This window comes from Pseudomonas syringae (assembly GCF_021605415.1).
Taxonomy (GTDB): Bacteria; Pseudomonadota; Gammaproteobacteria; order Pseudomonadales; family Pseudomonadaceae; genus Aquipseudomonas; species Aquipseudomonas syringae_S.
Genome location: NZ_WKEQ01000011.1, coordinates 56,932 through 114,602, shown reverse-complemented (window position 1 = coordinate 114,602; position 57,671 = coordinate 56,932). Strand labels below are relative to the sequence as shown.

Annotated in this window: 48 protein-coding genes (2 of these 48 only partly in view); 27 read left to right on the top strand and 21 right to left on the bottom strand. The window is 58.8% G+C overall.

All coding sequences use genetic code 11. The features are described from left to right. Positions 1-63, bottom strand: the start of a protein-coding gene (plzR, locus tag GIW69_RS10560; RefSeq protein WP_236482339.1) for a PlzR type 4 pili assembly inhibitor. It extends 228 nt beyond the left edge of the window; only the first 63 of its 291 coding nucleotides appear in the window; the start codon lies at positions 61-63; its stop codon lies off the left edge, out of view. 406 nt (positions 64-469) lie between these two features. Here plzR and argF point away from each other — a divergent pair, with 406 nt between their 5' ends. Next, the gene (argF, locus tag GIW69_RS10555) at positions 470-1,390 is read left to right on the top strand and encodes an ornithine carbamoyltransferase (protein ID WP_236482338.1); all 921 of its coding nucleotides are present in this window, start codon (positions 470-472) and stop codon (positions 1,388-1,390) included. After that, on the top strand, positions 1,387-2,496 hold the full coding sequence (locus GIW69_RS10550) for an ABC transporter ATP-binding protein (protein ID WP_236482337.1): 1,110 nt from the start codon (positions 1,387-1,389) through the stop codon (positions 2,494-2,496). Before argF ends, GIW69_RS10550 begins: the two co-directional genes overlap by 4 nt. Positions 2,497-2,546: 50 nt before the next feature. On the opposite strand, the gene GIW69_RS10545 is transcribed toward GIW69_RS10550, so the two are convergent. Then, complete coding sequence (locus GIW69_RS10545; RefSeq protein ID WP_236482336.1) at positions 2,547-3,329, bottom strand: PhzF family phenazine biosynthesis protein; 783 nt, start codon at positions 3,327-3,329, stop codon at positions 2,547-2,549. A gap of 95 nt (positions 3,330-3,424) precedes the next feature. Continuing rightward, positions 3,425-3,895: a Cys-tRNA(Pro) deacylase gene (gene ybaK / locus GIW69_RS10540; RefSeq protein WP_236482335.1), complete on the bottom strand. Its 471-nt coding sequence runs from the start codon at positions 3,893-3,895 to the stop codon at positions 3,425-3,427. A gap of 348 nt (positions 3,896-4,243) precedes the next feature. On the opposite strand from ybaK, the gene GIW69_RS10535 reads away from it, so the two are divergent. From GIW69_RS10535 to GIW69_RS10485, 11 genes are all read left to right on the top strand, one after another. Then, a complete protein-coding gene (locus GIW69_RS10535) occupies positions 4,244-5,095 on the top strand; it encodes an MIP/aquaporin family protein (protein ID WP_236482334.1) in 852 nt (283 codons plus the stop codon). 76 nt (positions 5,096-5,171) lie between these two features. Then, positions 5,172-6,674, top strand: a complete 1,503-nt coding sequence (glpK, locus tag GIW69_RS10530) for a glycerol kinase GlpK (RefSeq protein ID WP_236482333.1) — start codon at positions 5,172-5,174, stop codon at positions 6,672-6,674. 95 nt (positions 6,675-6,769) lie between these two features. Then, positions 6,770-7,525 (top strand): DeoR/GlpR family transcriptional regulator, encoded by a 756-nt coding sequence (locus GIW69_RS10525; protein WP_236482332.1) that lies wholly within the window; start codon positions 6,770-6,772, stop codon positions 7,523-7,525. 242 nt (positions 7,526-7,767) lie between these two features. After that, on the top strand, positions 7,768-9,306 hold the full coding sequence (gene glpD, locus GIW69_RS10520) for a glycerol-3-phosphate dehydrogenase (RefSeq protein ID WP_236482331.1): 1,539 nt from the start codon (positions 7,768-7,770) through the stop codon (positions 9,304-9,306). Positions 9,307-9,701: 395 nt separating this feature from the next. Continuing rightward, the gene (locus GIW69_RS10515) at positions 9,702-10,616 is read left to right on the top strand and encodes a glutamate/aspartate ABC transporter substrate-binding protein (protein ID WP_236482330.1); all 915 of its coding nucleotides are present in this window, start codon (positions 9,702-9,704) and stop codon (positions 10,614-10,616) included. A 194-nt stretch (positions 10,617-10,810) separates the two neighbouring features. Continuing rightward, the gene (locus GIW69_RS10510; protein WP_236482329.1) at positions 10,811-11,557 is read left to right on the top strand and encodes an amino acid ABC transporter permease; all 747 of its coding nucleotides are present in this window, start codon (positions 10,811-10,813) and stop codon (positions 11,555-11,557) included. Then, positions 11,557-12,228 (top strand): amino acid ABC transporter permease, encoded by a 672-nt coding sequence (locus GIW69_RS10505; protein WP_236482328.1) that lies wholly within the window; start codon positions 11,557-11,559, stop codon positions 12,226-12,228. Before GIW69_RS10510 ends, GIW69_RS10505 begins: the two co-directional genes overlap by 1 nt. Further along, positions 12,225-12,959, top strand: a complete 735-nt coding sequence (locus GIW69_RS10500) for an amino acid ABC transporter ATP-binding protein (protein WP_010170183.1) — start codon at positions 12,225-12,227, stop codon at positions 12,957-12,959. The genes GIW69_RS10505 and GIW69_RS10500 overlap by 4 nt, the downstream gene beginning before the upstream one ends. 177 nt (positions 12,960-13,136) lie before the next feature. Beyond that, positions 13,137-15,038 carry a two-component sensor histidine kinase AauS gene (gene aauS, locus GIW69_RS10495; RefSeq protein WP_236482326.1) on the top strand — a complete coding sequence of 634 codons (1,902 nt, stop codon included), beginning with the start codon at positions 13,137-13,139 and terminating at the stop codon, positions 15,036-15,038. Then, positions 15,035-16,363: a two-component response regulator AauR gene (aauR, locus tag GIW69_RS10490; RefSeq protein WP_268945591.1), complete on the top strand. Its 1,329-nt coding sequence runs from the start codon at positions 15,035-15,037 to the stop codon at positions 16,361-16,363. The genes aauS and aauR overlap by 4 nt, the downstream gene beginning before the upstream one ends. A gap of 20 nt (positions 16,364-16,383) precedes the next feature. Further along, positions 16,384-16,713: a GlpM family protein gene (locus GIW69_RS10485; protein ID WP_236482406.1), complete on the top strand. Its 330-nt coding sequence runs from the start codon at positions 16,384-16,386 to the stop codon at positions 16,711-16,713. Positions 16,714-16,729: 16 nt separating this feature from the next. Here the strand turns inward: GIW69_RS10485 and GIW69_RS10480 are convergent, their stop codons facing one another. From GIW69_RS10480 to GIW69_RS10470, 3 genes are all read right to left on the bottom strand, one after another. After that, positions 16,730-17,638 (bottom strand): hypothetical protein, encoded by a 909-nt coding sequence (locus tag GIW69_RS10480; protein ID WP_236482325.1) that lies wholly within the window; start codon positions 17,636-17,638, stop codon positions 16,730-16,732. After that, positions 17,635-18,330, bottom strand: a complete 696-nt coding sequence (locus tag GIW69_RS10475; RefSeq protein WP_236482323.1) for a hypothetical protein — start codon at positions 18,328-18,330, stop codon at positions 17,635-17,637. Before GIW69_RS10475 ends, GIW69_RS10480 begins: the two co-directional genes overlap by 4 nt. A gap of 109 nt (positions 18,331-18,439) precedes the next feature. Beyond that, the gene (locus GIW69_RS10470) at positions 18,440-19,474 is read right to left on the bottom strand and encodes an alpha/beta fold hydrolase (RefSeq protein WP_236482322.1); all 1,035 of its coding nucleotides are present in this window, start codon (positions 19,472-19,474) and stop codon (positions 18,440-18,442) included. Between the two features lie 204 nt (positions 19,475-19,678). Between GIW69_RS10470 and metR the strand changes: the two genes are divergently transcribed. Then, on the top strand, positions 19,679-20,596 hold the full coding sequence (gene metR / locus GIW69_RS10465; protein WP_236482320.1) for a transcriptional regulator MetR: 918 nt from the start codon (positions 19,679-19,681) through the stop codon (positions 20,594-20,596). A 60-nt stretch (positions 20,597-20,656) separates the two neighbouring features. Here the strand turns inward: metR and GIW69_RS10460 are convergent, their stop codons facing one another. Genes GIW69_RS10460 through GIW69_RS10450 form a run of 3 tightly spaced genes read right to left on the bottom strand, consistent with a single transcriptional unit; the run spans position 20,657 to position 22,237 of the window. After that, positions 20,657-21,154 carry a GNAT family N-acetyltransferase gene (locus GIW69_RS10460; RefSeq protein ID WP_236482404.1) on the bottom strand — a complete coding sequence of 166 codons (498 nt, stop codon included), beginning with the start codon at positions 21,152-21,154 and terminating at the stop codon, positions 20,657-20,659. A 2-nt stretch (positions 21,155-21,156) separates the two neighbouring features. Continuing rightward, the gene (locus GIW69_RS10455; protein WP_236482319.1) at positions 21,157-21,795 is read right to left on the bottom strand and encodes a LysE family translocator; all 639 of its coding nucleotides are present in this window, start codon (positions 21,793-21,795) and stop codon (positions 21,157-21,159) included. 22 nt (positions 21,796-21,817) lie between these two features. Next, positions 21,818-22,237 (bottom strand): NUDIX hydrolase, encoded by a 420-nt coding sequence (locus tag GIW69_RS10450; RefSeq protein ID WP_236482317.1) that lies wholly within the window; start codon positions 22,235-22,237, stop codon positions 21,818-21,820. A 291-nt stretch (positions 22,238-22,528) separates the two neighbouring features. Between GIW69_RS10450 and GIW69_RS10445 the strand changes: the two genes are divergently transcribed. Next, entirely contained in the window at positions 22,529-24,148 is a 1,620-nt protein-coding gene (locus tag GIW69_RS10445; protein WP_236482315.1) for an FMN-binding glutamate synthase family protein, read from the top strand. A 35-nt stretch (positions 24,149-24,183) separates the two neighbouring features. Here GIW69_RS10445 and GIW69_RS10440 read toward each other — a convergent pair whose 3' ends face one another. The 3 genes from GIW69_RS10440 to GIW69_RS10430 all read right to left on the bottom strand — a co-directional run bounded on the left by GIW69_RS10440 (position 24,184) and on the right by GIW69_RS10430 (position 28,991). Continuing rightward, positions 24,184-25,716 carry a glucosyltransferase domain-containing protein gene (locus GIW69_RS10440; protein WP_236482313.1) on the bottom strand — a complete coding sequence of 511 codons (1,533 nt, stop codon included), beginning with the start codon at positions 25,714-25,716 and terminating at the stop codon, positions 24,184-24,186. A gap of 114 nt (positions 25,717-25,830) precedes the next feature. Next, positions 25,831-27,324 carry a glucosyltransferase domain-containing protein gene (locus GIW69_RS10435; RefSeq protein WP_236482312.1) on the bottom strand — a complete coding sequence of 498 codons (1,494 nt, stop codon included), beginning with the start codon at positions 27,322-27,324 and terminating at the stop codon, positions 25,831-25,833. 245 nt (positions 27,325-27,569) lie between these two features. After that, positions 27,570-28,991 (bottom strand): amino acid permease, encoded by a 1,422-nt coding sequence (locus GIW69_RS10430; RefSeq protein ID WP_236482310.1) that lies wholly within the window; start codon positions 28,989-28,991, stop codon positions 27,570-27,572. Positions 28,992-29,664: 673 nt separating this feature from the next. Between GIW69_RS10430 and GIW69_RS10425 the strand changes: the two genes are divergently transcribed. Continuing rightward, entirely contained in the window at positions 29,665-32,808 is a 3,144-nt protein-coding gene (locus GIW69_RS10425; protein WP_236482308.1) for a transglycosylase domain-containing protein, read from the top strand. A gap of 6 nt (positions 32,809-32,814) precedes the next feature. On the opposite strand, the gene GIW69_RS10420 is transcribed toward GIW69_RS10425, so the two are convergent. The 5 genes from GIW69_RS10420 to GIW69_RS10400 all read right to left on the bottom strand — a co-directional run bounded on the left by GIW69_RS10420 (position 32,815) and on the right by GIW69_RS10400 (position 38,479). Continuing rightward, a complete protein-coding gene (locus tag GIW69_RS10420) occupies positions 32,815-33,315 on the bottom strand; it encodes a CS1 type fimbrial major subunit (RefSeq protein WP_236482306.1) in 501 nt (166 codons plus the stop codon). 34 nt (positions 33,316-33,349) lie between these two features. Beyond that, on the bottom strand, positions 33,350-34,093 hold the full coding sequence (locus GIW69_RS10415) for a molecular chaperone (protein WP_236482304.1): 744 nt from the start codon (positions 34,091-34,093) through the stop codon (positions 33,350-33,352). Between the two features lie 44 nt (positions 34,094-34,137). Further along, positions 34,138-35,355, bottom strand: coding sequence for a hypothetical protein (locus GIW69_RS10410; protein ID WP_236482302.1), 1,218 nt, complete (start codon positions 35,353-35,355; stop codon positions 34,138-34,140). 2 nt (positions 35,356-35,357) lie between these two features. Beyond that, positions 35,358-37,877, bottom strand: a complete 2,520-nt coding sequence (locus GIW69_RS10405) for a CS1-pili formation C-terminal domain-containing protein (protein ID WP_236482402.1) — start codon at positions 37,875-37,877, stop codon at positions 35,358-35,360. A 110-nt stretch (positions 37,878-37,987) separates the two neighbouring features. Further along, positions 37,988-38,479, bottom strand: coding sequence for a CS1 type fimbrial major subunit (locus GIW69_RS10400; protein ID WP_236482301.1), 492 nt, complete (start codon positions 38,477-38,479; stop codon positions 37,988-37,990). Between the two features lie 513 nt (positions 38,480-38,992). On the opposite strand from GIW69_RS10400, the gene GIW69_RS10395 reads away from it, so the two are divergent. Further along, complete coding sequence (locus GIW69_RS10395) at positions 38,993-39,568, top strand: PadR family transcriptional regulator (protein ID WP_236482299.1); 576 nt, start codon at positions 38,993-38,995, stop codon at positions 39,566-39,568. After that, positions 39,565-40,350 carry a siderophore-interacting protein gene (locus GIW69_RS10390; protein ID WP_236482297.1) on the top strand — a complete coding sequence of 262 codons (786 nt, stop codon included), beginning with the start codon at positions 39,565-39,567 and terminating at the stop codon, positions 40,348-40,350. The genes GIW69_RS10395 and GIW69_RS10390 overlap by 4 nt, the downstream gene beginning before the upstream one ends. A 90-nt stretch (positions 40,351-40,440) precedes the next feature. Here GIW69_RS10390 and GIW69_RS10385 read toward each other — a convergent pair whose 3' ends face one another. Beyond that, the gene (locus GIW69_RS10385; protein WP_236482295.1) at positions 40,441-41,076 is read right to left on the bottom strand and encodes a Pr6Pr family membrane protein; all 636 of its coding nucleotides are present in this window, start codon (positions 41,074-41,076) and stop codon (positions 40,441-40,443) included. 1 nt (position 41,077) lies between these two features. Next, the gene (locus tag GIW69_RS10380; protein ID WP_236482293.1) at positions 41,078-41,308 is read right to left on the bottom strand and encodes a VF530 family protein; all 231 of its coding nucleotides are present in this window, start codon (positions 41,306-41,308) and stop codon (positions 41,078-41,080) included. A gap of 332 nt (positions 41,309-41,640) precedes the next feature. Between GIW69_RS10380 and GIW69_RS10375 the strand changes: the two genes are divergently transcribed. From GIW69_RS10375 to cmoB, 7 genes are all read left to right on the top strand, one after another. Further along, positions 41,641-43,002 (top strand): carbohydrate porin, encoded by a 1,362-nt coding sequence (locus GIW69_RS10375; RefSeq protein WP_236482291.1) that lies wholly within the window; start codon positions 41,641-41,643, stop codon positions 43,000-43,002. Between the two features lie 214 nt (positions 43,003-43,216). Further along, a complete protein-coding gene (locus GIW69_RS10370; RefSeq protein ID WP_236482289.1) occupies positions 43,217-45,628 on the top strand; it encodes a glucose/quinate/shikimate family membrane-bound PQQ-dependent dehydrogenase in 2,412 nt (803 codons plus the stop codon). Between the two features lie 993 nt (positions 45,629-46,621). Further along, a complete protein-coding gene (gene lon / locus GIW69_RS10365) occupies positions 46,622-49,039 on the top strand; it encodes an endopeptidase La (protein ID WP_236482288.1) in 2,418 nt (805 codons plus the stop codon). A 213-nt stretch (positions 49,040-49,252) separates the two neighbouring features. Continuing rightward, positions 49,253-49,645, top strand: a complete 393-nt coding sequence (locus GIW69_RS10360) for a protease inhibitor I42 family protein (RefSeq protein ID WP_236482286.1) — start codon at positions 49,253-49,255, stop codon at positions 49,643-49,645. A gap of 2 nt (positions 49,646-49,647) precedes the next feature. Further along, complete coding sequence (locus GIW69_RS10355) at positions 49,648-50,283, top strand: lysoplasmalogenase (RefSeq protein ID WP_236482284.1); 636 nt, start codon at positions 49,648-49,650, stop codon at positions 50,281-50,283. Between the two features lie 140 nt (positions 50,284-50,423). Next, entirely contained in the window at positions 50,424-51,167 is a 744-nt protein-coding gene (cmoA, locus tag GIW69_RS10350) for a carboxy-S-adenosyl-L-methionine synthase CmoA (protein ID WP_236482282.1), read from the top strand. Next, a complete protein-coding gene (cmoB, locus tag GIW69_RS10345; protein ID WP_236482280.1) occupies positions 51,164-52,120 on the top strand; it encodes a tRNA 5-methoxyuridine(34)/uridine 5-oxyacetic acid(34) synthase CmoB in 957 nt (318 codons plus the stop codon). The genes cmoA and cmoB overlap by 4 nt, the downstream gene beginning before the upstream one ends. Before the next feature lie 132 nt (positions 52,121-52,252). Here the strand turns inward: cmoB and tadA are convergent, their stop codons facing one another. Together tadA and GIW69_RS10335 are read right to left on the bottom strand one after the other, a co-directional pair. Then, on the bottom strand, positions 52,253-52,750 hold the full coding sequence (gene tadA, locus GIW69_RS10340) for a tRNA adenosine(34) deaminase TadA (protein ID WP_236482278.1): 498 nt from the start codon (positions 52,748-52,750) through the stop codon (positions 52,253-52,255). Beyond that, entirely contained in the window at positions 52,750-54,126 is a 1,377-nt protein-coding gene (locus tag GIW69_RS10335) for a multicopper oxidase family protein (protein WP_236482277.1), read from the bottom strand. Before GIW69_RS10335 ends, tadA begins: the two co-directional genes overlap by 1 nt. 286 nt (positions 54,127-54,412) lie before the next feature. Between GIW69_RS10335 and GIW69_RS10330 the strand changes: the two genes are divergently transcribed. Next, a complete protein-coding gene (locus GIW69_RS10330) occupies positions 54,413-56,485 on the top strand; it encodes a TerD family protein (protein WP_236482275.1) in 2,073 nt (690 codons plus the stop codon). Between the two features lie 155 nt (positions 56,486-56,640). Further along, positions 56,641-57,671, top strand: partial view of a membrane-targeted effector domain-containing toxin gene (locus tag GIW69_RS10325; protein ID WP_236482273.1) — the 5' portion only. It continues 2,047 nt past the right edge of the window; the window shows 1,031 of its 3,078 coding nt (coding positions 1-1,031); it begins with the start codon at positions 56,641-56,643; its stop codon lies beyond the right edge, outside the window.

Genomic DNA, 57,671 nt, shown 5'->3' with positions numbered 1-57,671 from the left:
GTGGGTCAATGAGCGTGCCGTGTGGCCCAGCAATTCCATTAACAACTGTTCTTTCGATTCCATGCGTTGGCTTCCTGCGTCGCTCGTGGCGTAGTTATAACTCAGCACTTTGCTTTAGCAAATATTTCAGGTCGTCCATCCGACGAGCCGAACGCCGGTCTGCGCAGCCGCGAAGCGACTCTTGTCACGCCTGCTGCGTCCTGCACGATTGCCAAGCCACAAGGCGCCAGTGTACAAATGGGTCGCTGCTGTCATAAAACAGGCTTGAAAAGCGCGATCTCGATGCACCCTTCGCCCCGCTCGAATCCCCTGAAACCGTAGCCCGATTGGCAAGACGCGACATTTAATTATAAGATCGCGCCTTCCCCCTATTTCGTCGCCCCGTGCGGCTTACGCCGCAGGTCTCGCCCGTTGTTCCGTTAAACAAGGCTTTGAGCATCTGCGGTTTGTAGCAAAAAGGTAGTCAATGATGAGCGCAAGGCACTTTCTCTCCCTGATGGATTGCACGCCCGAAGAGCTGGTCAGCGTGATCCGTCGAGGCGTTGAGCTCAAGGACCTGCGTAACCGCGGCGTACTGTTCGAGCCCCTGAAAAACCGCGTACTGGGGATGATCTTCGAGAAATCCTCGACCCGTACCCGGATCTCCTTCGAGGCCGGCATGATCCAGCTCGGCGGCCAGGCGATTTTCCTCTCGCCGCGCGACACCCAACTGGGCCGTGGCGAGCCGATCGGCGACGCTGCAATTGTGATGTCGAGCATGCTCGATGCGGTGATGATCCGTACCTTTTCCCACAGCACTCTGACCGAATTCGCCGCCAACTCGCGCGTGCCGCTGATCAATGGTTTGTCCGATGACCTGCACCCGTGCCAATTGCTGGCCGACATGCAGACCTTCCTCGAACATCGCGGCTCGATCCAGGGCAAGACCGTGGCCTGGATCGGCGACGGCAACAACATGTGCAACAGCTATATAGAAGCGGCGATCCAGTTCGACTTCCAGTTGCGCATTGCCTGCCCGGAAGGTTACGAACCAAACCCTGAATTCGTGGCCAAGGCCGGCGACCGCGTGACCATCGTCCGCGATCCGCAGGACGCCGTGCGCGGCGCACATCTGGTGAGCACCGACGTCTGGACTTCGATGGGCCAGGAAGAGGAAACCGCCAAGCGCCTCAAGCTGTTCGCCCCGTTCCAGGTCAACCGCGCCCTGCTCGACCTCGCCGCCGACGACGTGCTGTTCATGCACTGCCTGCCGGCCCACCGTGGCGAGGAAATCAGCCTCGACCTGCTCGATGATCCGCGCTCCGTCGCCTGGGATCAGGCCGAAAACCGTCTACACGCACAGAAGGCGCTGCTCGAGTTTCTCGTGCCACCTTCGTACCATCACGCATGAGCCAGCCATTACTGCTTAACCTGCGCAACCTCGCTTGCGGCTATCAGGATCAACGCGTGGTGCAGAACCTCAATCTGCACCTCAACGCCGGTGACATCGGTTGCCTGCTCGGTTCGTCCGGCTGCGGCAAGACCACCACCCTGCGTGCCATTGCCGGTTTTGAACCGGTGCACGAAGGCGAGATCCAGCTCGGCGGCGAGACCATTTCCAGCGCCGGTTTCACCTTGGCCCCGGAAAAGCGCCGGATCGGCATGGTGTTCCAGGACTACGCGTTGTTCCCGCACCTGAGCGTGGCGGACAACATCGCTTTCGGCATCCGCAAGCATCCGCAGAAGGAGCGCGTCACCGAAGAGCTGCTGGAACTGGTCAATCTGAAAGGCCTCGGCACACGGTTTGCGCACGAGTTGTCCGGTGGCCAGCAGCAACGTGTCGCCCTCGCACGCGCCCTGGCGCCAGAACCGCAATTGCTGCTGCTCGATGAGCCCTTCTCCAATCTTGATGGCGAACTGCGCCGCAAGCTCAGCCACGAAGTGCGCGATATCCTCAAGGCCCGTGGCACCAGCGCGATTCTGGTGACTCACGATCAGGAAGAAGCCTTCGCCGTCAGCGATCACGTGGGCGTGTTCAAGGAAGGTCGACTGGAGCAATGGGATACGCCTTACAACCTGTATCACGAACCGGCGACACCCTTTGTCGCCAGTTTCATCGGTCAGGGTTATTTCATTCGCGGTCAGCTCGGTAGCCCGGAATCGGTGCAAACCGAACTCGGCGAACTGCGCGGCAATCGTGCCTACACGTGGCCGATCGGTGGCGCCGTGGATGTGCTGCTGCGCCCGGACGATATCGTTTATGCACCGAACAGCACGCTCAAGGCACGCATCACCGGCAAAACGTTCCTCGGTGCGTCGACACTGTATCGCCTGCAATTGCCGACCGGTGCTCAGCTTGAATCGATTTTCCCGAGCCATGCCGATCATGCAGTGGGTGCACAGGTCGGGATTCGCGTGGCGGCCGAGCATCTGGTGTTGTTCCAGGCTTCCGGCAGCACGGCGGCGCAAATTCCTGCAGTGGAAAACGGTGTGCGGCGGTATAGCGCAGCGCGTTGACCTTGTAGGAGCGAGCCTGCTCGCAGGCTCGCTCCTACAGTGGTTTTATATCAACCCAACATCAGCGTTCCACTGGCGACCAACGTCGCATTCCCGCCGATCTTCACCCGATCACCCTCAAGACGACAGAATAATTCCCCGCCCCGTGCCGAACGCTGATAAGCGCTCAGGCTCGACTTGCCCAGCCGCGCCGCCCAATACGGAATCAAGTTGCAATGCGCCGAGCCGGTCACCGCATCTTCGTTGATGCCGATGACTGGAGCGAAATAGCGCGAGACAAAGTCATGCTGATTACCGCGCGCAGTGATGATGACGCCCGGCCAGGGCAAAGTGGCTACCGCAGCCATATCCGGTTTGCAGTCGAGAACCGCCTGCTCCGATTCCAGCACCACAAACAACGTGTTCGCGCCGAGCACATCAACAGCCTGCACACCCAATGCTCGCTCGACCTCCACAGTCACGCCGACTTCCGTGGGTTCCATTGCCGGGAAATCCAGCCATAGACGTCCACCCTCCCGAGTAACACTCAGCGGCCCGGACTTGCAGATGAAGTCGAGGCGCTCGGTGTCTTCGTTGAAGATCTCGAACAATACATAGGCACTGGCCAGTGTGGCGTGGCCGCACAACGGCACTTCGGTGGAGGGGGTGAACCAGCGGATATGCCAGGCGGATCCTTCACGCACCAGAAACGCGGTCTCCGCCAGGTTGTGTTCGGCGGCGATCTTCTGCATCAATTCATCGGCCAGCCACGCGTCGAGCCGATAGACAATCGCGGGGTTGCCACTGAACGGCCGATCACTGAACGCGTCGACCTGATGAAACGCTAGCTGCATGACGTTCTCCCTGAATTCGTTGGCAAAGCATGCAGCGGTATTCCGATCAGCGCCAGTGACAAAACCGGCCAATTTTCTTCATACAGCGCAGCGGATCAGGCCCGCCCAATGTCGGCAAATTGGGCTTTGGTGTGCTCGGCCAGTACCGCTGGCGCCAATTCGACCTCCAGCCCGCGTCGGCCGGCGCTGACATAAATAGACGCAAAAGGCTGAGCGGAATTGTCGATGAACGTGCGCAAGCGCTTTTTCTGGCCCAGCGGGCTGATGCCGCCCAGCAGATAACCGGTGGATCGTTGCGCCGCTGCCGGATCGGCCATTTCCACTTTTTTCACCCCGGCAGCATGGGCCAACCCCTTGAGGTCGAGCGTTCCGACGACCGGCACCACCGCCACCAATAACTCCCCTTTCTCACTCGCCGCCAGCAGCGTCTTGAACACCTGCGCCGGATCCAGCCCAAGCTTTTCCGCTGCCTCCAAGCCATAAGACGCAGCCTTGGGGTCATGTTCGTAACTGTGCACGCGATGTTCGGCACGAACTTTTTTCAACAAGTCCAACGCAGGGGTCATGGCAGCTCCAGACTCGGCAGTGACGGAAAATGGCTGAACCGGATTCTAGGCGATCAGAGTGTAAAAGGCTCTATCCCGCCCCGTATTTCCGAGGCGGCCACGAAGTTCGACCGTAGGGAACCGGAGCATCATTCACCTGATTAATAGTTTTATTGTGACTGACTGTTCACTTTCGACCTTTGACAGCCGTGTTTCTTGTCTATATTTTTTCGAAACTGAATAATGCGAAAATGTCACCTTGCAGTACCAGCAGCAGACCGGGAACAGGATGGGGATCCTGCCTCGGTGAAAATCGCGCCTTGCCCTGTCGGCAAACGCGCTAGACAACAACAAAAAACGAGGTTTTCAATGACGACTGCTTTACAGCAACCTTCGCTCTCGGGCCAATGCATCGCCGAGTTCCTGGGTACTGCGCTCCTGATCTTTTTTGGTACTGGCTGCGTTGCCGCGCTCAAAGTCGCGGGTGCCAGTTTCGGCTTGTGGGAAATCAGCATCATCTGGGGTGTCGGCGTGAGCCTGGCGATCTACCTCACCGCCGGGGTTTCCGGTGCGCACCTCAATCCTGCCGTGAGTATCGCGCTAACGATTTTTGCTGATTTCGAAAAGCGCAAACTGCCCTTTTATATCTTGTCCCAGGTGGCGGGTGCCTTTTGCGGCGCGTTGCTGGTGTACACGCTGTACAGCAATCTCTTCTTCGATTTCGAACAGACTCACCAGATGATTCGCGGCAGTGAAGCGAGCCTGGAATTGGCCTCGGTGTTCTCCACTTTCCCTAATCCAGCGCTGTCTACCGCCCAGGCTTTCCTGGTCGAGATGATCATTACCGCGATCCTGATGGGCGTGATCATGGCCCTGACCGACGATAACAATGGCTTGCCGCGCGGCCCGATGGCGCCATTGCTGATTGGCCTGCTGATTGCCGTGATTGGCAGCGCAATGGGCCCGCTGACCGGTTTTGCGATGAACCCGGCCCGTGATTTCGGCCCCAAACTGATGACTTTCTTTACCGGCTGGGGTGAAATTTCCTTCACCGGTGCACGCGAGATTCCGTACTTCCTGATTCCGATTTTTGCACCGATTGTCGGTGCCTGCCTCGGCGCTGCCGGGTATCGCGGGCTGATCGCCCGTCACCTGACCGGCGCCACACCTGCTACAAAGGATGCAGAACCGGCCATTGACGGCAAACCAAGAACTTCTTGAAACAGTCGGCGCGGGCTCCTGCCCTTCGAGCCCGCGCCACGGCCCACTCTCCCTTATTTCGTCCAAGGCAATCGACATGACCGACATCGAGAATAAGAACTACATCATTGCCCTTGATCAGGGTACGACCAGCTCCCGCGCAATCATCTTCGACCGCGACGCTAACGTGGTCTGCACCGCGCAGCGCGAATTCGCCCAGCATTACCCGCAGGCCGGTTGGGTCGAGCATGACCCGATGGAAATCTTCGCAACCCAGAGCGCGGTCATGGTCGAAGCCCTGGCTCAGGCCGGTCTGCACCATGACCAGGTCGCTGCCATCGGCATTACCAACCAGCGTGAAACCACCGTGGTCTGGGACAAGACCACCGGTCGCCCGGTCTACAACGCCATCGTCTGGCAATGCCGCCGCAGCACCGAGATCTGTCAGCAACTCAAGCGCGACGGTCACGAGCAATACATCAGCGACACCACCGGCCTGGTCACCGACCCCTACTTCTCCGGCACCAAACTGAAGTGGATCCTCGACAACGTCGAAGGCAGCCGCGAACGTGCGCGCAATGGCGAACTGCTGTTCGGCACCGTCGATAGCTGGCTGATCTGGAAATTCACCGGCGGCAAAGTCCACGTCACCGACTACACCAACGCCTCGCGCACCATGCTCTTCAACATCCATTCGCTGGAATGGGATTCGAAGATGCTGGAGATCCTCGACATCCCGCGCGAAATGCTCCCGCCAGTGAAAGCCTCCTCGGAAATTTACGGTCGCACCAAAAGCGGCATCGCCATCGGCGGTATCGCCGGCGACCAACAGGCTGCGCTGTTCGGCCAGATGTGCGTCGAACCAGGTCAGGCCAAAAACACTTACGGCACCGGTTGCTTCCTGCTGATGAACACCGGCGACAAAGCGGTGAAATCGCAACATGGCATGCTCACCACCATCGCTTGCGGCCCGCGTGGCGAAGTGGCTTACGCCCTTGAGGGCGCAGTGTTCAACGGAGGGTCGACCGTGCAGTGGTTGCGTGATGAACTGAAAATCATCAACGACGCCCACGACACCGAATACTTCGCTGGCAAGGTCAAGGACAGCAACGGTGTGTATCTGGTGCCGGCCTTTACCGGTCTGGGCGCACCGTATTGGGATCCGTACGCCCGTGGCGCATTGTTCGGCCTGACCCGGGGCGTGCGCGTCGACCACATCATCCGTGCCGCACTGGAATCGATCGCTTACCAGACCCGTGACGTCCTCGACGCCATGCAGCAGGACTCCGGCGAACGCCTCAAATCCTTGCGCGTGGACGGCGGCGCGGTGGCGAACAACTTCCTCATGCAGTTCCAGGCCGACATCCTCGGCACACAGGTCGAGCGCCCGAAAATGCGCGAAACCACCGCCCTCGGCGCCGCCTATCTGGCCGGTCTGGCATGCGGTTTCTGGGGCAGTCTGGACGAGTTGCGCGACAAGGCAGTGATCGAGCGCGAATTCGAACCGACCCTGGAAGAAGCCGCGAAAGAGAAACTCTATAAAGGCTGGAAAAAAGCCGTCAGCCGCACCCGAGACTGGGATCGTGAAGACGCTGAATAAGCCAGCTTCGGCATCCGGATAGGGTTGTAACTGGTCGGGAGCTGATTCCTGCGGCATCATGGGCAAATTTTGCACGGCAGCCCAAAGGACGCCCCATGAATCTGCCTCCCCGTCAGCAGCAAATCCTCGAGCTGGTTCGCGAACGCGGCTATGTGAGCATCGAGGAAATGGCCACGCTGTTCGTCGTCACACCGCAAACCATTCGCCGCGACATCAATCAGCTCGCGGAAGCCAATCTGTTGCGTCGCTATCACGGCGGCGCGGCTTACGATTCCAGCGTTGAAAACACCGCCTATGCAATGCGCGCCGATCAGATGCGCGATGAAAAGCAACGCATCGCGGAAGCCATCGCCGCACAGATTCCCGATCACGCCTCGCTGTTCATCAACATCGGCACCACCACCGAATCCATTGCCCGCGCCCTGCTCAACCACAGCCATCTGAAGATCATCACCAACAACCTGAACGTCGCCTCGATGCTCAGTGCCAAAGATGACTTCGACGTGCTGCTCACCGGCGGCAACGTGCGCCGCGACGGCGGTGTTGTAGGTCAGGCGAGCGTGGATTTCATCAATCAGTTCAAGGTCGACTTTGCGCTGGTTGGCATCAGCGGCATCGACGAGGATGGCAGCCTGCTCGACTTTGACTACCAGGAAGTGCGGGTTTCCCAAGCGATCATTGCCAATGCACGCCAGGTGATTCTGGCGGCTGACTCCAGCAAATTCGGGCGCAATGCGATGATTCGCCTGGGGCCGATCAGCCTGGTCGATTGTCTGGTGACTGATCAGCAGCCTGTGCCGGCCCTTGTGCAGTTGTTGAGCCAGCATAAGATTCGGCTGGAAGTCGTTTAGTTTTTCAAGATCAAAAGATCGCAGCCTTCGGCAGCTCTTACAGTTGGATGTGAACCTGTAGGCGCTGCCGAAGGCTGCGATCTTTTGCTTTCATGTTCGAAAATATTCCTTTAACCCCCCTTCAATGAGTTTTTTCAATCGAAGTCGACTGGCCGTGCGCGTCTTTATGGGCTACCATTTTCGCAAATGAACATTAATGTTCGAATTCAAATACGAAAATCAAAAAAGCCAGAGGCCAGCCGATGCCCACTTCTACCTTGCCTACGCCCCCTCTCGCCGAGGTCTACGATATCGCCGTCATTGGCGGTGGGATCAATGGTGTGGGGATCGCAGCGGATGCCGCCGGTCGCGGTCTTTCGGTGTTCCTTTGCGAAAAGGATGACTTGGCCAGCCATACCTCGTCAGCCAGCAGCAAGCTGATTCACGGTGGCCTGCGCTATCTCGAACATTACGAGTTCCGTCTGGTGCGCGAAGCCTTGGCTGAACGCGAAGTGCTGCTGGCCAAGGCGCCGCACATCGTCAAACAGATGCGTTTCGTGTTGCCGCATCGCCCGCACCTGCGTCCGGCCTGGATGATTCGCGCCGGTCTGTTCCTGTACGACAACCTTGGCAAGCGGGAAAAACTGGCCGGCTCGAAGAGTCTTAAATTCGGGGCCGACAGCGCACTGAAAAGCGAAATAACCAAAGGCTTCGAATATTCCGACTGCTGGGTCGATGACGCCCGCCTCGTTGTACTCAACGCCATGGCCGCGCGCGAAAAAGGCGCGCACATTCACACCCAGACCCGTTGCGTCAGCGCCCGTCGCAGCAAAGGTATGTGGCATTTGCATCTGGAGCGCGCCGACGGCAGCCTGCTGTCAATTCGCGCCAAGGCGTTGGTGAACGCCGCCGGCCCGTGGGTCGCCAAGTTCATTCGTGATGACCTGAAGATGGAATCGCCATATGGCATCCGCCTGATCCAAGGCAGCCATGTAATCGTGCCGAAACTGTATGAAGGCGACCACGCGCACATCTTGCAGAACGAAGATCAGCGCATCGTTTTCACCATTCCGTACCTGAATAACTTCACCCTGATCGGTACCACCGACCGCGAGTACACCGGCGACCCGGCGAAAGTGACGATCACTGACGGCGAAACCGATTACCTGCTGAAAGTGGTCAACGCCCACTTCAAAAAGCAGATCAGCCGCGACGACATTCTTCACAGCTATTCCGGCGTGCGTCCGCTGTGCAACGACGAATCCGATAATCCATCGGCCGTGACCCGCGACTACACCCTGGCGTTGTCCGGTGGTGGCGAAGAGGCGCCGCTGCTGTCGGTGTTCGGCGGCAAGCTGACCACCTACCGCAAACTGGCCGAGTCCGCGATGGCGCAGCTGATGCCGTTCTTCACGCAGATGCGCCCGAGCTGGACGGCCAGCGCCACGCTTCCCGGCGGTGAAGACATGACGACTCCGCAGGCCTTGTGCGCACTGATTCGCGACAAGTTCGACTGGGTGCCGACCGAGATCGCACGACGCTGGTCCACTACGTATGGCAGCCGCACCTGGCGGATGCTTGAAGGCGTTGAAACCCTGGCCGACATGGGTGAACACATCGGCGGCGGGCTCTATACCCGTGAGGTGGATTACCTGTGTGCCGAAGAATGGGCGACCGCGGCGCATGACATTCTCTGGCGGCGCAGCAAGCTCGGCTTGTTCACCACGGCGGACGAGCAGCAGAAATTGATGGTCTATCTGAACAAGGTCGAGCAGAACCGCAGCAAGATTGAAGCGGCGTGATATTGCGCTGCATATAGCGCGATATTGCGCAAAACGCAGCCTTCAGTAGGAGCTGCCGCAGGCTGCGATCCTTTGATTTTGTTTTTAAAAGCCAGATCAAAAGATCGCAGCCTGCGGCAGCTCCTAGAGGGGTGATCGTCCATTCGGTTTTCCGAACGTGGCGCGCAAGTCTATTCGGTAAACCGGATCAATCAACTTTCCATTCGCCGCCATAAAACTTTAATCTCGTTATAAATCAGCAGGTTACCTATAACCGACTGGTCTGGCACGACTCATGCTCTACACTCTTCGACGAATGTCTGTTGTGCCAACACCTCAGGAGCCGTCAGGCATTCGAAGCACAAAAGGGCCGACTCAACTGGCTCCATAAAAAAAACAATGTCGAGGAAAATTTGATGCGTATCGTTCCCCATATCCTGGGCGCAGCCATTGCTGCCGCTCTGATCAGCACGCCAGTTTTCGCCGCCGAACTCACCGGCACCCTGAAGAAGATCAAAGACTCGGGCACCATCACCCTGGGCCACCGCGACGCTTCCATCCCGTTTTCCTACATTGCAGACGCTTCCGGCAAACCGGTCGGTTATTCCCACGATATCCAGCTGGCCATCGTCGAAGCGATCAAGAAAGACCTGGACATCCCGAACCTTCAGGTCAAATACAACCTGGTCACCTCGCAAACCCGCATCCCGCTGGTGCAGAACGGCACCGTGGACGTCGAGTGCGGTTCCACCACCAACAACGTAGAGCGTCAGCAGCAAGTTGACTTCTCTGTCGGCATCTTCGAAATCGGTACCCGTCTTCTCTCCAAGAAAGACTCCAAGTACAAGGATTTCGACGATCTCAGAGGCAAGAACGTCGTGACCACCGCCGGCACTACGTCCGAGCGCATCATCAAAGCGATGAACGCCGACAAGCAGATGGGCATGAACGTCATCTCCGCCAAAGACCACGGCGAGTCCTTCCAGATGCTGGAATCGGGCCGCGCTGTTGCGTTCATGATGGACGACGCCCTGCTCGCCGGCGAAGCCGCAAAGGCCAAGAAAGCCACCGACTGGGAAGTCACCGGCACGCCACAGTCGTACGAAATCTACGGCTGCATGGTGCGCAAGGGCGATGCCCCGTTCAAGAAAGCCGTGGATGACGCCATCGTCGCCACTTACAAGTCGGGCGAGATCAACAAGATCTACGAGAAGTGGTTCATGCAGCCAATTCCGCCAAAAAACCTGAACCTGAATTTCCCGATGAGCGACGAGCTCAAGGCACTGATCGCCAATCCGACCGACAAAGCGGCTGACGACAAGAAGTCCTGATTTCTGACTAACCTTATCCTCTGAAGGGGCGCCTGCCTTTTCAGGGGATGGTCACTCCCTGCTGGCAGTATCTGGAAACACTCGAACCGGTGGCTGTCGAGCCGATCGCGTGTGCCTGATCTTCTTGATCAGGCGGGAACGGAGTTTCCCCAGGCGGGCACTTGTACATCGATTGAATCCGAGGGGAGACCCTAATGAATTACAACTGGGACTGGGGCGTGTTCTTCAAGTCCACCGGCGTGGGCAGCGAGACGTATCTCGACTGGTTCATCTCCGGTCTGGGCTGGACTATCGCCATCGCCATCGTGGCCTGGATCATCGCGCTGCTGCTGGGCTCGATCCTGGGTGTCATGCGCACCGTGCCGAACCGCCTCTTGTCGGGTTTCGCCACCTGCTACGTCGAGCTGTTTCGCAACGTGCCGCTGCTGGTTCAGCTGTTTATCTGGTACTTCCTGGTGCCCGATCTGCTGCCGCCAGATCTGCAAGAGTGGTACAAACAGGATCTGAACCCGACCACCTCGGCCTATCTGAGCGTTGTCGTGTGTCTGGGCCTGTTCACCGCCGCCCGCGTCTGTGAGCAAGTGCGCACAGGCATCCAGGCGCTGCCGCCCGGCCAGGAGTCCGCCGCCCGCGCGATGGGTTTCAAGTTGCCGCAAATCTACTGGAACGTTCTGCTGCCCCAGGCCTACCGGATCATCATTCCGCCGCTCACCTCGGAATTCCTGAACGTGTTCAAGAACTCCTCCGTGGCCTCGCTGATCGGCCTGATGGAACTGCTCGCGCAGACCAAACAGACCGCCGAGTTCTCGGCCAACCTGTTTGAAGCGTTCACCCTTGCCACCCTGATCTATTTCACCCTGAACATGAGCTTGATGCTGCTGATGCGCATGGTCGAGAAGAAAGTCGCCGTTCCCGGCCTGATCTCCGTGGGGGGTAAATAATGGAATTCGATTTCAGTGGCATCGTCCCGGCCATTCCCGGTTTGTGGAATGGCATGGTGATGACCCTCAAACTGATGGCGATGGGTGTCGTGGGCGGGATGATTCTCGGCACGATCCTGGCGCTGTGTCGTCTGTCGCACAGCAAACTGCTTTCGAACATCGCTGGTGCGTACGTCAACTATTTCCGTTCGATCCCGTTGCTCCTGGTAATCACCTGGTTCTACCTGGCGGTGCCGTTCGTGCTGCGCTGGATCACCGGCGAAGACACGCCGATCGGCGCGTTCACCTCATGCGTCGTGGCGTTCATGATGTTCGAAGCGGCCTACTTCTGCGAAATCGTCCGGGCCGGCGTGCAGTCGATCCCGAAGGGTCAGATGGGCGCGGCACAAGCGCTGGGCATGAACTACGGCCAGATGATGCGCCTGATCATCCTGCCGCAGGCGTTCCGCAAAATGACCCCGTTGCTGCTGCAGCAAAGCATCATTCTGTTCCAGGACACTTCGTTGGTTTACACCGTAGGTCTGGTCGACTTCCTCAACGCGTCCCGCGCCAGTGGCGACATCATTGGCCGTTCGAATGAGTTCCTGATCATTGCAGGTCTCGTGTACTTCATCATCAGCTTCGCCGCCTCACGGCTGGTCAAGCGTCTGCAAAAAAGGTTCGCCGTATGATCTCTATCAAGAACATCAACAAGTGGTATGGCGACTTCCAGGTGCTGACCGATTGCAGCACCGAGGTCAAGAAAGGCGAAGTGATCGTGGTCTGCGGGCCATCGGGTTCGGGTAAATCGACCCTGATCAAATGCGTCAACGCGCTGGAACCGTTTCAGAAAGGTGACGTCGTGGTCGACGGCACGTCGATCGCCGACCCGAAGACCAACCTGCCGAAACTGCGTTCGCGCGTCGGCATGGTGTTCCAGCATTTCGAACTGTTCCCGCACCTGACCATCACCGAAAACCTGACCATTGCGCAGATCAAGGTGCTGGGTCGCAGCAAGGAAGAGGCGACCAAGAAAGGTCTGCAACTGCTTGAGCGCGTTGGCTTGTCGGCCCATGCCCACAAGCATCCGGGCCAACTCTCCGGCGGTCAGCAACAGCGTGTGGCAATCGCCCGTGCGCTGGCGATGGATCCGATCGTCATGCTGTTCGACGAACCGACCTCGGCCCTCGACCCGGAAATGGTCAACGAAGTGCTCGACGTCATGGTGCAACTGGCCCACGAAGGCATGACCATGATGTGCGTGACTCACGAAATGGGCTTCGCCCGCAAAGTGGCTGACCGCGTGATCTTCATGGACGCAGGCAAAATCATCGAAGACTGCCCGAAAGAAGAGTTCTTCGGCGACATCAGCGCCCGCTCCGAACGTGCGCAGCACTTCCTCGAAAAAATCCTGCAGCACTAAGTCACACGCTTGCCGGTTGCAGTGACGTTTCACCCTGCAGGAGTGAGCCCGCTCGCGATTAAGTCCGTACAGTCAACGTTAAAGTTGAATGTCAGTCCGCTATCGCGAGCAGGCTCGCTCCTACAGATGATCGGCGCGGCCTCAGACAAGTATTGTGGTTGACCCAAGGCATCTGTGATGAAATGCGACCCCACCCTCTATCGCGCCACGCCGCCATCACTTGCCGTGAAACCCCGCCTGATTCGCCATCTGTTTTTGCCGCCGCTGGTCATCCTGTTGATGATCGCGCTGGGTTACGCCGGTTTCTGGACCAGTGAACATTTCGGCATCCGCAGCCTTGGCGAAAACGGTCAGCGCCAGCTCGAACTCCACGCTCGAGCGGTCGAAAGCGAGATCAGCAAATACACCTATCTGCCGAGCCTGCTGGAACTGGAAACCAGTGTCCCGCAATTGCTCGCCGATCCGTCCCCGGAATACCGCAAGACCGTCAACGAATACCTGGAAGGCCTGAATCGGCGCAGCCGCAGTCGAGCCATCTATGTGATGGACACCACCGGCCGCGTCATGGCCACCAGCAACTGGCGCGATGTCGACAGTTACCTTGGCGAAGACCTGTCTTTCCGTGCCTATTTCCAGGATGCCGTGCGCGGTCAGCCCGGGCGTTTCTATGGCATCGGCAGCACCAACGGCGAGCCCGGTTATTACCTCGCCCACGGCCTTGAAGAGCACGGCAAAATCATCGGCGTCGCCGTGGTCAAGGTGCGTCTTGAGGCCATGGAAGAACGCTGGCAGCGCGCGCGGCTGGAAGCATTTGTCAGCGACGAGAACGGCATCATCATCTTGTCGAGCGATCCGGCGCGGCGTCTCAAATCGGTGATCCCGCTGAGCGACGACACCAAGGAAAAACTCGCCCGCAGCCTTCAGTACTACTGGTTCCCGCTCAACGAACTGCAGCCGCTGGCCCGGGAAACCCTGTCCGAAGGCGCGGAAAAACTCACCTTCCCGGCCAACAGCGAAGTCGAGTCCGATGACGATGACATCAGTTACCTGGCGCAAACCCGGCCGCTGAGCGACACCCCATGGAATTTCACCCTGCTCACGCCATTGCAGGACTTGCGCCGCGAGGCAATCAATCAGGGCATTCTGGTGGCCGTGGCCTTCGCGCTGGTGGCGTTTCTGCTGATCGCCTGGAACGAGCGACGCAAGGTGATCGCCACGCGACTCGCCGCCCGCGAAGCCTTGCAGGAAGCCAACAATCAACTGGAGCGACGGATCACCGACCGCACCGCCGACCTGCGCGCCAGCAACGACCGTCTCAAGAGTCAGATCCGCGAACGCCGCCAGGCCGAAGAAACCTTGCGCCGCGCTCAGGATGAACTGGTGCAGGCCGGCAAACTCGCCGCCATCGGCCAGATGTCCACCAGCATCGCCCATGAACTGAATCAGCCGCTGGCGGCGATGCGCACGCTGTCCGGCAACACCATCCGCTTCCTTGAGCGCGGTCAGCTCGATGTCGCCAGCACTAACCTTAAGACCATCAACGACCTGATCGACCGCATGGGCCGGATTACTGCGAACCTGCGGTCCTTCGCCAGGCGTGGCGATGACAAAGGCCAGGCCAGCCTCGGCAAAGCGGTGGATGCTGCCTTGCAAGTGCTGGGCGCACGCGTGGAAAACGCCTCGCTGCAACTGAATCGTGAATTCGATGATGTGCAGGTGCAGATCGACCAGACTCGACTCGAACAGATTCTGGTCAACCTGATCGGGAACGCCCTCGATGCCATGCACGCTCAGCCGCTGCCGACGCTGTGGCTGGAAGGCGAACCCTTCGATGGCAAATACCGCCTGCGGGTGCGCGACAACGGCCACGGTATCGACGCCGAAGCGCGCAAGCATCTGTTCGAACCGTTTTTCACCACCAAGCCCGGTGAACAGGGGCTCGGCCTCGGCCTGACCCTTTCCGCCAGTCTGGCCGCCGCCACCGGCGGACATCTGGGTGTTGAACACCCGGCCAGCGGCGGCACCACTTTCGTCCTCAGTTTACCGTTGGTAAGCCCTTCTCCTGCCGAGCCAATATGAACAACGATCTTAGTGTGCTGATCGTCGAAGACGATCCCCATGTCCTGCTGGGCTGTCAGCAGGCGCTGACCCTTGAGGACATCCCCTGCGTGGGCGTTGGCAGCGCCGAAGAAGCGCTGGAGCGGGTCGGCGACAATTTTGCCGGCATCGTCATCAGCGACATTCGCTTGCCCGGCATCGATGGCCTGGAACTGCTCAAACGCCTCAAGGCCCGAGACCGCAGCCTGCCTGTGGTGCTGATCACCGGCCATGGCGACATCTCGATGGCGGTCGGCGCGATGCAGAATGGCGCCTACGATTTCATGGAAAAACCGTTCTCACCCGAACGCCTGGTCGATGTCGCCCGCCGCGCGCTGGAGCAACGCAGCCTGGCCCGGGAAGTCACCTCGTTGCGCCGGCAACTGGCTGAACGCGATTCGCTGGAGGGGCGCATTATCGGCCGCTCGCCGGCCATGCAGAACCTGCGCGAACTGATCGCTAACGTCGCCGACACTTCCGCCAACGTCTTGATCGAGGGCGAAACCGGCACCGGCAAAGAACTCGTTGCCCGATGCCTGCATGATTTCAGCCGACGACACAGCAAGCAGTTCGTGGCACTCAATTGCGGCGGGCTGCCGGAAAACCTGTTCGAAAGCGAAATTTTCGGTCATGAAGCCAACGCGTTTACGGGCGCCGGCAAACGACGCATCGGCAAGATCGAACACGCCGACGGCGGCACGCTGTTCCTCGATGAAGTGGAAAGCATGCCGTTACCCTTGCAGATCAAACTGCTGCGCGTGTTACAGGAACGCACCCTCGAACGCCTCGGTTCGAACCAGAGCGTCGCGGTGGATTGCCGGGTGATTGCGGCGACCAAGTCCGACCTCGACGCGTCGAGCAAGGCCGGGGAATTTCGCAGCGATCTGTATTACCGCCTCAACGTCGTAACGCTGGAACTGCCGCCGCTGCGCGAGCGGCGCGAGGACATCCTGCAACTGTTCGAGCACTTTTTGCAGCAGTCTTCCCTGCGCTTTGACCGCATCGCTCCCGAACTGGACAACCAGACTTTGTCGAACCTGATGAGCCACGACTGGCCGGGCAACGTGCGTGAATTGCGCAACGTCGCCGAACGCTTCGCCCTGGGTTTGCCGGCGTTCAAGAAGTCGGGGGCGGCGGGTTCAGGACAGGGTCTGGGGTTCGCCGAAGCCGTGGAAGCATTCGAGCGCAACCTGCTCGTCGACGCCTTGCAACGCAGCGGCGGCAACCTGACCCAGGCCAGTCTGGAGCTGGGCATGGCCAAGACCACGCTGTTCGACAAAGTGAAAAAATACGGCCTGAGCCATTAAGCGAGATTGAAGTGGATTTGATTCTGAAGGCGGCAATCGGCGCGGCGGTGGTGTTGATCCTTGCGGCGTTGTCGAAGACCAAAAACTATTACATCGCCGGCCTCGTGCCGCTGTTCCCGACCTTTGCGCTGATCGCCCACTACATCGTCGGCAAGGGCCGTTCGGTGGACGATCTGAAGACCACCATCGTGTTCGGCATGTGGTCGATCATTCCGTATTTCGTTTATCTGGCGACGTTGTACGTGATGGTCGACCGGTTACGACTGGAGGCGTCGCTGGCCGTGGCGGCGGTGGCGTGGCTGATTGCCGCGACCGTACTGGTGACGGTCTGGGTGCGGCTGCACGCCTGAGCAAAAAGCCAATGGCTTAGCGACCGTAAGCATTGGCCAGTTGCGCCGCCGACAATGCGTCCTCAAAGGGCACCGGCACCGACTTCACCGCACCATACAGATTGCGGTAGCGCGAATAACTGCCGTTTTGCGCCAGTTGATAACCGCGCTCCACCACCCGCTGACCATCCAGCACATAGCGCAAGGTTTCCTGAGCCGCGGGCGGCGGTGCCGGCAGCATCAGATCCGTTGCCAACACCCGCATGGACTCGTCGATACACTCGTCGAGCACAGCGCTGACTTTCGCCAGATCGAGACTGCCGTCATCAATGCACTGCTGGCCGCAGCGACGGATCGGCTGGCTCGCCACTTCGATACGCATGCGATACAGCGCCGAACCGGCGATGTCCTGCACCTGCACCTGATTGACCAACACAAAACTGCCGCGATCCGGCGTCAGCATCAGACGAGGCTCTATCAACAAACGCGCAGTGATCTGGCCTTGCCCCTGTTTCAGCCCGGCGACCTGTGAAGCCTGTTGATAGCGTTGCTGCAAACGTTCCTGCAAAGGAACGCCGGCCAGCAGATCGGCCATCGGCCGCGCGTCGTTGAGGGCGGCTTTTTCTGCGTCACGCTGCAAAGTGCCGCTGCCCATTTGCGTGTTGACCAAAGCGGCGACCAATAAGCCCGCTGCTCCGGCCCCGGCGCCCGAACTCGACACCAGGTTGTAACTCGACGAGGCTGCCTTCAGCGCAGCCTTACTGTCGATGACGGTGCTGGCGCCGACAAATGCCGGCGGCAGTTGCACGTCGACCTTGAGCCCGTGGGCCTGGACATAGGGCAACGCCCCTTGATCCTTGAAGCCGGCCTCGGGCGCCGGTTTTTGTGCACAACCGGGTAGCGCCAACAGGGCCAGCGCACAGATGACGGCCACTGAACATTTCATTGCGCGAACGGGGTGATCATTTGCTGACGGCTGTTATCCACCGCCTGATAAAACGCGTTGTTCAAGTTGGTGTACGTCGGCTCGTCCCACTCGCCCTGCGCGGCCTGAACAGCGGCGAACGGCTGGAACCACAGCAGTTTGTTGTCCGCCAGATCGACCACCATGCCCTGGCCACTGACCTGCGCCATTGGCGCACTGGTCGGGACAACGCTGTAATAACTGCGGGTTGCACCGGTGGTGTACACCGTCACCAGCAACAGACGATCAACACCGTAAGCAGCCTTCATCGGGCTCATGTCTTTGGTCATGTAGCCTTCGCGGAATTTGATGTCCTTGTAGGACTTCAAATTGACCCGCTCGTCGATGCGCTTGGCCTTGTAACCTTTAGCCTGAAGCTTGGCGACGATGGCATCGGGCAGCGTTTCAAAGTCTTTGACCTGCCAGGTTTTGACGTTGTCGCTGAGCTTGCTGTTCATGCCCGAATTGATCGCGTAATCGAGAATCCCCTGGTTACCGGTCAGTGCCAGTACCGGCGCTGGCACCTCGGTGATCGCCACGCCGATAGTCGGCTCCTTGGCGTTCCAGAACTGTTGATCCAGCGGCACGGGAGGCTGAACGTTGGCACAGCCAGTGAGGGTGAGGCAGGCCAGCACAGTCAGCATGGCCCAAGTGCGTAGAGCGCGGAAATTCATGTTGCATGTCCCTATGTTTGAAAAAGTCGCTCCCTCTATCGGCAGCAGAATCCCAAACAATAGTGGCACATTGCTATTTTATTGACGACTGAATTTTGTCAGACGCTTCCTACAACAGTTCACGCGACTTCATCGGTTCAATCTGCGCCCAGTGCGACGTGTCCTCACGATGATTTCGCAGGTACGGCAACACCGCCGCCAGCAACGGTTCCTTGAAGGCTTCCTGAAAACGATGGGCCAGGCCTGGAATCAGTTTCAACTGGCTGCCTCGAATATGCGCCGCCAGATGTACGCCGTGCATCACCGGCAGCAACGGGTCAGCGGTGCCGTGCACCACCAGCGTCGGCACCCGCAGCTGATTGAGCAGTGCCACACGGCTTGGTTCGGCGAGGATCGCCATGATTTGGCGTTTCACACCTTCGGGGTTGAACGCCCGGTCGTAGGACAGCGCGGCCTGATGCAGCAAGGCCTGCCGGTCATCCGTGACCGCCGGGCTGCCCAGCGCCGCGAGCAGATCCGCCTGCTGCTCCAGAGCCATTTGCCGGTTCGGCGCACCGCGACGGGCCAATAATTGCACCAGCGCGGCATTCGGTGCCGGCAAACCCTCGGCGCCGGAGCTGCTCATGATCAGTGTCAGGCTTTCGACCCGTTGCGGCGCCATCGCCGCCATGTGCTGGGCGATCATTCCACCCATGCTCGCGCCCAGCACATGGAATTGCTCCACGTGCAATGCGTCCATCAATCCGAGCGCATCGTCGGCCATGTCGGTCAGGCTGTACGGTGCCGACACCGGCAAGCCGAGTTTGTAGCGCAGCACTTCAAAGGTCAGGTTGGCGTCGATCGGAGCCTGCCGCCAGGTCGACAGACCGACATCGCGGTTGTCGTAACGGATCACCCGAAAGCCTTGCTGGCACAGGGCGACCACCACTTCATCCGGCCAGTGAATCAGTTGCCCGCCCAATCCCATGACCAGCAACAGGGCAGGATCCGACGCCCGGCCAATGCTCTGATATGCCAGGCTCACCTGCGACAGATCGACCCGTTCGGTCGGTACGTCGACATCACAACGGGCAGCCGCCAGCGACGGCAGACTGACCAGCAGAACAGCCATAAAAACGATTTTCGAGAAAAATGACGCACCCATGAAAAACACCGAAACGCAGAACCCCAGTAGAGCGCGAGTCTGATGAAGTTTGTTCAAGCGCGCTGCCACAGTTGCGTGACAGTTTGATGAAGAGTGCCGAGCGGTCACCGATGCTCGGCGTTGACCCGTTGTCGACAGCGATGCCAACATGAGACAAACTCACGGCCACCGTCACAACCTTTAGTTATTTTCATGGAGCCTGCAGTGCTTGAAATCCGCCATTTGAAAACCCTGCATGCCCTGCGTGAAGCCGACAGCCTGGTCGATGCCGCCGACCGGTTGCACCTGACTCAGTCGGCCCTCTCCCATCAGTTCAAGGAACTGGAAGAACGGCTGGGCATGCCGCTGTTCGTGCGCAAGACCAAACCGGTGCGTTTCACCAGCGCCGGGTTGCGTCTGCTGCAACTGGCTGATGCGACCTTGCCGCTGCTGCGTGCCGCCGAACGAGACATCAGTCGTCTTGCCGGAGGCACCGCCGGGCGTTTGCACATGGCGATCGAATGCCACAGTTGTTTCCAATGGCTGATGCCGACCATCGACCAGTTCCGCGACGCCTGGCCCGAAGTCGAACTCGATCTCGCTTCAGGCTTCTCGTTTGCTCCGCTGCCGGCCCTGGCCCGCGGCGATCTGGATCTGGTGGTAACGTCCGATCCACTGGAAATCGCCGGCATCACTTACGTACCGCTGTTCACTTACGAAGCCATGCTGGCGGTCGCCAACCAGCATGCGCTGGCGAGCAAACCCTACATCGTCCCCGAAGATCTGCTGAGCGAAACCCTGATCACGTATCCGGTGGAGCGAGATCGGCTGGACATCTTCACCCGCTTCCTCGAACCGGCCGACATTGAACCGGCACAGGTGCGCACCTCGGAACTGACGGTGATGATGATGCAATTGGTGGCGAGCGGCCGTGGCGTCTGCGGCATGCCGCATTGGGCGCTGCATGAATACAGTGCGCGGGGTTACGTGAAGGGCAAGCGTCTGGGCGAAAAAGGCCTGTTCGCCACGCTATACGCCGGGATCCGCGCCGACATGCTGGACGCGCCGTACATGCGCGATTTTCTGCTGACGGCCAAGGACACGTCGTTTTCAACGCTGGATGGGGTCAGCGCGGTGCGCTGATAATCAGATCAAAAGATCGCGGCTTTTCGGCGGCGCCTACAGGGTTCGCCGCGATCTTTTTCAAATCTCCCGCCACATATGAATCTTGTCGAAATAATCCTCGCCCACCCGCACCGCCAGCGGTTCCAGCCCAAACTGAACGAAGCCGCAACGCTGGTACAGCTTGAACGCCGCATCATTGCCGGCGGTAACCGTCAGTTGAACAACCTTCAGCGCCGGATGATCGCGGGCCTCGTCCAGGGCTTTGTGCACCAGTTGATGGCCCATCCCTTGCTGACGAAAATCGGCTGACACGTACATACCGAACAGCGTCGCCTTGTGCCGTGCCTTCTCCCGTGGCTCGAAGGCCAGACCGACGATACCGCCCAACCGGCCAGCGTCGAAGGCACCGAGCACGACATCAAATTTGCTGGTCAGCCGCCCTTCCCACCATGCCAGCGGCATGGCCGCGCGTTCACGGACGCTCGAGGTAAACGCTTGCGGATGGCGGTCGTAGGCCTCAAGCATCAGTGCTCGATAGGCCAAGGCATGGCTGGCATCCAGCCGCTCGATCCACATGGTCATGCCGCTCGCCGCGGTTCAAGCATCAGGCGCAATGCCAGGCCACCAAGCACGAAGCCCATGAAATAACGCTGCACCGCCAGCCAGGTCGGGTTGTGCACGAACCACGACGCAATCCCCGCCGCGAACAGGGCAATAAGCAGATTGACGCAGAAACTGACGCTGATCTGGGTCAGGCCAAGGATCAGGCTCTGCATGAACACCGAGCCGTGTTCAGGGCTGATGAACTGTGGAAAAACCGAGAGATAGAAAACAGCGATTTTCGGGTTCAGCGCACTGGTCAGAAAACCCATGGTGATCAGCTTTCGCGACGAGTCCGGCGGCAATCGCTGTGCTTCGAACGGCGAGCGGGCACCCGGCCTGACCGCTTGCCAGGCCAGCCATAGCAAGTACAACGCACCGGCCCATTTGAGCACTTCGTAAGCCATGGGCACGGCGAGAAAAACCGCCGTCAGCCCCGCCGCCGCTGCGAATACATGCACAAAAAAACCGGCGACCACGCCCAGCAACGACGTGACCCCGGCCTTGCGCCCCTGACAGATCGAACGGGAGATCAGGTAAATCATGTTCGGCCCAGGCGTCAGCACCGTCAGCAACGCGGCGACGGCGAAGATCAGCAAGTCCGGCAGAGGAACCATGGGCGAAATCCTTGTGTGACGTTCAGGCGATGGCCGTCAGCGAGGCTCGATAAAACGGCAGGATCAGGTCGCGTGTCAATGGCGCCAGCACGACATCGCCGACAGTCGCCGGATCGATCCACATCACCTCGTCGATTTCGGCGGCCGGGGTGACATCGACATCGAGGGTCAGTAGAAAGATGTCCGCCTGTACGACGTGTCCCGGCTCGTTGGCGGCGGGTGCGGAAAATTGGCCGAGGAACGTCGCTCGTGTCGGGTCGATGATCAGTCCCAACTCTTCTTCCAGCTCTCGGGCCAACGCGTGGACAGGTTGCTCGTGAGCCTCGATCTTGCCCCCCGGTTGCATGAACGCCGTGGTGCCGCGCTTGCGCACCAGCAAGGTCTGACCGTCAGCGCGAATCAACAAAGCAGCGGCGATACGAATCAGCGGAACAGTCGACATAACAAAAGACCTGACGAAAAACACCAAGCATCCCAAACCCCTGTAGCCGCTGTCGAGTAAAACGAGGCTGCGATCTTTTGCCTGTCGATCTGCTCCCCTTGGTTGGCACGACGCACCGGAAGGTATGAGTGAGGGGATCAATCAACAGGCGTATGCTTCGCTTCCAGAAATCCCGTAGGCACCGAGCTTGCTCGCGACAGCATCTGGTCAGGCAGCCAATAGCTGAAAGACAAACCGCTATCGCGAGCAAGCTCGGCTCCTACACAAAACAGTCCGAACCAAGGAAACCGTATGAGCCTGTCCCTCCTGAGCCGTTACGCCTTCTTTGCCGTCTGCGTGATGTTCACCCTCGCCAGCCTGCCTTTCCTCGAACACGACTGGCTCTGGCCGATCACTGCTGTCACCGGCGTGTTGAGCCTGATCGGTATTTTCGACCTGCTGCAAAGTCCTCATGCGGTGCGCCGCAACTATCCGATTCTGGGCAACATCCGTTATCTGGTCGAAGCCATCCGCCCGGAAATCCGTCAATACCTGCTCGAATCCGACAGCGATGCCCTGCCCTTCTCCCGGGCCCAGCGTTCGCTGGTGTATTCGCGAGCGAAAAACGAAACCGCCGACAAGCCTTTCGGCACCCTGATTGACGTTTATCAGTCCGGTTTCGAGTTCATCGGCCACTCGATGCGCCCGGCGCCGTTGAGCGACCCGAGCAGTTTCCGTGTCACCGTCGGCGGCCCGCAATGCACCCAACCGTACTCGGCGTCAGTGTTCAACATTTCAGCCATGAGTTTCGGCTCGCTCAGCGCCAACGCCATCCGGGCATTGAACCAGGGTGCGAAACTCGGCAATTTTGCCCACGACACCGGTGAAGGCAGCATCAGCGCGTATCACCGCGAGCACGGTGGTGATCTCACTTGGGAACTGGGCAGCGGTTATTTCGGTTGCCGCACCAGCGACGGTCGTTTCGACCCGGAACGCTTCGCCGCCCAGGCCCAGACCCCGCAAGTGCGGATGATCGAAATCAAAATGAGCCAGGGCGCCAAACCTGGTCACGGCGGCATTCTGCCCAAGCACAAAGTCACCCAGGAAATTGCCGACACGCGCGGCATCATGATGGGCGAAGACTGCATCTCGCCGTCACGCCACAGCGCCTTTTCCACGCCCATCGAATTGATGCACTTCATCCAGCAACTGCGTGAGCTGTCCGGCGGCAAACCGGTGGGTTTCAAGTTCTGCCTCGGCCATCCATGGGAGTTCATGGGCATCGCCAAAGCCATGCTGGAGACCGGCATCCTCCCGGACTTCATCGTCGTCGATGGCAAGGAAGGTGGCACCGGCGCCGCACCGGTGGAATTCACCGACCACATCGGCGTACCGCTGCGTGAAGGCCTGCTGTTCGTGCATAACACCCTGGTCGGCCTTAACCTGCGCGACAAGATCAAACTCGGCGCCAGCGGCAAAATCGTCAGCGCCTTCGACATCGCCAGCGTCCTGGCCATCGGCGCTGACTGGGCCAACTCGGCGCGCGGCTTCATGTTCGCCATCGGCTGCATCCAGTCGCAGTCTTGTCACACCAACAAATGCCCGACCGGTGTAGCAACTCAGGACACCTTGCGCCAACGCGCCCTCGTCGTCCCGGACAAGGCTCAGCGCGTCTTCAGCTTCCACCGCAATACGCTCAAAGCGTTGGCCGAAATGCTCGCCGCCGCCGGCCTCGATCACCCCTCGCAACTGTCGGCCAAGCACCTGGTTCGACGCATGTCGGCGACCGAGATCAAACTGTTCTCGCAACTGCATGTGTTTTTGAAACCGGGGGAATTGCTCACCGGGGAAGTGAATGGCGCGTTCTATTCGCGGATGTGGCAGATGGCGCGGGCGGACAGTTTTGAGCCGCAGGAGATTGCGGCGGCTTAGTCGTAATTATTGCTTTTTTCTAACGGAAGCGATGTTCAGCGATAATCGTAATCTTTCATCTCTGTCCATCGCTTCATTACAACATAGCCAGTTTTCTCCGACACATAGATGTCGTAATATCGGCTACTAAGCGACCGCTGACAATCACTGCAAACAGTAAAATCGTGTTTGTAATTGTAGACGCCCACCACGTTTGTTAATCCCGCTGCCCGCACACTTTCAGGCAGTAACACAAAATCCAATCCAAGAATAAAGGCTATTGCCGGGTTATTTTTCAACGTTCGCTGCGCCCCCGGAATCCAAAGATAACTAACGTCGGCCACCAAATAGATAGTCTCCAGTTCCCGAAGACGAGCATGGCCCATGACGTCATAACTCAAGCTTTGAATAACCACCCACTCAAATTGCTTTTTAGCTAACATCACTCGCCCATAAGCAAAAGAAAAACTCAACATAAACAACAATGGAACGGCTAGAAAAAAAGTCAAATGACGATTTAACTTCAACAATCCTTTTCGGCAAAAAAGCATCAAAAAAATCAGAAGTGGCGAAACACCCATCAAATTTCTAGCACCGGGATAAGAGACCCGCACGAAAAGATCAATCCCATAAACCGCTAACAGCAACCCAAGCAATGCACACAAATAGACGACAAGCGTTATCGACTTAGCCACGCTACCTTTTTGTCGAATAGCGACCCGATATCCAACCAATATAAAACTAGAAATCGCCACCATAGCTAGCGATAAAAACATCCAGGCGTTGCCAGCAGTAAACACAAGAAAAATGTTATCGGTGATGGAAATAATGCGTATCAGTATTTGATTGACACCTGAACTATCAGGTTCGACAAACCCCTGACGGTCACCGCCAATAAGTTGATACGCCGTGAGGTAATATACGAAAAGACCGCTTATCAAATGAGCTATACAGAGTTGGACGGTATTAAGGATGGTACGTAAACTCACTCCTGAAGAAATACAATGAATAATTTCGACACACGCTAGACCAATAAAAACATTCAGGCAGATTTGATAAAACGAAAGTGCGACCGCGATCAATATTGCTGAAAACGCGACGCACCAACCTGCATGGACGCCTTTTATCGTAACCGCGTAGATGACGGCAACAAGGCCAAACACCATACTTGGCCCATCATACTGATAAGAAAGATTTTGCAAAAAAAAAGGATTGCACCATAACGGCAAGACTACGAGACATTCAATAAATCCCGCTCTCGAAAAATAATGCGTCACCAGTCTTCGCAATGCGAAAGACATAGCCACGGTTGCAATGAGTAAAGGTAATGGAAAGATATTGGTCATCGACGTCGAAAATGTCAGGACGATATACAGCAAATCTGCAAAAGGTCGTCCGTCCCTCGCCCAGCCCTGTATACCAAAGATCCCACGACCCACATCGTCGTTATAGGGGTAGTCAGCGAGTAAAATCGGAACTATATGCAAGATAGTCATCAACTGAAAGAAAACATAAATCTCTAGCGGGCTCCACGGCCGGCCAAGAAAATTTTTACTTTCCCTGTTATAAGTAGCCGTTACTTTTGTCATATGTCACGCTTTCGACTAAACCATCACCGACTTCCAACCTAAGTCATGCCGATGGGTGGGTCTACTGACAGAAATAACAGGTCAAGGGGTGTATCCGACGAGCGGTCAAGTCTGTTACCAGCGCAGAATTCTATTGCGCGGCGGCTCTTTCATGACGATGAATCCGTAATCGCCGATCAGGTAAATCCGGTAGTACTGCGTTTCCAGCAGCGGTGGAAAGCCCTGATAACCCACGTGAGTGGCATTGCGCCGCTCGCGCTCGGCGACGACGTTGGTGATTCCGGCGGCCGGCAAATTTTCGGCGAGCATGAAATAGTCGACATTGAGCAAATAACGCAACACCGGCAAGCGCTGGAACGACCCGGCAGCACTCGTCAGCCAATGATCAGAATAGGTCACCGCCAGATAAATCCGCTTGGCTTCTCGCAATTCGCGGTAAGCGGAAATGTCGTGGCTCAGGCTGAACAGGGCGTTGTCGGCGATGGTTTTCTGCATCGACAGCACCCGGCCATAAGCGAAGGACAGCGAAAGCATCGCCAATAGCGGGATCGCCAGCAGCAACGGCATTCGTCGATGCATCGAGGCCAGCGCAAAAAAAGCAAGATAGAAAAGCAGAACTAGCAACACGCCAAACCCCATCAGGGTACGGGCGCCTTCGTTGAAATCGCGAAAAAACAGGGACATGCCCGGCACCAGCAGCACCAGTGTTCCCAGCGCCAGCAAGCAGATCAGACCGGGGACGAAGCTTTTCCAGCGTCCGGTATTCGATCGTCCTAGCTTTGCACCGCCGATCAGCGCACAAAGCATCAACACTGCTGAAACGCCCGCGTAACCACCGTGGAATAGCAGTGTGGTTTTCTCCAGCACTCGCCCTATGTTGATGCTGATCTGCAGCAGCGGCTCGGCCGTCCAATCCAGCAGCGCCTGCCGTTGCGGTTGCATGTACGGATACGCAGTGATGCCGTAGATGAATATCCCCAGCGCCAGTTGAGCCAGTTTCAAGCCAAGCATTCTGCCAACAACCGTCCATGACAGGCGCCGTTCGACTGCCCTGACGACTTCCACGCAAGATAAGCCGAGAAAGACGTTGAGACTGATCTGATAGAGCCCCAACGCCAGCGCGATCAGCAACGCCGGAACCACCCAGCGCTGCACCCGGCCGGAGCCACAAAACGTCATCGCGTAGACGACAGCAACCAGACTCAGCGCCATGCTGGGGCCGTCGTATTGATACGACAGATTTTGCAGCAGGAACGGGTTATACCAGAGCGGCAATACCACCAGACAACAGGCCAGCGTCGGCTCGGGGAAGTAGTGAAACGTCAGGCGGGTGAGCGCCAGACTGATGATCCCGGTGACCAACAGCAATGGCAGCGGAAAGATGTTCGGCGCACCACCGGTAAAGGTCAGCGCCTGGTAAAACCAGTCGGCGAACAACCGCCCCTGGCCGGCCCAACTGTTGCCGGCGGCCAGCGCACGCCAGTTGTCATCGATGTACGGGAAGTCCGCGAAAATGATTGGCAGGACAAAGAGCGTGGTCGCGAGCAGAAAAAACAGCGCAACCTGACGGCGGCCGAGTTCTCGAACGAGAAAATCGCTCATCCTCATACCTGCGCCTCTGTTCACTGCTGCGCTGGAAACTGCGTTGATGAAACCTGGAAGATGACGATGCGCCAGAAATCGCCGTATGCGGGGCTTTCAGACCAGTGGTCAACGATCTAAGGATCGCAGCCTCCGGCAATTCCTACAGTCAAAATGCAGCCCCCTACAGAAGCTGCGGAACGCTGCGATTTTTTGATCTTAAAAAAAAACCCCGATCAACCGACCGGGGCTCTCGCTTTCAAACATCACTCTCAAGAAGCAGAACGCACCACACCGTGCGACGCCTCGTTGGGCTGCAACTTGAACACATAAAACAACACGGTCAGCAGCACCAGGAACGCAGGCCCGATATACAGCGCCACACGGGTGTCCGGGAAGTACGCCATCAGGCCGACGACCAGCACCAGAAACCCCAGCGCCAGATACGAACTGACCGGGTACAACCACATTTTATATTTCAGTGCAGCACGTTCGCTGGCACTCAAACCCTTACGGAATTTCAGCTGCGCCAGCAGGATCATCACCCAGGTCCAGATCGCGCCGAACGTCGCGATGGCCGTCACCCAGACGAAGACCTTTTCCGGCACCAGATAGTTGAGCAACACGCCGAGCAGCAACGCGCCGATCGACAGCAACAAGGCGCGACGCGGCACGCCGTTGCTCGACGTCTTGGCGAAACCGGCGGGGGCCTGACCGTTCTGCGCCAGGCTATAAAGCATGCGCCCGGTGCTGAAGATGCCGCCGTTGCACGACGACAGCGCGGCGGTGATGACGACGAAATTGATGATGCCGGCGGCGGTCTTGATGCCCAGGCGTTCGAAAGTCATTACGAAAGGACTGCCTTGAGTGCCGATTTCGTTCCACGGGTAAATCGACAGGATCACGAACAGCGCACCAACGTAGAACAGCAGAATCCGCCAGAACACCGAGCCGATGGCGCTGGGGATGGTCTTCTGCGGGTTCTTCGCTTCACCGGCGGTCAGGCCGATCATTTCGACACCGAGGTAGGCGAACATCACCATTTGCAGCGACATCAACACGCCTTGCACACCGTTGGGCATGAAGCCGCCATGGATCCACAGATTGGAAATGCCCAGCGCCACGCCGTCATTGCCAAAGCCGAACGCAATGATGCCGACGCCGCCGAGTACCATGGCGATGATGGTGACAATCTTGATCAGGGCGAACCAGAACTCGAACTCGCCGAAGGCTTTCACGGCGATCAGGTTGATCGAGCCCATGCTGATCAGCGCCGCGAGGGCCCAGATCCAGCGGGGCACATCGGGAAACCAGATGCCCATGTACACGGCAACGGCGGTGATTTCCGCGACGCAAGTGACCAGCCACAGAAACCAGTAATTCCAGCCGGTGAGAAAGCCCGCTAATGGGCCGAGATAGTCTTGCGCATAGCGGCTGAAAGAGCCGGCGACCGGGTTGTGCACGGCCATTTCGCCGAGGGCACGCATGATCACCAGAATCGCCAGACCGCCGATGATGTAGGAAAGCATGATCGCCGGACCGGCCATCTCGATAGCCTTGGCCGACCCGAGAAACAGACCGACACCGATGCAGGCGCCGAGCGCCATCAAGCGAATGTGCCGTTCGCCAAGTTCGCGTTTGAGCGGACCGCCCTGAGCGGTTTCGCCGTGAGGCAGGTGATTGCCGACTGGCATGGGGTACAACCTCGTCTTGTTATTGGATATGACCACAGAGTGTCGAGGCGTCGACCGATAAGCCTTCGCCTCCCGTCACCGCGCCTGCTTCGTGGGCAAACGCGTCGTGCAGGACAAGCTGCACGATCAGCGGGGCGTTCAGTATAAAAAGGCTTTCGCGGGATTTTTCACTCTATAAACAAAAGCATTCAGCACTAATTCTCGTGAATCAACGGCATGACCCATGACAACACCTGGCTACCAGCCGAAAACTCACGGGAAAATTGGCGCGCGAGTATTGCACAGCATTGGTGCAGCGTCATGCCCCAGCGCCGATGGCGATGATCGTGCGAAGGCTCTACACCGGGGCGTCGAGAACATATACGGCGAAATGTCTGTGGTGATAGAACGTGCAGGTGATAAGCGGGCTTGCCTGTGAGCGAGGGGCTTGCCCCCGTTGCGTGAAGCACTGCCAAAACCGGCAAATCCTGACCACCTGACTCGCCGCACCAACGGAATCAACGAACGCTGCGCCAGCAACCGAAGGCACTCTCCTGCCACCAGAGCTCAATGTTTACTTCTGTTTTTTCAGATGATTAGCCGTCAGTTAAGCGCCACAATTTTTTCACCAGTGCCAACCACCGTCTAAGCTTCAGACAAGTCCGATCAATCTGCGTGAATGGATCAGTCGACTATGGGCGCTTTGTGGCAAACCGATTCGAGTAAAACCGTGGTTCCGACTGAACGTATGGATGAAGCGCCTTCACCTGAAAAACCCCGTCGCAACCGGCATGGCTGGAAGGCCTTCTGGTTGCTGGTGTTGATCATTGCGATTGTGGTGGGATTGGCGGCGAGCAAAGAAATGCGCACTTCACGTTTTCAGTCTCGTGAAGCGAGCAAGTACGCGGCGTCCCTGACTTATGAACTGCAACCAGGCCCCAGCGAGGCGATCCGCTATCCCGGCAATGGCCCGTTCGATCTGCGTCTGGGCTACAGCGCTATGGATGAATTCTTGCCGCGTCTGCTCAAGCGCGATTACGTGATCAGCGAGCAGACCCGATTCTCCCCGGCCTTGATGGGTTACAGCGACAAGGGTCTGTTCGTGCCGTACGCCGAGAAAATCCAGGCCGGCCTGACGATCACTGACTGCCGCGCCGCCCCGCTCTATCAGTACAAATACCCGCAACAGTTATATGCGAGTTTTGCCGCCATTCCGCCGGTGGTGGTCAGCAGCCTGCTGTTTATCGAAAACCGCTTTCTGCTCGACCCCAAACAGCCACTGGCCAACCCGGCGGTCGACTGGCCGCGCTTTGGCATGGCCGCCTATTCACAAGTGGCAAAGTTGCTGCACCTGCCCGGTCAATCCGCCGGCGGCAGCACATTAGCGACGCAACTTGAAAAGTATCGGCACTCGCCGGAGGGTCTGACGGTGTCCGGCGCAGAAAAGATTCGCCAGATGATTTCAGCCAGCGTGCGTGCCTATCAGGCCGGCCCGCAAACCCTGGTGGCGCGGCAGAACATCGTTCGCGACTACCTCAACAGCGTGCCATTGTCGGCGGTGCCCGGGCACGGTGAAGTGCATGGCATGGCCGAAGGTCTGCGCGTCTGGTACGGCGCCGATTTCAACAAGGCCAACGAAGCACTGTCGAGCCCGGCGACGGATGCAAAAACCATGGCCGCCAAAGGCCTGGCCCTGCGTGAAATGCTCTCATTGATGATTGCCCAGCGCCGCCCTTCCCACTATCTCAACAAGGGCCGTGAAGAACTCATCGACCTCACCGACAGCCACTTGCGCGTGCTCAAAAAGAACGGCGTGATCGACGCTGCCTTGGCCGATGCGGCACTGGCCAGCAACATCAGTTATCGCGATTGGCAGACTCAACCGACTATCCAGCCTATTGAAACCAATAAGGGCATCAGTGCCGCCCGCACCCGTCTGGCGTCCATGCTCAATCGCCCGCTGTACGACCTCGACCGCCTCGACCTCTCCGCCACCAGCACCTTGCAAGGCGAACTGCAAACCCAGGCCACCGAGTACCTGAAAAAACTCGCCGACCCGGCCTTCGCCGCGCAGATCGGCTTGCTTGGCGAACGCCTGTTGACCCCCACCAGCACCACACAAGTGCGCTACAGCTTTACGCTGTTCGAACTGACGCCGGACGGCTCACGGGTGCGGGTGCAGACCGACAGCACCGATCAGCCGTTCGACATCAACGAAGGCAGCAAGCTGGAATTGGGCTCAACGGCGAAGATGCGCGTGATGACCACGTACCTGCAGATCATTTCCGAGTTGCACGACAAGTACGCCGGCCTGTCCGTACCGGAGCTGAAGAAAGTCGATGTCCCGGATCAAGATCGACTGAGCCGCTGGGTCGTCGATTACCTGATCCAGAACAAGGATCGCAACTTGCAAACCCTGCTTGGCGCCGCTCTGGATCGCAAATACTCGGCCAGCCCCGGCGAGGCGTTTTTCACCGGTGGCGGCCTGCACACGTTCCACAACTTCCGCAAGGAAGACAACGGACGCATACCGACCCTGCGCGATGCGTTACGCGAATCGATCAACCTGCCGTTCATTCGGCTGATGCGCGATCTGGTGCGCTATACCACCTATTCCGGGCCGAACAACAGCGCCGAACTGCTCAAGGACGATCGCGACCCACGGCGTCAGGAATACCTGGCGTCATTTGCCGACCGCGAAGGCACGACGTTCCAGCTCAAGTTCTGGAAAAAATACAAAAACAAGAACACCCAGGCGCGTCTGGAAACCTTTCTCGACAGCATGCGGCCGACGCCGATCCGCATGGCCGCCGTGCATCGTTATCTGTTTCCGCATGCCGAACAGGCCGAATTCAACACCTTCGTGCGGGCACACCTGAAAGGCGCCAAGCTCAACGAAAAACTCACCGATGAACGCCTTGAACGGCTTTACCTCGCCTACGGCCCGGGCACCTATGACCTGCCGGATCAAGGCTTCATCGCCAAAGTGCATCCACTGGATCTCTGGATGATGGGCTATCTGTTGAATCACCCGGACGCCACCCTCGGCGAGATCGTCAAGGCCAGCCATTTCGAGCGTCAGGAAGTCTACAGCTGGCTGTTCAAGAGCAGGCACAAGGGCGCTCGCGACAGCCGGATCCGCACCATGCTGGAGATCGAAGCGTTTCTCGACATTCATCAGCGCTGGCAAAAAGTCGGTTACCCGTTCGATCACCTCGTACCGTCGCTGGCCACCGCCATCGGCAGTTCCGGCGATCGTCCGGCGGCGCTGGCGGAACTGATCGGCACCATTCTCAACGATGGTGTGCGCATGCCGACCTTGCGCATCGACAGTCTGCATTTCGCCACCGGCACACCTTACGAAACCCGCGTGGTCAACGATCCGCACGTGGGCAAGCGAGTGATGCCATCTGAAGTCGCGACGGCCATGCGCGAAGCGCTTTCGCAAGTGGTGGATGCCGGTACGGCCAAACGGGTGTCCGGCAGTTTCAAACTGGCCGATGGCAGCCCTCTGGCCATGGGCGGCAAGACCGGGACCGGCGACAACCGCATCGCAGCCTTCGGTTCCGGCGGACGGATTCTCAGCTCGAAATCAATCAACCGCACGGCGACGTTCGTGTTCTTCATCGGCGACAACCATTTCGGCACGCTCACCGCGTTCGTGCCCGGCGCCTCGGCGGAGAACTTCAAGTTCACCTCGGCGCTGCCCGTGCAAGTGCTCAAAGGCATGGCGCCGATTCTCACGCCGTATTTGCAACCGGGCAGTGACTCGCAATGCCGTCCGGCTGAACCGGCACAAGTGGCCAGCACCGCGTCGCAGGCATCTCGGCCCCATTGAGCGATCTCAGGCGCCCGGGGCCTTGGCGTTGAACAGCAACATCACGTTGCCGCGGTAATCTCCGGCGCGGTAACCGTTGACGGGCTGCTGCGGTTCGATATCAAGCAGCACCCGCGTGCCTGCTGCGGCATCCTCGGCGGTGACCACCTGCCGGGGGATCATGTCCGGACTCAACTCGACACCGTTGAAGCTGACCCGCAATGGAATGTCATCGCTTTGCCGGCCATTAGAGAGATAAGCCGCACTTTCCAGCCGCGCCTCAATGGCACTGGTGTCGTGCCGCACATCGAAATACTTGCGCACGCTGCTCAGGCGAGAAGTGGGGTAATCCCAATGCAGGCGTTGAGCCTGGTGAATCCAGCCTGGCTCAGCCGGCACGATGAAAAACGCGCGGCCCGGGATGGTCAGGGACACTTCAAAGGTATGTTCCTCTCGAGCCGCCCCGGCCAAGCCGCTTATCAAGGCGCTAATGGCTGCTACCACAAAACCGGCGCTGTGCTTGATCATGTTCGTTACCTGTCACTTGCATTGAAAGCGGCCATCAGCGGCTCACCACTTTGAGGTTCGTCTTCGTCGCGCCTTCCACCAGCATGAACCGGTATTCGCGCCCCTTTTCCTTGTCAAAAGCAAAACGCTTACCCGCCAGCACATGATGTTTGGTGGTCGGCCCGCAATCGGTTTCCTTGGTCAGCGAGCAGCTACGGAACTCATCGACGATCACCACGGTGTTGCCATCATTGCGCAGCTCGTATCGCTCGGCGGTGTCTTCGATAACCGTGGCGAATCGGGCATCTTTTGGCCGCACGAAGAAAATTGTGCCGAACCCGGTCATTACGTTGACCCCCGCCGACAATGTCTTCTTGTAGTCCTCGCGCTCCTCCTGGCTGACGATGAACTCGTCTTCCTTCTCCGGCACCACCGGCACGAAACGCACGCGAAAATAGCGCTCGCGGTCACGCTCGCCCATGTACAACAGACGCGTGCCCTGCATGCCTTTCGCGGGGACGATCAAGCGCGCCGGGCTTGCCATCACGCCGTTGCGCGAGGCGCCATCGGCGGCCGTCTGCACCGGCACTTCCTGCGGCTTGCCCTCGGCGTCGTAAACGATTTCCAGCACATTGACCTTGACGAAAGCGGTACTGTCACCGCTGTTGAACACCCGTTTCAGGTAGGTGCTTTTATCCGCATCGAGGTAGTCGTACACCGCGCCGACGTTGATTTGCGGCCCTGCTTGCGCCACACCGCACATCGCTGCGAATACCCACGGAAAAAAACCACGTTTCATCGATTTCGACTCCCAGAAAAATGCAGATGGCTGATCCCGGCGATTCAAACTTCCGAGTCCCAGATGATGGTGATATTGGTGGACATCACACCGCTGACCCCGGGTTTGAGCAGGTTATTGATGGCATCGCCGGGGATATCGAAATGCAGGACACCGGCCTTGCGATCCAGATATTGAGTCGGCTGAAACGGCATGCTCCAGGTGTTATGCCGCAACGGATACCGGTTGACCGGCCCACCGCTTTCATTGGTCAGGCCCGCCGGCAAGGTGAGGTAGGTGCGCACATCCGTGGAGTTGCCGCCGGCGCCATACATCTTGCAGCGCTCGCCGCCGTTGGAGTTTTGGCACTGCATCATCACCTTGAATCGCGACGAGGCCGAGACATAGAACATTTGGTCGCGGTAGATCCGGGCCGGCTTGCGACCGCCATTGATCCATTGCTGCCAGCCGCCCTCAGGTTCCAGGGCAACCTTGTCGCCGCCCGGTGGCAAGGTGATTTTCAAGGTGTGTTGAACGTCCAGCACAAAGTCGAGCATCAACTGGGAGTCATTCGGCTGCATCTGCGACCCCATATCGAAATCCATACCCGGTCCGATGGTGTACAACAACGACCCGGTGTATAGACCCGATGACATCGCCAACGGATTGGGTGTGCGCAATTCGTAGGCAAAATCCAGCGTATCGAAAGCCATGCGCGGGATTTTGAAAGCGGCTTCTTTCGCGCATTGCGCTTCCACCGGCGACTTCCAGAAAAAACGATAAAAGTTGTCGCCGAATACGCCCACACCGCTGTATCGACAGGGCGCAGGTGCATAAACCCAGCTGTTGCTCGTCCACAGTTTTCGGTGACCTTCGAGCGGATCCGTCACCCCGACCAGATCGGCGGCGTTGTGGCTCAAAACGTATTTAGAGCCGAAGCCGATAATGCGCACCTCAACGGTTTCCGCTTCCTGGGTCTCGCTGTTGGTGACCGTCAATTGCCGCCAGTTGGCCGGCACTTTCATCGCGATGCTGTCACCGGGCGCGATTTCGCCACTGGAATCAAAGCGCAGCGGTAGCTGGATGCTGAACATGCCGTTCTCCGTGCACTCGGCCGGCAGATCTGCGCAATAACCGCTGTTCGGTGTCTTGTTGATGAATACGTTTTTGTGGGGCTGTGCAGGATCGGGCTGGAACAACGCCCGGATTTCGCGGCTCGCCGCTTGTGCCGAGGTCATGCTCATCAACGTCAGCAACCCTAGCAACGCTGTGGATTTCTTCATGCTCAACCCGCCTTCTGTTCGGTGGACGTGACGTCGGCCAGCGTGTCCGGCGTACAACGCAGGTCACCGATCATCAACACGTTGTTTTCACTGCGATGGCGATCCGCTTCGAGACGGAACTGGCACAGCAACTGATTGCCCTGACGCACTTCCAGCGTCGGTGAGCCGGCGTTCATCTCCATCGAGAAGAACCCGTCGACTTCGGTTACCCCGCGACTGGCGTGATTGATCACGTGATGGCCCTTGAGCGGCAGGCCTTGAGCATCGACCAGACGGCCGAGCACGGTCAGGGTTTTCATCACGCGGATCTTGCGATACTCCACGCCGCCCTTGTTCAAGTGGTAGCGGGTTCGGGCCGGTGCGATGGTGGCGGCCGGGACGTTGTTGCCTTCAAAGTCGAAACTCACCGAGCTGTTTTGATACGCCGTGATCGGAATGAAATTACGCCCCGGCTTCAGTGCCGCGCTGCCACCGCTGAAGTCGTCAGCGCGCAAGGCAATGTTCTCGATATCGGACTCGACATCGACGATCATGCCGGCGCCACGCATTTCATGCTGGCTGGTCATCAGCATCTTTTCGCCGCCGACCACCAGTGTGCTGTCCAGGTTCAGGCCACCGGTAAGGTTGCCGTTGTAGGACGAGCGCTGGACGAATCCGTCGCCATTAACCGCATCGGTGCGGAAATTGGCCAGGCTCGACAGGCCGAAGCCATAGGTGTCGGTCAACGCCGTCACCGAAACGTTTTGCAGCACGTGATCCGTGAGGTTTTTGCGCCAGCCGAGGGAGGCGTTGTTGTCACGGCCGCCGTCGCGGTCGGTGCGCGAGCCGATGCTGCCGGTCAACTGCTCGCCGGGAGCCCCCAAGGCAATGTTGATGCTCAAATCAACGCCGCGATTGCGCGCATCGCCACTGCTGTAACTGCCGGGCCGGTCGAACAACGACAAGCGCCAGTTGCCATCGCTGCCAAATACCGTGGTGCGCTGGTTCCAGCCGAGATCGACGCCCATGCCTTCGACGTTGCCTTCGCTGTGGGACACCCGCGCATTGATCGAGCTTTTGCTGGTGATACGGTGATTGAGCGCCAGCGAAGAGTTGCTCGTCTGGCCGATAAACACATTGCGTTGCCGCACCCGCGTGCCATCCGGCAATGTGTCGTAAGTGTCAGTGGTATCAAGCCAGCTGCGGGTATGGCTGAGTACAAGGCTACCGGCGCCATAGCTATAAAGGCTTTGCAGATCCAGGCCGGTACCGTGATCGCGGGTTTGATAAACATTGGCGAACAGGCTGATGTGGTTGGCCAGCGTCCAGTCGATGGACGTGCCGTATTGCAGCTTTTCGCGGATCTGCCGGGCGGACAGGCCCAGGATCACACGCGGGTGCATCAGGTAGTTCACCGAGGCGCCTGCCGTCGGGCTGCCGCTGGACTGCTGATCCCAGTTACTGAGCAGCTTGCTCTCTTCACCGGCGAACACGTTATATCGCCAGCGGTCATCGAGATTGCGCCAGTTGCTGGGCTTGTACACCAGCTCCTGAGTGGTGGAGGTGATCTGTCCATCTTCGATCAGGCGCACTTCCACTTCATAGATCCCGCCGGGCAATGGCCGGGTATCAAGGGTCTGCAAACCGGCGGGCACTGATTGAGTGTTGATCAGTAAACCTTCGCGATAAATCTCTACCGACCCTTGCCGGTTGGCCGTGACGTAAATCGGATAAACACTGGGCATCGCGCTGTTGATGGCCAGGCTGTCGGAACTGCCGGCCATGACGCCGACCGCCGTGTCGGGACTGGTGCCGAACGTGCGCGGCTGGCGGGTCAGCCCTTCGGAAGTGGGAGTGAAGTAGCCCAGGCGAAAGAAATTGCCTCGCAGTTCGCGCTGGGTGTAAAGCTCATGAACTGCGTGATAGAGCTTGTCGTCCGGGCCGCCGAGGCGCGCCACTTGCAGGTTCAACGCCTGACTCCAGTTACCCAGGCTGCCGCTCGCTTCCAACCCGAAGCGCCCGCCCAGATCCTGATCCTGGCCGCCGTTGAGATTGAGCTGATTACGCACCATCAAGCCGTGGCTGCCGCCTTCGGGTTGATCGTAATAACGCTTGGCTTCAAGGTCCCGCTCGGCATTTTGCGTGAGGATCGAGACCAGCGAGTTTTCCAGGTTGTAGTGCACGGCCAACACACCGTCCGGACACGAGCCGGAGCAGTTGCCCAGCGGTACGCCCGGTTTCAGGTAACCGGCCCATTTTTCCCTCTCGGCGCTGCCGAAACGGTTTTCGCTGGTATCGGTGAATTCGAGCAGGGTGATGCGATCATCGCGGGACAACACGACCATCGCCTCGCCCAGCGGCTGGCGGTCGAGTTCCACCCGAACAGCCAGAGGCACATCAAAGAAATGCTCCTCGAAATCCGCAGGCAGGCCTTTGGCCTGGGCCAGAAGACTGCGCGGTGTCGTACCGGCGGGATCGGATGCCGCCGCGCTGGCACAAAACAACAGCGCAAGCGCGGCCGCGATGGATGTCATCGGGAACATGAACTCGTACTCTGATTTCGACAAGTTGAAATCCGGCGGACTAGCCAGCTGGAGGTGTCCGCCGGGTTACGCGACGGGGAACGTCGACGCTGAAGCGCTTGATCAGGCGATCAAGGAGTAATGACCGGTGGCACCGCATCAAATGTCATGGTGACGGCACCGGTATAATCGCCCGGCGCAAACGACGAACCTTTCGCACTGATTTTCAGTGGCGCGCGATAGTTCACGTTGGACTCACTTTCACCCACAACCATTTGTGGGGTCAGGGTCAGTTCCTTGTTGTTGAACATCACTTGCAAATCAATGCTATTGGCGCCGGAGATCAGTTTCGGTGCCGCCTCCAGGCTCGCATGAACCGAACCGTCGATGTTGCGCACATCGAAGAAGCCGTTCACTTCTTTCATCTTGCCGGTGTTCGGGAGGAAACTCATGTCCTGATCCTTGTCGACCAGGTCAGCATCAGTCGGCACCACATAGAAACCGTTAGTCGGTACATGGGCGATAAGGCTGATGGATTGGCGCGCTTCACCGGCAGCGAAGGCCATGGAGGAACCCAGCGCCAGAAAAGCCAGCGGGGCGGCGATTGCGAATTTCTTGAGCATCGGTCAGTACCTGTTTTCTTGAAGGATCGATTGATTGAAAGTTCCAACAACACCCGTTTTCAACACAGGCAATATTGTCAACTTTCAATGCCGGAACATGATCAAGGGTTTGCTTCAGAAAGTAAGCAGGCAACTTCCGATGAGCACGTAGTTCATCCAACCCACGACTGGAAAGAAAAAAGAACAAAAAACACCAAAACAACTCAATAACTGTAAGTTACTTCTTACATACAGTTGCGAAAAAACCATACAGCAATCAGAACCTTTCAAACCAGACTTTGAAAACCGAACATATCATCTTGCTTATTAATAGAGCGATCACTTTAACTTCAAGGTTACAACTTTCTTTATTCATGTTGATCGATTGTCAAAAGCGGTGCCTTGCGCTCAGCGACGACGACCGCCACGACCCTCCACTCGTCGACCCGACGTCTGAGGCAGCCAAAAAGGCCTTGCTCTCGTCAGAAGATATATCTTAAGTTGTATCTAAACACGACGAGAGAAGACGAAAAAATGAGAGACCATCATTCCCCCCACCGTGAACATGGCGACAGCCGCGACGGCTTCGAGAGACGGCCCGGACGCGGCCCCGGCGGGCGAGGCCCACGGGTTTTTGCGCCCGGCGACTTGAAACTGCTGCTGCTGGCGTTGATTGCCGAACAGCCCTGCCATGGCTATGACCTGATCCGCCAGATCGAAGGCATGTTCGAGGGCGCCTACAGCCCCAGCCCTGGCGTGATCTACCCGACGCTGACCTTTCTGGAAGAAAGCGAGCTGATCTCAGGCGACGCCGAGGGCGGCAAAAAACGCTATGCCGTGACCGATGCAGGCAAAGTATCCCTGAGTGAACAAGCGGTGGCCCTCGATGGCGTGCGCATGCGTATCGAAGTCAGCAAACGTTCGCTTCGCGGCCAGGATCGACCGCCGGAAATTCACGAGGCGGTGCACAACCTGCGCCACGCTTTACACATGCATCACGGGCGCTGGAGCCCGGAAGAGATCCGCCGCGTGGCCGCTCTGCTCAATGACACCGCCAAAGCCATTGTCGACGGCCCTGCCCTTCAGTCTGCACAGGAGATTTCTGAATGACCGACGTTGATACCCAAGGCATCCACCGGGTGATGCACGAAATCAAACGCCGCCGCCTCGAAGTGCTGCGGGTGGTCGACCTGACGCCGCGCATGCGCCGTATTACGGTGGGCGGGCCGGAACTGGCCGGGTTCGTCAGTCTCGGCACCGATGACCACGTCAAATTGCTATTCCCGCAGAATGCCGAACAGGTCGCTGCGCTCGAAACCCTGGTGCTTGGCGCCGGCAAGGACAACGGCCCGATGCCGGAAATGCGCGACTACACCCCGCGTCGCTACGATCTCGACACGCTGGAACTGGACATCGACTTCGTCCTGCACGGCGACGGCCCAGCGTCCACTTGGGCGGAACAAGCCGAGCCAGGGCAATTCCTGCACATTGGCGGGCCGCGCGGCTCGATGATCGTGCCGGATATCTTTGACAGCTACCTGTTGATCGGCGACGAAACCGCCCTGCCCGCCATCGCTCGTCGACTCGAAGGCCTGGCGGCCAATCGCAAGGCACTGGTGGTGGTCGAAGTGGAAAACGGCAAGGAGCAACAAGCGCTGGAGAGCGCCGCGCAGGTCAACGTGATCTGGGTGCTGCGCGAAGGCGGGAAGGACAATTTGATGACCACCGTCAAACAATTGCAGGTGCCCAAGGGCAATCTGTATGCGTGGGTGGCGACGGAGAGCAAGGTTTCGCGGCAGATCCGCCGGGTGCTGCTCGATGAGCACGGGCTCGACGATAAATTCGTCAAGGCTGCAGGCTACTGGCGTGCGGAAGGTTCAGAAGACGAATAATTTTTCCTGTCACAGCGAGCCTGCTCGCGATGGGGTGGGTCAGTCATTTTGAAGGTGACAGATATACCGCTATCGCGAGCAGGCTCACTCCTACAGGGTCGCGCGCCAGCGATCTGTTGCGATCATTACCAACCCGATCACCACAAACCCCACCAATATCCCTCCGGCATTGGCAAACACCTGTGGATAACCCAGCGCGGCAACGTCGATGAATGGATAGGCATACGCCCCCAGCAAGTGCCCGCGCAGCAGGGCGTAAGCGAAATACACCGCCGGGTAAATCAGCCACAGCGGCAAATGCCAGAGACGCAACGTCCCTTTCGGCACGCACCACCACCAATACCCAAGAAACACCAGCGGCATCACGTCGTGCAACAGCTCATCGGCGATGAATTGCCAGCCTTGCGGGTGCCACAGATGACGCAGCAATACACTGTATGCCAGGCCGACCACAGCGATGCTGACGGCAATTGCGCTGCTCACCGAGGGACGCAGAAACCAACGCTGTACGGCGGATTCGCGCGCGGTCACGGCACAGGTCAGCACCGTCGCCACCAGCGTGTTGGTCAATACAGTGAAGTAGCTGAAAAAACTCACCAGCCCACCGAGCAGACTGGCGTCGACACTAAAGCGGGCCAGGAAAATCAGATACAGCTGAATGCTCAGACCGGCCCAACCAACCACGGCGGCCAGAAAGATCAGACGATGCCGCGCCACAGTGTTCATCTCAGACCGGTCGCTTGGTGCGCATCAACTTGACGTACAAGCGCTCGACCTTCTCGCGCGCCCACGGCGTCTTGCGCAAAAAGGTCAGGCTCGACTTGATGCTTGGGTCGCTTTTGAAGCAGCGGATATCGACGCGCTCAGCCAGGCCCGACCATTCGTAATGAGTCACCAGCGCAGTGAGGATCTGTTCGAGGGTGACACCGTGCAGCGGATCGGGATTGTGGTCGGTCATGGCAGGCCTTGGGGCAAAGTAAAACGGCGGAAGGCGCGCACCTTAGCCGAGGGAATGATCAGGTGGAAGGCCTTCACTTAAATGTAGGTGAAACCGAAAAATCGCGCCCCGTGCAGGAGCTGCCGCAGGCTCGGGCTGCGGCAGCTCCCACAGGTGTGACATGCGACATTTTGGCGACTGTTACCGATTCCGAAAGAATGCATGTCTGCAAAAGCGCTTTCTCTATTTGTAACAGAACATTATCCTGCCGCTCGTCCGCTGAATCGCTTCTGCCTGCGTCATATCGTAGCGGCCAACTCATCCCCAGAAAAAAGATCAAGAAAGCCATTTTTATGCCCGATTTTCCGTTACTCCGAGACAGCGCTATCTCTTCCTTGCGCCTTTTCGGTGGCTGCACCGCTCTCGGCCTCGCCACCTGTGCAAACGCTGCTCCCGCCTTCGACAACGACTCACCGTGGATGCTCGGTGACTGGAACGGCACCCGTAGCGAACTGGCGGAAAAAGGCTACGACTTCAAGCTCGATTACACCGGCGAGATGGGCAGCAATCTGCACGGCGGTTACGACCACGATCGCACCGCGCGCTACAGCGACCAGTTCGGCTTCGGCACGCATTTTGATCTGCAAAAGATCCTCGGCTGGGACGACGCCGAGTTTCAACTGACGATCACCAAACGCAGCGGCAACAACATCAGCAACGACCGCATCAACGATCCGCGCGTCGGCGGCTTCACCTCGGCGCAGGAAGTCTGGGGCCGTGGGCAGACCACACGCCTGACGCAGATGTGGTATCAGCAAAAATTCTTCGACCAGAAACTCGACATCAAGGTCGGCCGTTTCGGCGAAGGCGAAGACTTCAACACCTTCCCATGCGATTTCCAGAACCTGGCGTTCTGCGGCTCGCAAGTGGGTAACTGGGTCGGCGGCATCTGGTACAACTGGCCGGTCAGCCAGTGGGCGATGCGCGTCAAATATCACCTGACGCCTGAGCTTTATGCACAGGTTGGTGCGTATGAGCAGAACCCGTCCAACCTCGATCGCGGCAACGGCTTCAAACTCAGCGGCAGCGGCACCCAAGGTGCGGTGTTGCCGGTGGAACTGGTGTGGTCGCCAACACTCAACGGCCTGCCGGGCGAATATCGCGCCGGTTATTACTACAGCAACGCCAAGGCCACCGATGCTTATAAAGATCGGAACGGCCAACCGGCAGCGCTCAGCGGCGAAGCCTATCGCAGCGCGTCGAGCAAACACGGCGTGTGGCTCGGCGTGCAACAGCAGATCACCAGCGTTGCCAGCGACAACAGTCGCGGCTTGAGCGTGTTCGCCAACGGCACGATGCACGACAAGAAAACCAACGCGATCGACAACTATGTCCAGGCCGGCGTCGTCTACAAAGGCCTGTTCGACGCCCGCGCCAGGGACGACATCGGTTTCGCGCTGGCCCGCGTCCACGTCAATCCGGCCTACCGCAAGAACGCCGAAGCGACCAATCAGGCCCGCGCCGTCTATGACTACGACGACCCGTCCTATCTGCCGCCGCAAGACACCGAATACAGCGCAGAACTCTATTACGGCGTACACGTCACGAATTGGCTGACCGTGCGCCCGAACCTGCAATACATCCGCCACCCGGGCGGTGTGGACAAGGTCGACGACGCGCTGATCGGCGGGATCAAGATCCAGTCGTCCTTCTAACCCACACCGCAAAAACCTGTGGGAACTGGCTTGCCACCGATAGCGATTTCACGTCCAACATTGAAGTCGCCTGGCACACCGCCATCACTGGCAGGCCAGCTCCCACAGGAACCGAATCACCCGAACACTTTTTAACTGAACCATGCCCGCGCCAGATCGTCATCTACAGTGATTACTGCGTGGGATTACTTGAAACGTCACGGAGAACCAAACTATGAGCACTGAAGGTGCTTTGAGTCGAAGCCGTCTGCTACCGAGCCTGCTCGGCATTGTGCTACTGCTGATGGGCCTGGCCATGCTGGCCGGGGGGATCAAGCTGAGCATGCTCGGCGGCTCGCTGTACTACCTGCTGGCCGGTATCGGCCTGACGATCACCGGCATCCTGTTGCTGATGGCCCGTCGGGCCGCCCTGGGTCTGTACGCACTGGTGCTGTTCGCCAGCACCGTGTGGGCATTGTGGGAAGTCGGTCTGGACTGGTGGCAACTGGTGCCGCGTCTGGCCATGTTGTTCGCACTCGGCATCGTCATGCTGCTGCCGTGGTTCCGTCGTCCGCTGCTGCTGACGGGCGCCGCACCGATGGGCACGCGTGCACTGAGCGTGGCCGTCATCCTCGCTGGCGTTGCCGCGCTGGCCAGCCAGTTCACCAACCCGGGTGAAATCAAGGGCCAACTGGACCGCGACAGCGTCGAAGGCATGACCAACACCGCCCCGGCCATGCCTGACGGTGACTGGAATTCCTACGGCCGCAGCGCCCACGGTGACCGTTACTCGCCTTTGGCGCAGATCACCCCGGCCAACGTGAGCAAACTGGTGCCGGCCTGGACTTACCGCACCGGCGATATCCCCGGCCCGGGCGATCCTGGAGAAACCACCGCCGAAAACACCCCGCTGAAAGTCAACGGTATGCTCTATGTGTGCACGCCGCACAGCCAGGTGATTGCCCTTGATCCGGATTCGGGCAAGGAAATCTGGCGGTTCGATCCGAAGCTGAGCACGCAAAAAGCCGCCAACTTCAAAGGCTGGGCGCACATGACCTGCCGTGGCGTGTCGTACCACGACGACGCGGTCTACGCCTCCGAGCAGAGCCCGACCGGCAGCGCCAACCCGCCAGCCCCGGTCAGCGCCTGCCCGCGCCGGATCTTCCTGCCGACCGCCGACACCCGTCTGATCGCCCTCAACGCCGACACTGGCAAGATGTGCGAAGACTTTGGCGACAAAGGCCAGGTCGACCTGAGCACCAACATCGGCGGCTTCACTGCCGGCGGTTACTACTCCACCTCGCCGCCAGCGGTCACCAAAGACCTCGTTGTGATTGGCGGTCACGTCACCGACAACGTTTCCACCGACGAGCCAAGCGGCGTGATCCGCGCGTTCGACGTGCACACCGGCAAGCTGGTGTGGAACTGGGACAGCGGCAACCCGGACGACACCACGCCGATTGCCGAAGGCAAGACCTACACCCGAAACTCGCCCAATATGTGGTCGATGTTCGCGGTCGACGAAAAACTCGGCATGCTCTACCTGCCGATGGGCAACCAGACCCCGGATCAGTTCGGTGGCGCACGCACCACCGAATCGGAAATGCACGCCGCCGGCCTGACTGCCCTGGACATCGCCACCGGCCAGGTGCGCTGGCACTTCCAGTTCACGCACCATGATCTGTGGGACATGGACGTGGGCGGCCAGCCGACCGTGATGGACATCAAGACCGCTGATGGCGTGAAGCCGGCCGTGCTCGCGTCCACCAAGCAAGGCAGCATCTACGTGCTGGATCGCAGCACCGGCAAGGCCATCGTGCCGATCAATGAAATCCCGGTGCCGCAAGGTGCGGTGGAAGGTGATCGTACTTCGCCGACCCAACCGAAATCCGACCTGCACTTCATGCCACCACCGTTGAAAGAACGCGACATGTGGGGCGTCACCCCGTTTGATCAGATGCTGTGCCGGATCGACTTCAAATCCCTGCGCTACGACGGCCCGTTCACGCCGCCGTCGCTGCAAGGTTCGATCGTTTATCCAGGCAACTTCGGCGTGTTCGACTGGGGCGGCATTTCGGTTGACCCGGTTCGCCAATTGGCCTTCGTTAACCCGAGCTACATGGCGTTCCGCTCCAAACTCGTCCCGGCTGCCGAAGTTGAAGGCGGCCCGGGTCGCAAGAGCGAAACCGAAGGCGTCCAGCCAAACAAAGGCGCGCCGTACGGCGTGATCCTCGAAGCACTGCTGTCGCCAATGGGCTTGCCATGCCAGGCGCCAGCGTGGGGTTACGTGGCGGCAGTCGACCTGACCACTCACAAAACCATCTGGATGCACAAAAACGGCACCGTGCGCGACAGCTCGCCGGTTCCGATCCCGCTGAGCATGGGCGTGCCTAGCCTGGGCGGCACCTTCACCACTGCCGGTGGCGTTGCCTTCCTGAGCGGCACCCTCGACCAGTACCTGCGCGCCTACGACGTGAAAAACGGCAAGCAACTGTGGGAAGGCCGCCTGCCAGCAGGTGCGCAAACCACACCGATGACCTACACCGGCAAGGACGGCAAGCAATACGTGCTCGTCGTGGCAGGCGGTCACGGCTCCCTGGGCACCAAACAAGGTGACTACGTGATCGCGTACAAACTGTCCGAGTAAACATTAGCGGCAGTTGAATAAAGGCGACACCCGCGAGGGTGTCGCCTTTTTTTGTGCCACCTGTAGGCGCTGCGGCACGCTGCGATCTTTTGATCTTGATTTGCTGGTGTGAATATCCGTTGCTGCGGTCACGGCTGCTGGCGGTTTCGCTCTTACAGCGACTCACAGTGTAGGAGCTGCGGCACGCTGCGATCTTTTGATTTGATCTGCTGGTGTGAATATCCGTTTCTGCGGTAACGGCTGCTGGCGGTTTCGCTCTTACAGCGACTCACTTTTCCAAACGCCGAAAAGTAAGCAAAAGGCTTTCGTCCCGGCGTACGGCACTTCGCTTAGGCTCAGTGTTCCCTCGCTACGGTGTCCATCCGGGGGCATCGCCTACGGTTTGCTTCGCTGCACCTCCTCTCGATGTGTGCGGCTTCGCCGCACGGCGCTGCGCGCCTACCCCCGGATGGACACCTTCGCTCGGCCTGCCGAAGGGACGAAGATCAAGAGCCAGATCAAAAGCCAGATCAAAAGCCAGATCAAAAGCCAGATCAAAAGCCAAAGCCAAAGCCAAAGCTAAAGCTAAAGACAGATCACACGATCGCAGCCATCGGCAGCTACAGGGTGAGGTGGTACAACTGAAGAAATTGGTCGGCTGTCAGGCCGCCATCGCTGGCAAGCCAGGCTCCCACAGGGATCGGAGCTGCAGCGTGCTTTTGCTTCTCACCACTCAACAGGATGAGCGTTAGCTCGGCTGCAGCTTTTGATCTGTTGGCCCCTTCGGCAGGCTGAGTGGAGGGATCCCGGAGCGAAGGAACCCCGAGCCTTAGCGAGCGGGCCGAACGTTGGGGCAACCCTTTCTGGTTACTTTTTCGGCGTCTGGAAAAGTGACCCGCCGTAAGGGCGGAACCATAATCCGCCCCCCCCCAAGAAACGGATATACACCCTACCCATTGAAACCACTCAAGCACCGCCCCATCTAAGACCCATACCCCATTGCGCAGGTGCCCCATGAGCGACCAGCAAGAATTCCCTGACAACCCCGACGACTACACCGAAACCGACCACATCGAACACCACACCCCCGGCAAAGGCCTGGCGCTCCCAGGCCAGAACCTGCCGGACAAGGTCTACATCATCCCGATCCACAACCGCCCGTTCTTCCCGGCTCAAGTCCTGCCGGTCATCGTCAACGAAGAACCCTGGGCCGAAACCCTCGATCTGGTGAGCAAATCCGAACACCACTCCCTGGCCCTGTTCTTCATGGACACGCCCCAGGAAGACCCGCGCCACTTCAACACTGACGCACTCCCCGAATACGGCACCCTGGTCAAGGTGCACCACGCCAGCCGCGAAAACGGCAAATTGCAATTCGTCGCCCAAGGCCTGAGCCGCGTACGCATCAAGACCTGGCTCAAGCACCATCGCCCGCCGTATCTGGTGGAAGTCGAATACCCGCACCAGCCGACCGAGCCGACCGACGAGGTCAAGGCCTACGGCATGGCGCTGATCAACGCGATCAAGGAGCTGCTGCCGCTCAACCCGCTGTACAGCGAAGAACTGAAAAACTACCTCAACCGCTTCAGCCCCAATGATCCATCGCCGCTGACCGACTTCGCCGCCGCGTTGACCTCCGCCACCGGATCCGATCTGCAAGGCGTGCTCGACTGCGTGCCGATGCTCAGGCGCATGGAAAAAGTCCTGCCGATGCTGCGCAAGGAAGTCGAAGTCGCGCGCCTGCAGAAAGAAATCTCCGCAGAAGTGAACCGCAAGATCGGTGAGCATCAGCGTGAGTTTTTCCTCAAGGAACAGCTCAAAGTCATCCAGCAGGAACTCGGCCTGACCAAGGACGACCGCAGCGCCGACCTCGAACAGTTCGAACAGCGCCTCGAAGGCAAAACCCTGCCAGCCCAAGTGCAGAAACGCCTCGACGAAGAAATGAACAAGCTGTCGATCCTTGAGACCGGTTCGCCGGAGTACGCGGTCACCCGCAACTACCTCGACTGGGCGACGTCGGTTCCATGGGGCGTCTATGGCGAGGACAAACTCGACCTCAAGCACGCGCGCAAAGTGCTCGATAAACACCACGCAGGCCTCGACGACATCAAGGATCGCATCCTCGAATTCCTCGCGGTCGGTGCTTATAAAGGCGAGATCAGCGGCTCTATCGTCTTGCTCGTCGGCCCGCCGGGCGTGGGCAAGACCAGCGTCGGTAAATCCATCGCCGAATCCCTCGGCCGGCCGTTCTACCGCTTCAGCGTCGGCGGCATGCGCGACGAAGCCGAGATCAAGGGTCACCGCCGCACCTACATCGGCGCGCAGCCGGGCAAACTCGTGCAGGCGTTGAAAGACGTCGAAGTGATGAACCCGGTGATCATGCTCGACGAGATCGACAAGATGGGCCAGAGCTATCAGGGCGACCCGGCCTCGGCGCTGCTGGAAACCCTGGATCCGGAGCAGAACGTCGAGTTTCTCGACCACTACCTCGACCTGCGCATGGACTTGTCGAAAGTCCTGTTCGTCTGCACCGCCAACACCCTGGATTCGATTCCCGGCCCGTTGCTTGACCGGATGGAAGTGATTCGCCTGTCGGGCTACATCACCGAAGAAAAAGTCGCCATCGCCAAGCGTCACCTGTGGCCCAAGCTGCTGGAAAAGGCTGGCGTGTCGAAAGGCAGCCTGAGCATCAGCGACTCTGCCCTGAAAGCTTTGATCGACGGCTATGCCCGTGAAGCTGGCGTGCGCCAGCTGGAAAAACAGATGGGCAAACTGGTGCGCAAAGCGGTGATGAAGCTGATCGACGATGGCAACGCCGTGATCAAGATCGGCCCGAAAGACCTCGAAGCCTCACTCGGTCATCCGGTGTTCCGCAACGAGCAAGTGTTGTCCGGCACCGGCGTGATCACCGGTCTGGCCTGGACCAGCATGGGCGGTGCCACGCTGCCGATCGAAGCGACGCGGATTCACACGCTCAATCGCGGCTTCAAACTGACCGGGCAACTGGGCGACGTGATGAAGGAATCGGCGGAGATCGCCTACAGCTACGTCAGTTCGCATCTGAAGCAGTTCGGCGGCGATGCGAAGTTTTTCGACGAAGCTTTTGTCCACCTGCACGTACCGGAAGGTGCCACTCCCAAAGACGGCCCGAGCGCCGGCGTGACCATGGCCAGCGCCCTGCTCTCGCTCGCCCGCAACCAGCCGCCGAAAAAAGGCGTGGCGATGACCGGTGAACTGACACTGACCGGGCATGTGCTGCCGATTGGCGGGGTACGCGAGAAAGTCATTGCCGCACGGCGGCAGAAGATATTCGAACTGATCCTGCCGGAAGCCAACCGGGGCAACTTCGAAGAATTGCCAGACTATCTGAAGGAAGGCATTACCGTGCATTTCGCCAAGCGGTTTGCGGATGTGGCGAAGGTGCTGTTCTGATCGTTTCGTAGCGCCTGTCGCATCGCTATCGCTGGCAAGCCAGCTCCCACACGTTCTGCACTGTTCACGATGGTGTGTTCACTGATGAACCTGTGGGAACTGGCTTACCAGCGATGGCGCCCGCCAACACAACACCATCGCGCAGACTGTCACACTCCCCGTCATCTTCAGTTATGCTCGCCGTTCGTCGTGAATGCCGGAGCCGCTGAGCCTATGTCCCTCACCCGCCTGTTTGTCCCCCTCGCCCTTTCCTTGCTGTCCGCCTGCGCCACGCAACCGAAGCACAACGTGACCGTGGAAAAACAGAGCGAGTGCCCGGTGAAACTGGTCAACGGACAAACCCTGATCCTGACCTTGCCCAGCAACCCCACCACCGGTTATCGCTGGGCCATCCAGGACTCGGCCGGCGGCGTCTTGCATGCCTTGAGCCCCGAGGTCTACAGCAATCCGGAAGATGCCGGCGTGGTCGGCGCGGCCGGGATTTCCACCTGGCGTTTTCAGGCCTTTGCCACCGGCACCGGGCGCTTGCGCCTGACGTCGCAACAACCGTGGGCGCAGGAAGTGCTGCCGGTGGAAACCTTTGACTGCGCCATTTCGGTGAACTGACCGTGGGCTGGCTGATTCTGGCGCTGATGGGCGCGGTGATGTTTGTCTACGGCATCAGCACCCACGCGACGTTACTGTGCCTGCTGGTCAAACCGCTGCCGGTGCTGGCCATGCTTGGCTGGCTGCACGACGCACCGCCCAGCGAATACCGCCGCTGGATCAGCCTGGGGCTGATTTTCTCTTTGATCGGCGATGTGCTGCTGGCCTGGCCGGTGGATCTGTTTGTATTTGGGCTCGGTGCATTTTTGGTCGCCCATCTGGCGTACCTCAAGGCTTACCTGAGTGATTGCCGTCGATTGGCTGTCGTGCCGCTGATAATCGCTGTCGGCGTGGGCGCGGTGCTGCTGGGCATTCTGATTTCCAGCGGACTCGGACCGCTGTTGGTGCCCGTCGTTGTCTACGGCTTGGCCATCACCGCGATGCTCTGGCGCGCCCTGGCTCGCCTCGGCACCGATGTGCCGAAACGTTCGGCGCTGTTCGCGGCGGCGGGAGCCCTGGCCTTTGTGTTTTCCGACAGCGTGATTGGCATCAATCGCTTTGTTGCGCCGTTTCATGCGGCACCTTACGTGATCATCCTTAGTTACTGGCTAGGGCAGTGGGGGATTACAGCCTCTGCGTTCAGCCGAGTCACGCGCTGAATTCTTCGCGAGCAGGCTCGCGAAAGCGTTGTGGCTGCCGATGTGGAACCCAGCGTCCTCCGGCTTATCAGACAATCCAAGCATCACAGCGCCACTTTGGCTAAAATGCCGGCCTTTCCACCGACACCGCCGGAACCGCCGTGAGCAAAGAACCCGATCGCATTTTCGCCCAGCCCTTGGCCCAGGTGCCTGACTTCGCCTTCAACGAAGACGTGGTGCGGGTGTTCCCGGACATGATCAAGCGCTCGGTGCCGGGTTACCCGACCATTGTCGAAAACCTCGGCGTGCTCGCGGCGCAATTTGCCCAGCCGAACAGCGTACTTTATGACCTCGGCGCGTCACTGGGCGCCGTGACCCAAGCGTTGCGCCGTCATGTGCGCACCGACGGTTGCCGGGTGATCGCGGTGGATAACTCGGCGGCGATGGTCGAACGCTGCCGCGAATATCTGAACGGTCAGGATTCGATGTTCCAGGAGCTGCTGCCGGTCGAGGTGATCGAAGGCGACATCCTCGCCCTCGATTTCGAACCGGCCTCGGTGGTGGCGCTGAACTTCACCCTGCAATTCATCGCCCCCGATCAGCGCACCGCGTTGCTCAGCCGTATCCGTCAATCGTTATTGCCGGGCGGTGCGTTGATCCTCTCGGAAAAGCTGCGTTTCAACGATGCCGAAGAGCACGCGTTGCTCACCGATCTGCATGTCGCGTTCAAACGCGCCAACGGCTACAGCGAATTGGAAATCGCCCAGAAACGCAGCGCCATCGAAAACGTCATGAAGCCCGACAGCCTCGAAGAACACCGCGAACGCCTGTTGGCCGCCGGGTTCTCGAAAGTCGTGCCGTGGTTCCAGTGTCTTAACTTTGCCTCGTTGATTGCCTTGCCATGATTGATTTGTCCCCCCTCGCCCGCCGCCTGGCCGGCACGCCGCTGGCCAATTGGGCCAACACACTGCAAGCGCAACTCGACAAGAAAATGGACAAAGGCCACGGCGATCTGGAGCGCTGGCAAAGTGCGCTCGACGCGTTGCCGAAGATCCAGCCCAGCGAAGTCGATCTGCTCAACGGCCTGACACTGGACACTGATTGCGACGACGACACCCGCGCGCAAATGCGCACCGCCCTGATGGGGCTGTCGCCGTGGCGCAAAGGCCCGTTCGACCTGTTTGGCGTGCATGTCGACACCGAATGGCGCTCGGACTGGAAATGGTCGCGGGTCGCACCGCATCTGGATCTGAAAGGCAAGCGCATCCTCGATGTCGGCTGCGGCAACGGCTACTACATGTGGCGCATGCTCGGCGCCGGGGCCGACAGCGTGATCGGTGTTGACCCGAACTGGCTGTTCTTCTGCCAGTTCCAGGCAGTGCAGCGTTACCTGTCCGAGCCGAATGCCTGGCACTTGCCGTTCCCGTTTGAAGACTTGCCGGCGAACCTCGAAGGCTTCGACACGGTGTTTTCCATGGGCGTGTTCTACCACCGTCGTTCGCCGATCGAGCATTTGCTGGCGTTGAAGGATTGCCTGGTCAAGGGAGGCGAACTGGTGTTGGAAACGCTGGTGATCGAAGGTGATCAGCAGCAGGTGTTGGTGCCGGAAGACCGTTATGCGCAGATGCGCAACGTGTGGTTTCTGCCGTCAGTGCCGGCGCTGGAGTTGTGGTTGCGACGTGCCGGTTTCACGGATGTTCGATGTGTAGACGTGAGCACCACGACTGTCGAAGAACAACGTGGCACCGAATGGATGAAGTATCAGTCACTGAGCGATTTCCTTGATCCGGACGATCACAGCAAGACGGTTGAAGGGCTGCCGGCGCCGATGCGCGCGGTGATCGTCGCCCGTAAATAACCCGTTCTCACAAACACTGCAAAAACTGTGGGAGCTGGCTTGCCAGCGATGGCGTCGGCACATCCAGCATTGATGTCGACTGAAACACCGCTATCGCTGGCAAGCCAGCTCCCACAGGTTTGGTGTTGTTATCTAGATTGTTGGTTTGGCCCGACGGGCCTTGAAGAACTCGCTCAACACCGCGCCACACTCCTCCGCCAGCACCCCGCCCTCAAACAACACCCGGTGATTCAAAAAGCCCTGAGTGAAAAACTCCCCCTGACTTTGCACAATCCCGGCCTTGGGTTCCAACGCGCCGTACACCACCCGCGCAATCCGCGAATGGACGATCAACCCCGCGCACATGCTGCACGGTTCCAGCGTCACGTACAGGGTGCTGCCCGGCAGTCGGTAATTGCTCACGGCTTGCGCGGCGGCGCGGATCGCGACCATTTCCGCATGGGCGCTCGGATCGCTGCCGCTGATCGGGCAGTTGAAGCCACGGCCGATGATTTCGCCATCCTGCACCAGCACGGCGCCCACCGGCACTTCACCGAGCTTCGCGCCTTGGGCGGCAAGGATCAGCGCTTCACGCATAAAGTCACGGTCACGACTGCGGTCGATGATCGCCGCAGGACGAATCTGACGCATCACGCCACCTCGATGGCGGCCATCAGGCCGGTTTCCATGTGGTCGATCACATGGCAATGGAACATCCATACACCCGGGTTATCCGCCACCAGCGCCACTTGCGCACGCTCGTTTTTACCCAGCAGATAAGTGTCGGTGAAGTACGGAATGATCTTGTGCCGATTCGACGCAATCACTTTGAAACTCATGCCGTGCAAGTGGATCGGGTGTTGATACTGTGTCAGGTTTTTTAATTCGAAAATGTAGCTTTTGCCCTTCTCAAGTTTGGCGATGGGCCGATCCGCACACGTCTTGTCGGTGATGTCCCAGGCCTTGCCATTGATCTGCCACAGGCTCGGCGGCCGGCCATTGTCGACGTTCACCGACACCGAACCGACCCATTCGAAATTGAAGTTGAGTTTCTGCGCATTCGCCAGATCCGGCTCGGCCACTGGATTGGCCGGCAATGCCTTCGGCCAGTCGGTCGGCGCATCGTTGTTGACCACCGAACGCAGGGTGCCCAGGCGCACCGGGCCGTTGCGCAGGGACAATTCTTCGCCGGCCGGCGGAGCCTTGATCGCCAGGCAAATGCGCATGCCCGGCCCCAGCCAGTATTCCTTGCCCATCGGGCGCGGCTCGACCGGGTTGCCGTCCAGCGCATAGATTTGCGCTTCGACGCCGGGAATATTAATGCGATACGTCAGGGTATTGTCGAGGTTGAGCAGGCGCACACGGGTAATCTGCCCGGCCGGCAAGTCGATGACCGGCGACGGCACGCCATTGATCGTCGATAACCGTCCGGCGGTGCCACCACGAGCGGCTTCGCGCGGAATGCTGAAGTCGACGAACTGGCCTTTGTCGTCGATGTGCCAGTTTTTCAGGCTCAGGGTCTGTTCGAATTTGAAACCGGTCGGCTCGCGTTCTTCGACAATCAGCGGCCCGACCAGCCCGCGCCCCAGCTCTTCGCTGCTGCTGACGTGCGGGTGATACCAATAGCTGCCGGCGTCCGGCACGCGGAATTTGTAGTCGAAGTATTCACCCGGCAGCACCGGCAGTTGCGACACATACGGCACGCCGTCCATCTCCAGCGGCAGGCGAATGCCATGCCAGTGAATGGTGGTGGCGACCGGCAAATGGTTGATGAAGCGCACCCTCAGCCATTCGCCCTGTCGCACACGCAACTCGGTACCCGGCGCCGACAGGCCAAACGCCCAGGCCGGGGTTTTGTGCCCGGCGACCAACTCGACGTCCAGCGGCGCGGCGATCAACTCGTAGTCATGACCCGCTTCGGCGTCGGCCATTTTCCCCAGCCAGTATCGCGACGCCCCGCCCGCTCCGACGCCAACGACAACCAGACCGGCCAGGCCACCGAGGATTTGGCGACGGGAAAAGGACATGAACGTGATTACCTCTGCATCTGCAACGGGCGAGTAGCCCGCAAAAGGCGAATACGATACACCTGCAGATACGAAACAGTAAGGAATCCCCGATGAAAAAACGTGTAGAGCAGTCGCCACGTCTCGTAGAATGCCGGCGTGGCTATGGAACACCTTCCTTCTAACCCTCTATGAACTAGGGGTTCCGCTCTCCACACCGCGCCTGCTTCCCGCAGGCGTTTTTATATCAGCTGTAAACACGATGCTGCGCGTCATCCAAAACGGCGACCAAGGAGAAACAACAAGCATGAATCAGGAGCTGTTCCTGCGTCGCCGTATGAAGGTTCTCGTCCCATTCGGCACAGGCGGTGCCACGCGCGCTCAAGTCGCATCGGCTGTGCGAGAAGTCACCGCGTTTCGATACGTGCTATCGGAGCCGCTGATTGAGCAAATCGGCACGTTGTCCGCCGAAGAACTCAAGCAGTGGCTGCGCGCCGTTGTCGGAGTACTCCGGCGGCAGACTGGCGGCCATGTGCACCATCGGCCGTTTTACCCTGACTTTCCAGAGCAGGTTTTGGCGGCCTCGGAGGCCGAGCTCTACCTCAACGCCGTCTCGCATTACTTCACGCTTCTGCGCCTGCCGCCGGCAGAAAGTGCTCGCCCCGCGCTACTTGAAGGCAGCTACATATCTCGCGTTATTGAACTGGGAAGCGTCTCGGATTTCGAGTCACTGCTCGAACCGCTGGTTTCGTCCCGCACCTCGCTCTCTGAACAGGACGCGGCCGATGTCGTGTGGTTTATTCGAACGTACAAAAGCGATGTATTCCGTCTGCTGCCTGAAACTGTGCCGTTCCGGGAAATTCGCGCACTGGTTGGCGGCGCACTTGCCCGGCACGTACTCAAGGATTCGCAAGTAGACACATTCCTGGAGCGAAACGTCGAAACGGCGACCGACGTCCTGCGCCTTGCGGTCGTGTTGCATGGAGGCGATGTGTCATTGACCACAGCGTCGACACGTTTCACCGCGATGAAGCGCTCGATGCGCCGTCTGCTGTTACGTCTGCTCGATAACATACCCAGCGCTACAGAAGATGTAATGCGCCATGCGGAGCGATGGAAACGCCTGGCTGAAGTACTGCATCCGGGCGAGCATGCCGATAAGTATCCCCGAGCACTAGCGGCCATCACCGCAGCCCGACGAAACGAAGCACCAGCTTCATTTGCATCGAGTGTCGAAACATTGCTCGCCCAGCGGAATATCGCAGCGCTCACTCCCCTGCTGAAAAGCCGTCCTGGCGAGTTCGCACGACGGCTGGACGTCACCTTGCGGCGCGCGACAGAACCGCATTCGGTCCTCGACGCGTTCGAGGCCGTTGCGGCAGAAGTAGCCTCACCTGTCCTGCTGCAATTACTGGCCCAGCTTCATGCACCACGTCCCTTGCCATTGCGGGCATTCACACCAAAAGGTTCATTGGCGAAGGTTTATGGCATCAAGGATCGGCGCGAACCTCTGGCCTCCGACGTATTGGCGCGTGCGGCCCGTATTTGCGAGGACGCGCTCGTAACGCGGTTTGCGTCGCTGCCACCGCTAGGCCGTTGTTACATCGATCCGCAATTGCGCGATTACAGGGTACCGCTGGCCCAGCGTGCCTCATCGAAGTCGCTGCGTACGCTGGTGCGGGGCAGTCGGTTGCCACTGCCCGACACACGCTTTATTCGCCTGTTTCTGTGGTGGAAGAACGGTCAGGAACGCACCGACATCGACTTGTCCGCCGCATTTTTTGACGGCAACTTCGTATTCATGCAAACGGTCGCGTATTACAACCTGAAGGGCTTCGGCGGCTACCACAGCGGCGACATTGTCGATGCGCCCGACGGCGCTTCGGAGTTCATCGACCTGGATCTTGATGTCCTTGCGAAGAAGGGTATCCGCTACGTCGTCACCTCGATCAACGCTTTCACGATGCAACCGTACTGCGATCTTCCAGAGTGCTTCGCCGGTTGGATGGCCCGCGCCGACACCGCATCGGGTGAAGTGTTCGAACCGAGATCCGTGTTCGACCGCATCGATATTGCCTCAGACACACAGATTTGCCTGCCATTCGTGATGGATCTGCAGCAGAGATGCGTGATTTGGGCCGATCTAGGCCTCACTTCATCTCCCTACTGGAACAACGTTGATAACAATCTCAGTGGGGTATCGCTCATGCTGCGGGCTTTGATCCATACACCACGACCCGATCTGGAGACGCTATTCGATCTACACGTTCGAGCACGAGGAGAACGAGTGGCTTCGCCGCGGCTGGCACAGACCGTGTTCGCGTCAGATCAAGGGATAACACCGTTTGATACGGATCTGATTCGATCACAGTATCTCTAACACCTCTGCCAGGTTTTTCCTTTCATCGATCAGGCAGCGCGGCGGATGACGCAGCCCTACCACGGTTTCGGGGCGATTAAGTGGTACATATGTAGTGCCCGTCCATCGAGCGAGTGCGCAATGCTCACCGCCCGACTCTCAAGGATGGAGAAACCATGAACGCACTTCTAGACCGACCGCTGCCCAATGTGGCTGACAAGGCAGCACTCAAGACCATCGCGGCCACCGTCATTGAATATTGCCCCGGGCTTTCAGACACCGCTCGCGATGTCGCCCGCGACTTGCTGAAAAAACAGGGTTTGCCCGATCTCGATCCGGATCACGTTTTTTTTCATCGGTTCAAGGCTGCCCAGAGCAGTACGAAATCCTTCACTGGCTGGGAGCACGTTCGGGAAAAGCCCTATGAAACATTGACCCTGACGCAGTTGGTCATTCACCGCTTCCGCGCGACCGACCAGGACAATGCCGACCTGCTCGATCTGTATGGCGGTTTTTACTCGGCCGGCCCGAACCACGACACCTTCAATGAAACCAACGAAGTGCGCCTGCATGGCAACGACGTGTTGAAGGCGTTCTGGAGCCTCGACTTCAGCACGCTCTACAACGATCGCCTGGCCAGTTTCTGGAACACTCACGCCGATGACTTCCGCACGCTGACGAAATGTAACTTTCTGAGCAGCGCGATCAGCGCTCTGGACAACGGGCAGTTGACCGGTGAGGACTATCAACAAATCGTCGACACGGTTATCGGCCCCTTCAACTGGCCGGTCACTTTGCAAATGCTGCGCTCCAGTCATTCGGTCAGCGGCAATGTGCGCACCGTGGATATCGCCGGGCATACGGCCACCCGACTGCTGCGATTCGTCATGCCCTCGGGCCGACAAATCATCTACCTGCCCGGCGAAGTGACCGCTTTTCAGGTGCTTGAAACCGAGGCCGACATGCATTGGTGGATGCTGCAAAGGATGAATGACGCCACGCAGCGCAGAACGTTTCTCAGCCATTTCTCCCTGAATGATTGTCACCAGATCGAACAGAACATCACTGATTTGATGAACCGGTTGGTCAGCGACTGGGGTCGCACAAACCATCGAATGATCAATCAGACAAACACCGCCGTGAGCAACGATGCCTTCACCTGGCTGCGTGACTCGACCCGGCACACCATGTTTGCCGAAGCCGAACT

Bases quoted from the DNA above. Each gene is read 5' to 3' on its own strand.
- argF (WP_236482338.1), top strand. From the start codon at position 470: ATGAGCGCAAGGCACTTTCTCTCCCTGATGGATTGCACGCCCGAAGAG.
- GIW69_RS10550 (WP_236482337.1), top strand. From the start codon at position 1,387: ATGAGCCAGCCATTACTGCTTAACCTGCGCAACCTCGCTTGCGGCTAT.
- GIW69_RS10545 (WP_236482336.1), bottom strand. From the start codon at position 3,329: ATGCAGCTAGCGTTTCATCAGGTCGACGCGTTCAGTGATCGGCCGTTC.
- ybaK (WP_236482335.1), bottom strand. From the start codon at position 3,895: ATGACCCCTGCGTTGGACTTGTTGAAAAAAGTTCGTGCCGAACATCGC.
- GIW69_RS10535 (WP_236482334.1), top strand. From the start codon at position 4,244: ATGACGACTGCTTTACAGCAACCTTCGCTCTCGGGCCAATGCATCGCC.
- glpK (WP_236482333.1), top strand. From the start codon at position 5,172: ATGACCGACATCGAGAATAAGAACTACATCATTGCCCTTGATCAGGGT.
- GIW69_RS10525 (WP_236482332.1), top strand. From the start codon at position 6,770: ATGAATCTGCCTCCCCGTCAGCAGCAAATCCTCGAGCTGGTTCGCGAA.
- glpD (WP_236482331.1), top strand. From the start codon at position 7,768: ATGCCCACTTCTACCTTGCCTACGCCCCCTCTCGCCGAGGTCTACGAT.
- GIW69_RS10515 (WP_236482330.1), top strand. From the start codon at position 9,702: ATGCGTATCGTTCCCCATATCCTGGGCGCAGCCATTGCTGCCGCTCTG.
- GIW69_RS10510 (WP_236482329.1), top strand. From the start codon at position 10,811: ATGAATTACAACTGGGACTGGGGCGTGTTCTTCAAGTCCACCGGCGTG.
- GIW69_RS10505 (WP_236482328.1), top strand. From the start codon at position 11,557: ATGGAATTCGATTTCAGTGGCATCGTCCCGGCCATTCCCGGTTTGTGG.
- GIW69_RS10500 (WP_010170183.1), top strand. From the start codon at position 12,225: ATGATCTCTATCAAGAACATCAACAAGTGGTATGGCGACTTCCAGGTG.
- aauS (WP_236482326.1), top strand. From the start codon at position 13,137: ATGAAATGCGACCCCACCCTCTATCGCGCCACGCCGCCATCACTTGCC.
- aauR (WP_268945591.1), top strand. From the start codon at position 15,035: ATGAACAACGATCTTAGTGTGCTGATCGTCGAAGACGATCCCCATGTC.
- GIW69_RS10480 (WP_236482325.1), bottom strand. From the start codon at position 17,638: ATGAAATGTTCAGTGGCCGTCATCTGTGCGCTGGCCCTGTTGGCGCTA.
- GIW69_RS10475 (WP_236482323.1), bottom strand. From the start codon at position 18,330: ATGAATTTCCGCGCTCTACGCACTTGGGCCATGCTGACTGTGCTGGCC.
- GIW69_RS10470 (WP_236482322.1), bottom strand. From the start codon at position 19,474: ATGGGTGCGTCATTTTTCTCGAAAATCGTTTTTATGGCTGTTCTGCTG.
- GIW69_RS10460 (WP_236482404.1), bottom strand. From the start codon at position 21,154: ATGTGGATCGAGCGGCTGGATGCCAGCCATGCCTTGGCCTATCGAGCA.
- GIW69_RS10455 (WP_236482319.1), bottom strand. From the start codon at position 21,795: ATGGTTCCTCTGCCGGACTTGCTGATCTTCGCCGTCGCCGCGTTGCTG.
- GIW69_RS10450 (WP_236482317.1), bottom strand. From the start codon at position 22,237: ATGTCGACTGTTCCGCTGATTCGTATCGCCGCTGCTTTGTTGATTCGC.
- GIW69_RS10445 (WP_236482315.1), top strand. From the start codon at position 22,529: ATGAGCCTGTCCCTCCTGAGCCGTTACGCCTTCTTTGCCGTCTGCGTG.
- GIW69_RS10440 (WP_236482313.1), bottom strand. From the start codon at position 25,716: ATGACAAAAGTAACGGCTACTTATAACAGGGAAAGTAAAAATTTTCTT.
- GIW69_RS10435 (WP_236482312.1), bottom strand. From the start codon at position 27,324: ATGAGGATGAGCGATTTTCTCGTTCGAGAACTCGGCCGCCGTCAGGTT.
- GIW69_RS10430 (WP_236482310.1), bottom strand. From the start codon at position 28,991: ATGCCAGTCGGCAATCACCTGCCTCACGGCGAAACCGCTCAGGGCGGT.
- GIW69_RS10425 (WP_236482308.1), top strand. From the start codon at position 29,665: ATGGGCGCTTTGTGGCAAACCGATTCGAGTAAAACCGTGGTTCCGACT.
- GIW69_RS10420 (WP_236482306.1), bottom strand. From the start codon at position 33,315: ATGATCAAGCACAGCGCCGGTTTTGTGGTAGCAGCCATTAGCGCCTTG.
- GIW69_RS10415 (WP_236482304.1), bottom strand. From the start codon at position 34,093: ATGAAACGTGGTTTTTTTCCGTGGGTATTCGCAGCGATGTGCGGTGTG.
- GIW69_RS10410 (WP_236482302.1), bottom strand. From the start codon at position 35,355: ATGAAGAAATCCACAGCGTTGCTAGGGTTGCTGACGTTGATGAGCATG.
- GIW69_RS10405 (WP_236482402.1), bottom strand. From the start codon at position 37,877: ATGTTCCCGATGACATCCATCGCGGCCGCGCTTGCGCTGTTGTTTTGT.
- GIW69_RS10400 (WP_236482301.1), bottom strand. From the start codon at position 38,479: ATGCTCAAGAAATTCGCAATCGCCGCCCCGCTGGCTTTTCTGGCGCTG.
- GIW69_RS10395 (WP_236482299.1), top strand. From the start codon at position 38,993: ATGAGAGACCATCATTCCCCCCACCGTGAACATGGCGACAGCCGCGAC.
- GIW69_RS10390 (WP_236482297.1), top strand. From the start codon at position 39,565: ATGACCGACGTTGATACCCAAGGCATCCACCGGGTGATGCACGAAATC.
- GIW69_RS10385 (WP_236482295.1), bottom strand. From the start codon at position 41,076: ATGAACACTGTGGCGCGGCATCGTCTGATCTTTCTGGCCGCCGTGGTT.
- GIW69_RS10380 (WP_236482293.1), bottom strand. From the start codon at position 41,308: ATGACCGACCACAATCCCGATCCGCTGCACGGTGTCACCCTCGAACAG.
- GIW69_RS10375 (WP_236482291.1), top strand. From the start codon at position 41,641: ATGCCCGATTTTCCGTTACTCCGAGACAGCGCTATCTCTTCCTTGCGC.
- GIW69_RS10370 (WP_236482289.1), top strand. From the start codon at position 43,217: ATGAGCACTGAAGGTGCTTTGAGTCGAAGCCGTCTGCTACCGAGCCTG.
- lon (WP_236482288.1), top strand. From the start codon at position 46,622: ATGAGCGACCAGCAAGAATTCCCTGACAACCCCGACGACTACACCGAA.
- GIW69_RS10360 (WP_236482286.1), top strand. From the start codon at position 49,253: ATGTCCCTCACCCGCCTGTTTGTCCCCCTCGCCCTTTCCTTGCTGTCC.
- cmoB (WP_236482280.1), top strand. From the start codon at position 51,164: ATGATTGATTTGTCCCCCCTCGCCCGCCGCCTGGCCGGCACGCCGCTG.
- tadA (WP_236482278.1), bottom strand. From the start codon at position 52,750: ATGCGTCAGATTCGTCCTGCGGCGATCATCGACCGCAGTCGTGACCGT.
- GIW69_RS10335 (WP_236482277.1), bottom strand. From the start codon at position 54,126: ATGTCCTTTTCCCGTCGCCAAATCCTCGGTGGCCTGGCCGGTCTGGTT.
- GIW69_RS10330 (WP_236482275.1), top strand. From the start codon at position 54,413: ATGAATCAGGAGCTGTTCCTGCGTCGCCGTATGAAGGTTCTCGTCCCA.